The organism is Pseudarthrobacter humi (assembly GCF_024294965.1).
Classification (GTDB): Bacteria; Actinomycetota; Actinomycetes; order Actinomycetales; family Micrococcaceae; genus Arthrobacter; species Arthrobacter humi.
The window spans coordinates 112338-167470 of the sequence record NZ_JANCLV010000004.1; the positions used below are offsets into that span (position 1 = coordinate 112338).

The following is a 55133-nucleotide window of genomic DNA, read 5'->3' on the forward strand; positions in this document are numbered from 1 at the left end:
CGGTGGAGTCCAGGATGTTTCCGGGGCGGGAGACGCCGGCGCAGTTGACTAGGACGTCCACTTTCAGGCCCTCCACCGCTGCGGTCAGCGCCGCGGTGTCGGTCAGGTCGACGGCGTGCGGGACGGCTCCGGTGCGGTCCGCCAGGTCCTGCAGGCGTTCTTCGTTGCGGGCGAAGGCATGTACTTGGAGTCCGCGCTTGGCCAGGCGTTCAGCGATGGCGGCGCCCATGCCGGTGGAAGCGCCGGTCACGAGCGCTGTCGAATAGTCTGAAAATGACATGGAAGTCTCCAATGAGTGGGGTTTGGCAAAGAATGACGGGCTTGGACGCGGGGCCAAAGCCCCCGGCCCGGTGTGTGGGTCAGGCGTCCCGGAGGGGCTGGTGCGCCCGGTCTTTGACCGTGCTCACGGCGACAAGGGTGCCCAGGGCGGTGACTACGGCGTAGAACGCCGGCATGTAGATGTTGCCTGTGGTGGAGATCAGCCAGGTCATCAGCAACGGCGCCGTGCCGCCGAAGAGAGCCGAGGAGACGTTGTACCCGAGGCCGTAGGCCGAGTACCGCACCCGGGTGGGGAACAGTTCGACGATCAGGATGTGGATGACGGCGGTGTGGCCGGCGAAGACCACGGCCATGATGCAGGCACCCAGGATGGCCAGTGCCATCTCGCCGGTGGCGATGAGGGCGTAGGCCGGGATTCCGACGACGGCCATCGCGATGGCGGAGCCGGCGATGACTTTTTTGCGGCCGACGCGGTCGGAGAGGGCGCCCATGAAGGGGATGGCGATGCAGATGACAACCAGGCTGCAGGCGGTGACGAGGAGTGCTTCGCCGATGGTGAAGTTGAGCTGCTTGCCTTTGAGGAACGTGGGCATGTAGGAGAAGAGGACGTAGTAGCCGGAGCCGTTCATCAGCGGGATGAAGAGGGCCAGCAGCATGGCGCGGCGGTGTTCGGCGGACTTGAAGGCTTCCTTGAGGGGGTTCTTGGACAGGCCGCCCTCCTCCTTCAGCTTCACGAAGTTCGGGGTGTCGCTGATCGCCTTGCGGATGTACCAGCCGATGACGCCCATGGGAATGGCGACCAGGAACGGGATGCGCCATGCGAACGAACCGAAGCCGCCGCCGTCGATCGCTGCCTGAGTGAGCCAGGGCGACATGGAGAAGGCGACCATCGTGCCGGTGAGCAGCGCCGCGAAGGAGGCGATCTGGGCGTAGGAGGTGATGATGCCGCGCTTGCCTTCCGGGGCGTGTTCGGCGAGGAACGTCATGGCGCCGGCGGCTTCGCCGCCGACGGAGAAGCCCTGCAGCATGCGGAGCAGCACGAGGAGGATCGGCGCAGCGATGCCGATGGCGGAGTAGGCCGGCAGGAGGCCTATGCCTGCTGTTGCCACACTGATGAGCAGGATGACGAAGACCAGCAGTTTCTGCCTTCCGATGCGGTCACCCAGGTAACCGCAGACCACGGCGCCCAGGGGGCGTACGAAGAAGGACACGGCGTAGCCGGCGAAAACAAAGAGGAGGGCGTTGTCCGGGTTGCCGGGGGCGAGGAAGACCAAGGCAAGGGTTCCGGCCATAAAGGCGAAGATGCCGTTGTCGTAGAGTTCCACGAAGATGCCCACACAGCCGGCGGTAACCACCTTCCGGGTTTGCCTGGCATCCAGGCGGTCGTTCTGCGGACCGGCCGCTCGTGTTGACGTTGACATCTTGATCCTTACTTTTTCTGATGACTGAGGCGGGACATGACGGGATCTCAGGTTCCGGACGCCGGCAGGAGTTCCCGCCAGCTTGCCGGGGCTCCCACACCCAGTAAGCCGAAGACTGTATTTACTGACGTGCGCAGCGCCTCAAGTTCACGCATTGCGGCACGGTGACGCGCAGTGGCCTCGGCCACTGTGGTTTTGCGGAACCGGATGGTGTGCCCGGGCCTGGCCTGGGCCAGGACATCCAGGGAGCGGCTGGTGACGACGCCCAGCACAGGGTATCCGGCCGTCACGCCGCGTCCCCGGTGAAGTACCAGGAGCTCTTCCCGGGACGGGACCTCGATGGCCCCGACCGGAACGCCCCTGGAAAGGACTTCCGCTGTCGACTGCCGTTCCGGAAGCGCCCCGCCGAGGCGGAGGCCGATGTGGTTGCTCCGACCGCTCACCGTGTAGCTGGTGTTGAACAGGAGATCGGCGGTGTCGCCGAATTCGGCGATGTCCGGTCCGTCCGTGACGTCGATGACCGGGCTGGCGCTGGCTCCAGGACGGGACAGCCCCAGCCGGAACAGGGGAAGGTCAAAGTACGGCTGCCTGATCGGGGGCACGGTCTTCCGGGCTTCCAGGACGGTGCCTTCCGTAAGTTTCAGCCCGAAGCCGACGACCGTGTCCGGCGCGCAGCTGCCCAGCAGCATCGGGGCTTCCAGTGCGCCGTGGACTGCGATGTAGGCGCGCAACCCGGTGTTCATACCGCGCAAAGCAATGGTTTCCCCGGCGAGGACCGATACCGGCTCCCACTGCGGACATTCGCGTCCGCCGACGGTCACGGTCAGTGGTGCACCCGTGACGGCGATGAGCAGGTCTGAGTCTGCCCGCATCCGGAAGTCCAGTGCTGTGACTTCGAGGACGGGATCGTTGTCCAGGTTGCCGGCCAGGATATTGGCTGCCCGTGCAGAGAACTGGTCCAACGCTCCGTTTACGGGGAGCCCGTACCGCGGCCCCTTGAACCTGCCGAGGTCTGTGACGACGGAGTGGCCGGCCTGCTGGATGGTCAGGGTCCCGCTCATGCGGACGCCTCCAGTTCAAGGCCTGCAAGGCGATCGAATTCGTCGGCCGGCAGCTCGTGGAACCTGAGCAGGTCGCCGGGCAGGTAGGGCACCAAGGGCTGCCTGTCCGGGTTCAGAACGGTCAGCGGCGTTTGGCCGATCACGCACCACCCGCCGGGAGCTGAGGCCGGAGCGATCACTGCCTGCCGGCCGGCGACGGAGACGGCGCCTGCGGGCACGGAAAGCCGGGGGTCCTTCAGCCGGGGCACGGGCAGGGGGAAGTCCGGGCCGTCCATCATGGGCGATCCTGCCGGGGCCCCCAGGCAGCGGATGACGTAGGACTTGGCCGTGTGGAGGGCGATGATCTCGGCAACGGAGAGTCCCTCGTGGTCCGCGACCTTCTGGAGGTCGGGTCCGTACTCGCCGCCGTAGACCACGGGGACATCGAACTGCCGGGGCATGCGGGCCGGGGCGCCGACGTAATCCAGCTGGCGCATGCCCAGCAGTACAAAGGCGCGGATCTGGCGAGCGGACGTGACGTAGGGGTCGAACTCCACCAGCACCGAATCGTAGGTGGGAACCGCGCCGTGTACACCGTCGACGTCGGCCGTCTCAAGCCAGGCCGCCAGGGCGTGGACCGCAGCCCAGTTCCGCTCCCGGTCAGGGGAAGTAGCGACGACGCGGAGGGCGGCGTCACCTGATTCGTGTACCTCGATAGGGGTTGCAGCGGTCATCTCAGGCGGCTTCCGCTTTGGCTGCGAGCACCTGGGGCAGCGGGGCAATGGTGACGCCGGCCGCGGTCAGCTCCTTGCGGATGAGGCGGGCCAGGTCCACGGCGCCCGGGTTGTCGCCGTGCAGCAGGACGGTGTCCGCGACGACGGGAAGCTTTATTCCGGACGCCGATTCGATGATTCCTTCGCACACCATGCGGATGGTGCGGTCGACGATGGTTGCCGGGTCATGGATGACGGCGCCGGGCTGGCTGCGCGGCACCAGTGTTCCGTCGTCCTCGTAAGCCCGGTCGGCGATGCCCACGATGGCTATGGGCAAACCACGGCTGGCCGCGGCCTCCGCAAGCTCGCCGTCCTGGGCCAGGACAATGAGGTCCGGGCGGTACCGGCTGGCGGCATCGGCGACGGCGGCGGCGTAATCCTGGCGGGTGGCGACGAGGTTGCCCAGCCGGCCGTGGGGGGCGATGTGGGCGACGCTGGTGCCGTGGTAGGCGGCGAAGGCGGACAGGGCTCCGAGCTGGTAGAGGACGTCGTTGCGGACTTCAGCCGCGGTGAGATCCATGGCCCGCCGTCCGAAGCCCCGCAGGTCCGGGAAGCTGGGGTGTGCACCGATGCTGACGTTGCGCCGGACGCATTCGGCAACGGTGCGGTCCATGATGTCCGGGTCGCCGGCATGGAATCCGCAGGCGATGTTCGCGCTGGAGACGATTTCCAGGAGTGCGCTGTCGTCACCCAGGGAGTAGGCACCGAAGCCTTCACCGAGATCTGCCACAAGATCAACCGTGCGACCCATAGTGTGTGCCTTCCTTCGTGGTGTTCTGAGCTGTTGTGCCCCGGGTGGGGGCTGGAAACTTGCGCGGGAAGCGGCCGCCGCGTGGTGAGTCATCGCCATTGCTTATGGCTGCAAACCGCGGTTCCGGCCCTACCCAAAAGTCTGGCACCGTGCGCTGCCCCACACAAAGACGTAATCCATGTCACGGGATAGGCCGCGGTTATGACCCGGGCCTATCCCGTGCGCCTAGCGCAGGGCTTTGCGCAGGCCCATAACACGCTCAACGACCACGACGACGGCGAGGGAGATCAGGATGAGGATGACGGACAGCGCCGCCACGGCTGCGTCGGCAGAGTTCTCCACGTACCGCAGGACCTGCACGGGCAGCGTCGGCAGCCCTGACTCGGCCACAAACAGCGAGATGACTGCTTCGTCGAAGGAGACGATGAACGCGATGACGCCGCCGGCGATGACCCCGGGCTGGATGATCGGCAGGGTGATCCGCCGGAAGACCGTCCACGACCCTGCCCCGAGGATCCTTGCCGCCGCCTCGCAGGACGTGTCGGTAGTGGCCAGGCTCATCAGCGTCGTCCTGATCACGAACGGGATGGTGATGGCCACGTGGCCGATGATGATGCCGGTGTAAGTGTTGTTCAGGTTCAGCGGACCAAACAGCAGGACCATGCCCAGCGCCAGGACGATGCTGGGGATCAGCAGCGGCGAGAGGAAGAATGACTGCACCGCTGCCTTGGCCTTGAACTCAAACCTGTCCAGTGCCAGTGCCACCGGAACTCCGAGCGCCAAAACGATGGCCGTGACGATGACGGCGACAATGAGGCTGACCCGCATGCCGTTCATGAAGGTGCTTTCCTCCGGCAGCATCTCGTACCACTTGAACGTCAGGCCCTCCGGCGGGAAGGACAGGTACTGGTTGGAGGCAAACGAGACAACAAAGACGATCAGCAGCGGCGCCAGGAGGAACACGTAGAGCAGGAACACCAGGATCCCGAACGCGGGCTTGGCCGGGTTGAACCGCGGCTTGAACAGGCGGGCCTCGGACATGGCTAGCCTCCGATCTTTTTGGTGAGGCGCTGGTAAACGGCGATGATCAGGCCGAACAGGACCAGCAGGATGACGGAGAGTGCTGCCGCGAACGGCCAGTTGAGCAGCCCGGTGGTCTGATCGTAGATTTCCGTGGCGAGCACCTGGACGCTGCCGCCGCCGAGGAGGCGCGGGGTGATGAACGTGCTGATCGACAACACAAAGACCAGCAGGAACGCCGTGAGGATGCCGGGCAGGCTCAACGGCAGGGTCACACGGGTGAAAATCTGCAGCTTGCTGGCGCCCAACGATCCGGCGGCTTCTTCCAGCTGCGGGCTGAGGCGCCCGAAGCCCGAGATCATCGCGAGGATTGCATAGGGCATAAAGATCTCAACAAGACCGATGGTTACGCCGGTCATGTTGTTGGTCAGCTTGAGCGGCGTATCAATCAGGCCCATTCCGTCCAGCGTGGAGTTGACCAGGCCGTTCGTGCCCAGGATGACCATCCACCCGTAGGTCCGCACAACCGCCGAGGTCAGCAGGGGTGCGATGGCGACGGCGATGAGTAGCCCCCGGTATTTGCTGGTGCTCCGGGCGAGGAAGAGGGCCACCGGGTAGGACACCAGGACGCAGAGCAGTCCCACGGTGACACCCATCTGGAAGGTGTCCAGCGTGACCCACCAGTAGTACGGATCGGTCAGCGGCTGGATATACGTGTCCAGCGTGAAGGTTTCCTCGATGACGCCGTCCGGTGCACCCTTGTTGAAGGACATCCGGACCATGTAGGCCAGCGGGAAAACAAAGCTGACCACGAGGCCAAGGACGCCCGGTATCAGAAGGGCGAGATAGGTCCGCCTGTTGCGGCGTCCTGTGGACTTTTCCAGTTCGCCTTCAGCTGCGCCGGTCCGGCGGGCGGCGGGGGCCTCGGTCTGGGTGACGGTCACGCTGCCGGCTCTTTCACTGGGGTGGGCAGCAGGTAGGCATCCTGCTCGTTCCACGAAAGATAGGCTGCATCGCCGGTGCGGGGCAGGTCGCCGCTGGACGTGGGCATCTGGGCCTGCAGGACGCGGTCGCCGGCCTTGACGGCTACGGAGAGGGCATCGCCGGTGTAGTTGACCCGTTCGATGACGCCCGCAATGGTTTCAGTCCCGGCCGGCTGCAGGGACACCCTGAGCCGGTGGGGGCGGATGACGAGTTCATGGGCGGATCCGGTCAGGCCGGGCGCGCCCACCGCACCGAACTGGCCGAGCCCGTCGATGGAGACCCGGTAGTGGGTTTCGCCCCTGGCGGCGGAACCCGACTCGGAAAGGACCCGGGCGTTGAGGAAGTTCGCCTGGCCGATGAAGTTTGCCACGAACCGTGTCCGCGGCCGTTCGTAGACGTCGGTGGGCGACCCAAACTGTTCGATCAGGCCGCCGTTCATCACGGCGATGCGGTCGGCCATGTCCAGCGCTTCGTCCTGGTCGTGGGTCACGAACAGCGTGGTGGCCCGCGTCCGCTGCTGGATGGAGCGGATCTCGGTCCGCATCGTTTCGCGGAGCTTGGCGTCAAGGTTGGACAGGGGCTCGTCGAGGAGCAGGAGCGTGGGCTCCACCACGAGGGCGCGCGCCAGGGCGATGCGCTGCTGCTGCCCGCCGGACAATTCCTTGACCTGCCGCTTGGACAGGTGGCCGAGCTGGACCATGTCCAGCGCCCCGGCCACCCGGCGTTTCTGCTCCGACTTTGACGTCTGGCGCATCTGCAGCCCGAAGGCCACGTTCTGTTCCACATTCATATGCGGAAAGAGGGCGTAGGACTGGAACACCATGCCCATGCCGCGCTTGTTCACAGGGGTGTGGGTGATTTCCTTGCCATCCACCACGATGGAACCGGCGGTGGGGTCCATCAGGCCGGCCACCATCCGCAAGGTGGTGGTTTTGCCGCAGCCTGACGGGCCGAGGAGCGCCACCAGGTGCCCCTCCTCCACCTCCATGTTCAGGCGGTCGACGGCCGGGTCAAGACCGGCTGCGTATCTCTTGGTCAGATCCACGATCGACAGTTTTGATTCAGTCACGATTTCAGTTCTCCTGAAGCAGGTGGGGGGAGGGGCGCCGTGGGGACGGCTACTTGGTGATGATCTGGCGCTTCCAGGTGTCAGTCCACTTGTCCCGGGCGGAGGACAGGAACTCAACATCGAGGGGGACGATGTTCAGGGAGCCGTCAGTGGGAACCACGCGGTCCTTGACGTCCGCCGGCAGTTCGGCGTTGGTCACAGAAGGGGCGTAGAAGAGAGCCTTGGCGAAGGCGGTCTGCGCTTCGGCGGAGAGCGCATAGTCAACGAACGTCTGGGCGGCAGCCTTGTTGGGCGCATCCTTGACGACGTTGACGGTGTTGATCTGGTAGACGGTGCCCTCCTTCGGGAAGGTCACACCCATCTTCTTGTTGCTCTGGTCGCTGTAGAACTGGCCGCGGGCGTTCTGTCCCAGTCCCAGGACCGTCTGGCCGGTGATCACGTTCTGGTATTCGTCCGGGTTGGGGGCGAACGTCTGGACGCCCGGCGCCATCACCTTAAGGCGGGCAACCGCCTTGTCGATGCTCTTGGTGTAGTCCTCGCCCTCCATCTTGGATGTGATCGCAGTCAGGGACAGACCCAGCAGCGACGGCGGAGCGTTGACGTTGATCTTGCCGGCGTAGGCCGGATCCCAGAGCACATCCCAGCTCTCAGGCGCCTGGGGGAAAGTTGCCGTGTCATAGAGCAGGCCAACCGCGTCCAGCATGACTACCGGACCGAATCCGCCCTTGTTCTTGAACTGCTCAGGTACGTTCGCCAGGTTGGGTACCGCGGCGGCGTCGATCTTGTCGAAGAGTCCTTGGGTGTTGCCCGTGGTGGACACGGAGTTGTCCATGATGGCCACGTCAGTGGCCGGATTGTTTTTCTGGCCCTGGAGTGCGCTCAGCATTTCGGCGGAGGAGCGCTTGGAGGAGTAGTTGATCTTGATGTCCGGGTATTTGGCCTTGAACGGTTCGATCACGGCAGCCGTGTACTGGTCCTGCCAGACACCGGAGTAGGCAATCAGGTTCAGCTCGCCCGACGTGGCGCTGGAGTTTCCGCCGCTGCTGGACCCTGCGCTGCCCCCGCAGCCGGTCAGCACCAGGGCTGCAGCTGTCGCGGCGGCAGCTAATGCGATTTTGCCTTTAGTGATAACTCTCATTTGAGTCTCTTCCTTAGTCAGGAGGGAATCCGTCGGATTCTGGAGGATGCTTCTAAAAGGTATGGAGCGTATATTTCGGGAATGTAAAAGAAAGCGACGCTTTCTGTAAACGGCGTGATTATGCAAAAGCCATATAGGGGCACCATCGCCGCTTATGGATGGAGGGGTATAATCTGTTTGTCACAGAAATTGTGTTCTGAAGATCAACCTAGTGTCCGAGATGTGGATCACACAAAGACCTATTGCGTATCCCTCCATAAAATCCGGATATGACCCGTCGGGGCTTCAGGGCGCCGCAGAGGAAAGAAATGCCGGCATGGACACTCGAAAACTCGCCTACTTCGTGAAGATTGTTGACTCAGGGAGCATCACGAAGGCTGCCGCAGCCCTGCACGTGGCCCAGCCGGCCCTGAGCCAGCAGGTCTCCGCACTGGAAACCGAGCTGAAGCAGCGGCTGCTCATCCGCAGTAAGCAGGGCGTGCAGCCCACAGCCGCCGGCCACACGCTCTACCGGCACGCCCAGACCATCCTGCGCCTGGTCGAACAGGCCCGCCAGGATGTGGCGAGTTCGGGGGCCGCCCCTGCCGGCCGCGTGTCAATAGCGATCGCACCGTACAGCATGGCTTCGAGCCTCACCCCGCGCATTATCGGTGAAGTAGCGCGGCGCTACCCAGACATCGTGCTCCACCTGACGGAGATCTACGGCGGTGTGCTGAGCGAGGCCATCAAGAACGGCAGACTGGACATGGCCCTGATCTACGAGCCTGGGCCCATCCGCGGCGTGCAGTTCACCACCATGATCGTGGAGGATCTTCACCTGGTGGTGAACGGCAAGAACGCGGCGGCGTCAGCCAAATCGGGCGAGATCACCCTCAAGGAGGCAGCGGAATTCGGCCTGTTCCTTCCCGAGCAGAACCACACCCTGCGTCAGATTGTCGAGACCGGCATGCGGGACAAAGGACTCAGCCTTCGCTTGGTGGGCGAGGTGGAATCCGTGCCTTCCCTGACGCGGCTCCTCCGGGCGGACATGGGCGCCACCATCTTGCCGAAGTCAGCAGCCGATGCGCTTTTCCACGAGGAAGACTTCCGGGTCCTGCGGATTGTTGATCCCGGGCTGCAGTGCAAAATAGCACTCTGCACGCCGGATCACGAACCACTGTCAGAGGCGGCATCGGCCGTCCTGATGGTGTTGAAGGAAATGCTCCAGGAGATGCTGAGCGCTAAATACACACGGTAGCTTTGGATCCAAAGCTTTTCCTTATCAGGGCACGTGGATTTGGTCTTAGTAAACGCGCTTCCGCGAAACTAATCTTGAAATATGAAAACCGGATAAACCGGCAATCATTTCTTCAGTGGAATTAGTTGATTGGGAGCACATCGTGAAAAAGATCAGCAGTGCGAACCGGGTCCTTTCGGGCGGGAGCCGTTTGGCGGCGAGAACCGGATCCCACTGCCCCGCGAACGGGTTCTGGCTTCCCGAAGGACAGCCCGGTCAGGCCGTGTTTGTGTTTGAAGGCAGCATCATGCCCAGGGGCGCGTCAGGGGCGACGCTCTGGCTCCTGGACGAAACCGCCACCGGCCCGGCCGCCTATCCCCTGCCCGGACCACAGCTTGCCGTTTCCAGGGCCCACACGCTCGTCGGCTGAACTCGTTGGACGGCAGAAATAAGCAGGATTAACACCAGGCGTAACCGGACACCTCTGGCGTCGACGACCGTGATGGCACGGGTAAGCCTGGGCCAGCCGCGGAAAATGTCAGACCCCCGCTGGATGATTTTAGACATGGGAAACCCGGCAGTGGCGAAGGCATTCAAGGACATCAATGCCGCTATTGCTGTGCTTACCGCCGTTGTGGCTGAATCAGGCTCCGAGGCGTTTTACAGGGGCGATCCGCGGCATGGGTTGGCCGAAGATTGCCTTGACGTTCTGGCCGGGGCCGCGGCGTCGGATGCGCGGATGGCCGCCCTGAAAGCCCAGGCCGCCGCGAAATTCGCTAAAACGGCGGAATCTGTAGCGCCTCCCGGCGCATCACCCGGGGAAGGTCCGGCGCAGGAGGCTGCGGTGACTGCGGAGGTCGCCTGCATCCTGGCGATCGGTGAACGGGCTGCAGGGGCGTTGCTGAACCAGTCGCAAATGCTCACGATTGCTTTGCCGCTGACGCTGTCCGCCCTGCAAGCGGGCACCATCTCGTGGCAGCACGCGCGGGCCATGGTGGAAGAAGCCGCAACCCTTGACCCGGCCGGGGCCGCGGCTCTGGAGGCCCACTTTCTGGACCCGGATGCCCCGAACCCGGCCCGCGGCTGTCCCGCAGGGGAAATGCCGGCGTCCCGGTTCCGTCACCAGGCACGAACGTGGCGCGAACGCCACCACACGGAGAGCATCGAGAAGCGGCACGCAAAGGGTGTCCTGGACCGCCGGGTCGAGTACTCCCCGGACCAGGACGGGATGGCCTGGCTCTCGGCCTACCTCCCCGCGGACCAGGCGGCAGCAATCTGGAACCGGACCACCGCGGTCGCCCGCGGTCTGCAGGGCCCGGACGAGCCCCTGACCCTCACACAGCTCCGCGCTGACGTACTCGCCACAGCCCTCCTGAGCAGCGGTATCCCGGCAGAACATGATCCCGGGCAGGTTCCGCCGCCTCGGGCCCACGTTTTGGTGACGGTCCCGGTGTTTTCCCTGTTCGGCGCTACCGAGGAACCGGCGATGCTTGACGGTTTCGGTCCGATCCCGGCGTCGATGGCCAGGGACCTCGTGGCGAACGGGGCCGATTCGTTCTACCGGGTTCTGGTTGACCCGCGGGACGGGGCGCCCCTGGAGATCGGTCGAGCCAGCTACCGTCTCACCAAGGCCATGCGGAACTGGCTCCGGATGCGCGACGGTAAGTGCCCCTTCCCGGGCTGTTCCAATCATTCCCTGGACAACGAAGCGGACCACATCCTGGCCTGGCACAAGGGCGGAACCACCGGCATATCGAATTTGGGACAGCCCTGTCCCAAACATCACCGCCTGAGGCACACCAGCACTTGGAGACCCACAGCGGCGAGCAAGAGTGAACCACCGGGCTGGATATCGCCCACTGGCCGGCACTACAAGAGCGAACACCAGGACTGGGAACCACCACACTGGCCAAGAGGACTGAAACCGGAACTGACATCAAACGGGCACGTGCCATGCTCCGCCCCGCGTGATGCCCCCGGCTGTCAGCCGGACATTGTGCACCTCGGGATATCCCTCGGTGAGGGCCGATTGGAACGGTTTCTCCACGCCCGCGCCTGAGCGCCTGACCGGCTGCCCGACACACAGACAAGACGGACAGCACCACGCAGAATCCACCGGGCGGTCCACTCTGCTGCAGCACTGTCAGGTCTGATCTGCGGCAGAACTGTCAGGTCTGATCTGCGGCAGCACTGTCAGGCGTGGAGGAGCCCTGTCAGCTCTGCGGCGGCACTGTCAGGCGTGGAGGAGCCTTGCTAGGCCTCTTCGACCAGCAGGCCCTTGGCCTTGAGCACCTCGGTGAGGTTGCACAGCTCGATGGTGGTGCCGCCAGCCTTGTACAGGCCGATAAGGTCGCGCTCGGCGTCGTCCCGTTCCTGGGACAGCCGGATGACTTCCTCGATCTCGTCCTTGCGAACCACAACCACGCCGTCGGCGTCGCCGCGCAGGATGTCACCGGGGTAGATGATCTCGTCGCCAAAAACCACAGGGTGGTTGATGGGGCCGATGGTTTCCTTGACCGTTCCCTTGATGCTGACGCTGCCGGAGAACACCGGCAGACCCAGCTCGATCAGGTCCTGGGTGTCCCGGACCCCTGAATCGGTCACCATGGCGGCAAGGCCCTTGGCCTTCATGGCGTTGCCCAGGACGTCGCCGAACGTCCCGGCCTCTTCGAACTCGCCGGCGGCAACCAGGACAACGTCGCCCGGCTCCGCATAATGGATGGCAACCTGCAGCATCAGGTTGTCGCGGGGTGCGCAGCGGACCGTTGTGGCGGGTCCACAGAAGGACATGCTGCGGTCAATCGGCTTGATCTTCGAGCTGAGCGCACCCTTCCTGCCCTGGGCTTCGTGGATGGTCGCAGAGGAGAACTTGGACAGCCTGAGGACGGCGTCCGCCGTCGGCCTGTCAACGTTTGTCTTGACGTGGATCATGTTGTGTCCTTCGGTTTGGGGATTGATCAGCTGAGGGCTTGGACGGCTTTGTCGATGGCGGCGACAGCCTCTTCGATGACGGCCAGGCTGGTTGCATACGAGATCCGGAAGTACGGCCCGAGCCCATAGGCGGAGCCCGGAATCGCAGCGACGGAGGCGAGGTCGAGGAGGTAGAGCACAAAATCCTGGTCATCTCGGATGACGCTGCCGTCCGGCGTTGTTTTCCCGAGTACCCCGCCGCAGTTCACGTAGGCGTAGAAGGCCCCCTCCGGCGTCGAGCAGGACAGCCCGGAGATCGCGTTCAGGCCCGCGACGGCGGCGTCCCGGCGGCTGCGGTACACCTCGCCGCTGGTGCGGATGAAGGACTGGTCCCCGCTGAGGGCGGCCGCGGCCGCTGCCTGGCTGACCGAGGACGGGCACGAGGAGATCTGTGACTGCAGTTTGTTCATGGCCCCGATCAGGCCGGCCGGGCCCGCACCGTAGCCGAGCCGCCAGCCCGTCATGGCGTACGCCTTCGAGACGCCGTTGACCACCAGGACACGGTCCTTCAGCTCGGGAGCCGCTTCCACAAGACCTGTCAGTTTGCCTGCACCGAAGTAGATCTGGTCGTAGATTTCGTCGGTCAGGACAAAGACGTGGGGGAAGCCGGCCAGGACGTCGGCGAGCGCACGTAGTTCGGCGCGGGAGTACACGGCCCCGGTGGGGTTGGAGGGGGTGTTCAGGATCAGCCACTTGGTCCGGTCCGTGATGGCGGTGCGCAGGGCGTCGGGGGTGAGTTTGAACCCCGAGTCCTCGCCGCACGGGACGATCATCGGCCGGCCGTCATTGGCCAGGACCATGTCCGGGTAGGAGACCCAGTAGGGGGCGGGAATGATGACCTCGTCGCCGTCGTCCAGGGAGGCCATGAACGCGGTGAAGATGACCTGCTTGGCCCCGCCGCCGATGGTTATTTCGTTGGCGGAGTAGTGCAGGCCGGTGTTCAGCTCCAGGGTCTGCAGGATGGCCTTCTGCAGGGCAGGAGTCCCGGTCACGGAAGTGTACTTGGTTTCGCCGGCGGTTATTGCCTCTACGGCTGCGGCCTTGATGTGTTCCGGCGTATCGAAGTCCGGCTCCCCCACCGTGAGGTCAAGAATGCTGCGGCCCTCTGCTTTGAGCTCCCGGACGCGGGCGGCAGCGGCCACGCTTGGGGACGATTTGATGCGTGAAACACGCGATGCAGGCACGAATTCAGACATGGTCTCTTCCAATGGTTCATCAGTGAGGGGACTTGTGTCTTTCGAGCCTATGGACTGCTGGCGGCTGTGGATAAGACGTATTCTGCGTGGACGGATAAGGAAGCCTTATGGCCCTGACACCACACGATTCACTTATTGCCGCACCGGATTTAGGTATTTCCCGGGAGCGGCGGACGCGCCTAGCGTTGTGCGTACCGTTCAAGGGAGAGGAACCGATGGCCCGCCACCAACCAGCAACGGCACGGGACGGCGGGGCACTCCGGCACCCGGTGCGCTCCCCAGCCCGGGGAGGCTACCGCTATCGGGGCGAGCAACGCCGGCAAGCGGCGGACCAGCAACGGGCAGAGTTCAGCCGGCTGCTCACGGACAAGCAGGGCGCCATCCGCTTCCGGTCGAGCCGGATCCGGGCTCTCGGGGCAACCCTCAACCAACTGGTGGCACAGGCCCTCCGGGACGGTACTCCCGTCGCGGACCTGGCTTGGATCACCCACCGGTCCGCCCTGGCGGTGCGGCGGACCGGCCGCGCCTTCGACGACCTGCAGCCGACAGGGCTGGCGGCGGCCGATCACCTCAGGGCGATCTCACAATTGCTGCAGGAACTGACCGCCGTGGAGGACTCGAAGGCGGCGGTCGAAATGGCGCGCCTGCATCTGCTTGCCGAGGCCAGCCGGCAGCAGATCCTTGACGAATTTCAGCTGGCAGCCCTGACCGGACTCAGGCCTGAACAGATCAAGAAAATGACCCGCGGTGCAGCGGCGCAGCCCCGAAGGAATTTCGCGGACCACCGTGCCACCGGTAATGGGCTCGCTGGCTGACCGGCTAGCTGGCCGTGATCACCAAGGCAACGCTGTGTCCGCCGAAGCCAAAAGCGTTCACCAGACCGGCAGGGGCCGAGCCGGGCGCCAGCGTGTGGGCCTTGTCCGTTACCACGTTAAGCTGCACCTCGGGGTCCAGCGCCTCGATGTTCACCGTTCCGGGGAGCTGACCGGTCTGCAGGGCCTGTATCACCACAACCGCCGCGAGCGCACCGGCGCCGCCCAGCAGGTGGCCGGTGTGGCCCTTGGTGGAGGTCACGGGCACGTCGGCACCGAAAATGGCGTTGATGGCCTGCGCCTCCAGCCGGTCCCCTACCGGGGTGGAGGTGGCGTGCGCATGGACGAAGCCGATTTCCGAAGCCTGCATCCCGGCCGACTCCAGGGCCTTCTGCATGACCCGCCGCTGCATGGCCGGGTCCGCGGCCACGATGTCGTTGGCGTCGGAGGTTACCGCCCCGCCGGCCACTGCGCCGAGGATGGCGGCACCGCGCGCCAGGGCGTGGGCTTCACTCTCAAGCACCACAATTCCGGCGCCTTCCGCGAGGACAAAGCCGTCGCGGCCGCCGTCGAAAGGGCGGGAGGCGAACTGGGGTTCGCCGTTGCGCGTGGAGAGTGCCCGGATCTGGGAAAAGCCGGTGATCACCAGGTCGTTGACGGAGGCGTCCACGCCACCGGCAATCACGACGTCGGCCGCGCCGGAGCGGATCATTTCGGCGCCCTGGACAATTGCTTCCGCGCCCGACGCGCAGGCGCTGACCGGGGTCCGGGCTCCGCCGCGGGCGCCGAGGTCAATGGAGACCCAGGCCGCGGGGCCGTTGACCATAAGCCGGGTGAGGGTGTGCGGCGAGACCCGGCGCGGGCCGCCGCTGGCGAGCGCACGGTCCTGTTCGAGGGTGGAGCCCAGGCCGCCGTAGGCGGAGCCGATCACCACGGCGAACCGTTCGGGGTCGACGTCGGGCGCCCCGGCCTGCTGCCAGGCTTCCCGTGCAGCCACCAGCGCCAGTTGCCCGCACCGGTCCATCCGCTTCAGCTCGCGCGTGGTGAGATGCTCCGAGAGATCCGCGGTGACCTGTCCGGCGATCCGCACGGGCAGTTGCTCCGCCCAGTCCTCGTCCAGGGCGGCGATGCCGGACTGTCCCGCCAGCAGGCCGGTCCAGGTTTCCGCCACGGAGGAGCCGAGCGGGTTGATGGTGCCGGCGCCGGTGATCAGTGCGCGGGGTTGGTCTGCAGGCATTGGTCGCTACTTTGCGGGGTTGTGGGTGCCGATGGGCACGAGGGTCAGATCGGGGTGGTTCTTCTCGATCCGGCGCAGGGCCCAGACGTCGTTGAACAAGGCGAGGTATTCGCCGTCGGACCTCAACAGCACCTCGGCGCCGGGCACGTTGGCCAGCGCGGGCATGGCGTCCGCCGTCGAAATCCTGGCGATGGAGTACGGCAGGCGTTCCAGCCGCATGGGCGCGCTGAAGTCGTGCGCCATCCGGTCCTCCACGACTTCGAACTGCATGGGTCCGACGGCGGCAAGCACCGGCGCCTGGTCGCCGCGGACGTCGGAGCGGAGCACCTGGATGACGCCCTCGTGCTCGAGCTGCTCGATGCCGCGGCGGAACTGCTTGAACTTGCTGGGGTCCTTGGACCGGGCCACCTGGAAGTGTTCCGGGGCGAACAGCGGGATGGCAGGGTACTCCACCGCGCCTTCGAGGAAGAGGCTGTCGCCCACGCGAAGTGTGGAGGCGTTCACCAGGCCCACGACGTCGCCGGGGTAGGCCTCGTCGATGACCTCGCGTTCGCGGCCGAACACCTGCTGGGCGTACTTGGTGGCGAAGGACTTTCCCGTGCGGGTCTGGGTGACCACCATGCCGCGTTCAAAGACTCCGGAACAGACGCGGATGAAGGCGACGTGGTCGCGGTGGGCCTTGTTCATGCCCGCCTGGACCTTGAAGACAAAGCCGGAGAAGGACGATTCAACGGGGCGCGGGCTGCCCTCAACGTCGGGCCGGGGTGCGGCGTGCGGCGCGAAGTCCACCAGGGCGTCGAGCAGTTCCTTCACGCCGAAGTTCAGGGCGGCGGAGCTGAACAGGATGGGGGTGGCGGTGCCTGCGTGGAAGGCGTCGACGTCGAATTCGAGGTTGGACTCGATGACCAGGCCCGCCTCGTCCACGGCGTCGGTCCAGTTGCTGCCCTGCGTCTCCGCGGCCTCTTCGGGGGTGAAGTACTCGGTCAGGGCAATGTTGGCGCCGGAATTGTTGCGCTGGAAGCGGGCGAAGCGGTCCTGGCGGAGGTCCCAGACACCGCGGAAGTCACCCGAGATGCCCACGGCCCAGGTCAGCGGCATGGGCTGCAGGCCGGTGCGCTCGGTGAGCTCGTCCATCAGCGCCAGCGCGTCCAGGCCGGGCCGGTCCCACTTGTTGATCACGGTGATGATGGGCAGGTTGCGCGCCTTGCAGACCTCGAACAGCTTCATGGTCTGCGTTTCCAGGCCCTTGGCGGCGTCCACGAGCATCACGGCGCAGTCGACGGCGGCCAGGACCCGGTAGGTGTCCTCGGAGAAGTCCGCGTGGCCGGGGGTGTCCAGCAGGTTGATGACAGTGTCCCGGTAGGAGAACTGCAGGGCGGCGGAGCTGATGGAGATGCCGCGGTCCTTCTCCATCTGCATCCAGTCCGAGACCGTTTCCTTGCGGTTGGCCTTGCCGCTGGAGGCCCCGGCGGTGCCGATCACCTTCGCGTGCAGGGCCAGCGCCTCGGTGAGGGTGGACTTGCCGGCGTCGGGGTGCGAAATGACAGCAAACGTCCGACGCCGGGCCGCCTGTTTGTGAATCTCGTTGACCCGGGCGGGGCTAAGGACATCTTGGGACACGGTGCTACTTTCGCTGCGGCGGGGTTACCCCAAGGCGCTCGGCAGGCCTCAAGGGGAAGCATGGCTCTGTGACAGCCAAGTTCCAAGTTTATCGCAGCGGCGGGCCCGCACCGAAGGCGGCAGCTTATCGCCCCCGAAACCAGCACTTCAAGACTGCGGACATCGCCCTTTTCGCTTCTCTGGGCGCCTTCGCGGGGACAGGATGTAGCGGCGTTCCAGCCGGCCTGCCGAGTTGCGGACCTTGGTCTCGGACGTCGGAACCCAACCGGCACTTCCGTAGGAGGAGATCGCTCTCTTGTTGTCGGCGATAACCCAGAGCTCCATAGGAGTCTGTGCCTCCACCGAGTGGTGTCGGAGGTGGTCAAGGAGTTGCCGCGCAAGACCCTTGCCCCAGGCTTCCGGGTCAACTGCGAGGTAGAGCACTTCCAAGACCTCCGCATGAGGGCCGATCGCCTCTGCGCATCATCAGTAGTAACGCCCCGGCCACGGCAAGCGCCGATTCAATACCTGGCAGCCGCACCATACTGGATCTATGCAGGCGACGACGGTGTTGGTCGAGGGCGAGAGTGACCGGATGGCGGTCGAGACACTGGCCCTTCGCCTTGGCCATGACCTGACAGCCGAGCGAGTGACGGTCGTGCCGATGGGAGGCGCGACCAGTATCGTCCACTTCCTCGACCATTACGGCCCGGACGGCGCAGGCCACCGGTTGCTCGGCTTGTGTGATGCAGCGGAGTCTCGTGGCATCGCTCGAGCGCTCGCCCGGGCAGGCGTCGGGTCCGGTTCGCTGTCCGAGCTTGGGTTCCACGTCTGTCACGCCGATCTGGAGGACGAACTCATCCGCTGCCTTGGCGTCGAGGGTGTGCTCGACGTCATCGCGGCCCAGGGCGAGCTCGCATCGTTCCGGATCCTCCAGCGCCAGCCCTCACAGCGAGAACGGCCGATAACGGCGCAGTTGCGCCGGTTCCTCGGGGGACGCAGCGGCAACAAGGTTCGATACGCGCGTCTGCTCATCGACGCGTTGCCGGCCGGACATGCGCCTCCGCCACTCGACCGCCTCGTTTCATCATTCTGAGGTGACCACCCCGCCCGGCGGGCTGTTTCGTGAATGGCCACAAAATGCTTATCGGACAGCCGTCGTCGAACGCGTTCCCGAGGCACTTCGCGGCACCCCCTAACGAGGCACTTTGGGGCTTGTCCGTGCGGTTGTTGGCATTTCTTACCTCTATCATTGAGCTTGCGGGAAACTGCATACTTTTGATCCCGCCGGCTGAGTGTAAAACCGGCGTACCTGCGGGCGGCAGCCTGCACCTTTGAAGGGAACACTATGGCTCGGAGCCCCGAAGAATCGCTCAAGGCGACTCTGGGCAGAGTGGCTCCAGGCACTCCGTTACGTGATGGGCTGGAACGGATCCTCCGCGGGCGCACCGGCGCGCTGATCGTGCTGGGCTCGGACAGGACCATCGATTCGATCTGCTCCGGCGGCTTCGACATCGGCATCGACTTCTCCCCCACAAGGCTCCGTGAACTGGCCAAGATGGACGGCGCCATCATCTGCGACAAGGACGCCGGCAACATTCTGCGCGCCGCGGTCCAGCTGGTCCCGGACGCAAGCATCGAAACCCAGGAATCCGGCACCCGGCACCGCACGGCGGAACGTGTGGCCATCCAGACCGGCGTTCCCGTGATTTCCGTCAGCCAGTCCATGCAGATCATCGCGCTGTACGTGAACGGGCTCCGGCACGTGCTGGAGGGATCCGAGAAGGTCCTGGCCCGCGCCAACCAGGCCCTCGCCACGCTGGAGCGGTACCGTTCGCGGCTGGACCAGGTGACCAGTTCCCTGTCCGCCCTGGAGATCGAGGCCATGGTGACCGTCCGCGACGTCGCCGTCACCCTGCAGCGCCAGGAAATGGTCCGCCGGATCTCCGAGGAGATCTCGCAGTATGTCCTGGAACTTGGCGAGGACGGGCGCCTCCTTTCCCTCCAGCTCGATGAGCTCACGGTGGGCCGCGGCCCGGGCAGCGACGTCATCATCCGCGACTACTCCGGCCCGGACGCGTCCGCGGAGGACATCGAACGGGCCGTCAGCGCGCTGGTGAACCTCGGCCCCACAGAGCTGATCGACCTCGGCAAGATCTCCGGGATCGTGGGTTTTGCCGGCGGCGAGGCCAACCTCGACGCCGTGGTTCAGCCGCGCGGCTACCGGCTGCTGTCCGGCCTCAAGGCAGTCCCCAAGGCTGTTGCCGACCGCCTGGTGGATCACTTCGGCGGCCTGCAGTTCCTGATGGCGGCCACCATCGACGACCTCATGACCGTTGACGGCATCGGCGACCAGCGCGCCCGCACCGTCCGCGAAGGCCTGAGCCGCATGGCCGAAGCCAGCCTGCTGGACCGCTTCCTCTAGATTTCCTCATCCATTGCTCCGCATGGGCCCTTTCGATCCCTCAACAGGGCGAGGGCCCACGCCGGCAGGGTTCCCTGGCCGAGCTTGCGAGGCGAGGGGGCCGGTGGGGATCAACCGATGAGAGTAATGCGTCAGCTGAGCTGGAACACTGCCTTGGGACTGGCCCTTGAGCCGAGCTTGGCCGTGAAGATGTAGTACGCCCCGCCTGCTCCGGGCTTGGCCTCGATGAGGCTGCAGCCTTCCAGCGTGCGGTTCCGGCTCCAGGGGAAGTTCGCCGTTTCGCTGGCGCCCGGGGCAATCGTCTTCACGAGGTCTTCGCTTGTGGCCTGGCAGTCCCTGGACGAGAAGATCCTGTCCGCGCCGCTGGTCACCAGGAACTCCATCTGGGACGTTCCGATGTTCACCTCGCACGGCATGGTTCCGCCGTTGGTCACCTTCAGGGTGAGCAACGGGTTCTCCTCGGGGCCGTAGGCGGCTTTGTCGGTCGACGCGGACACCGTCACCAGGTTTTGGTTGCAGGAAGGCGCCGGAGTGGGAGTGGGTTCGCTGCCTGCAGTTTCCGACGGCGAGGGGGCGGGTGCGGGGGCCGTTTCAGTTGCGCCGTCGGTGGAGGATGCCTGCTCGGTGCCGCTGAAGGCACCGGCCACGGCAAAGCCGCCGAACGTGAGCGCCACCGCCATCAGCAAGGCTGTTCCCACAAACAGCCGACGGCGGCGGTAGACGGCTGCGCTCGGCTGCCGGGTAGCGCCGGACTGGCCCCGGGGACCGGATGCGGATGCCGTTTTGCGCGCTGATGAATTGTCTTGCCTGCCCATCCTTCTAGGCTAGAGAACCCACCGGATTCTGCCGTCCCACCACGCCGGTCCCCCGGCCAACGCTAGGTCACAGTTTGTCCGCGGCAGCTTCGCGCGGGCTCCCGGGAATCCACTACAGTGTTGGGATCGACGCTACAACCCTTTCCCCAGCCCGGCCCGCGGACGGCGCCCCCGCTATGGCCCAGTTCGGTGCGGATGACCTCCGCCCTGACCAGCTCGCGGCGCTGCACCGCAGGATCACCGGCTGGTTCGCCGAGACGGCGAGGGACTTGCCCTGGCGCGAACGCCACTGCTCACCGTGGGGAGTCCTGGTCAGTGAGATCATGCTGCAGCAGACCCCAGTGGTGCGGGTGCTGCCGGTCTGGCGGGAATGGCTCGAGCGCTGGCCCACCCCCGCCGCCCTCGCCGGCGAGCCTGCAGGGGAAGCCGTCCGCTCCTGGGGCAGGCTCGGCTACCCCCGCCGGGCACTCCGCCTGCACTCAGCCGCCGCTGCCATCGTCCGCGACCACGGCGGCAGTGTCCCCGGCAACTACACGGAACTGCTGGCCCTGCCCGGGGTGGGCAGCTACACGGCCGCGGCCGTTGCCGCCTTTGCCTTCGGACGCCGGGAGACAGTGGTGGACACGAACATCCGGCGTGTGCACGCGCGCCTGGTTTCCGGCGTCGCGCTCCCGTCACCATCGCTGAACGCTGCGGAGATGCGGCTCGCGGCGGAACTGCTGCCGGACGACGTCGGGACCTCCGTGCACTGGAATGCTGCGGTGATGGAACTGGGGGCGCTGGTCTGCACGGCGCGGGCGCCCAAGTGCGCGGACTGCCCGGTGCGGGACTCCTGTGCCTGGCTGGCAGCCGGCGAGCCGCCGCCGTCGTACGTTCCCAAAGGTCAGGCGTGGCACGGAACTGACCGGCAGGTCCGGGGTGCCGTGATGGCTGTGCTCCGGCTTGCGGACGCACCGGTGCCGGCGGAAATGTTCCAGCGGGAGCCTGCTGACCTGGGCTTTGCGGCGGACGGAATCGGCGTGCCCCTGTCTGCACTGCACCGCCTGAACTCCGCGCCGGAACAGCTCGAACGTGCCATGGCCGGCCTACTTGGCGACGGGCTGGCCGAGCTGCACCAGGGAGGCTACCGGCTGCCAGCCTGAGGCGCCTTTAGGGTGGCCTGCGGCTGGATGGCATACTTTCTGGTGACTCGAACCGGGGGAATTCATGAGAATCGTGTTGTACGTCATCTGGGCGCTGTTTGTTGCGGGCGTCATTTTTGCGCTGGTCCGTTCGCTGCGGAAAACCAAGCGGCAGGAAAAACTGATCGCTGGCTGGCCGAAGGTCCAGGCGACCGTCACCGGCAACGTGGCGGGCTGGACACATGGCGGAGGCGGCTCAACACGGAGCCGGCGCTTCTACCCCACGTACCAGTTCGCCGACCCCAACGGGACCCTGTACGCCGGCGAATCCGAGGTGTCGTACGCCAACCGGCGGGCACCGGGATCGCCCCTGGCAGTGGCCTACAACCCCGTAAATCCCAACCAGTCGTTCCAGGTGGCGTCCGAATCCAAGATGGTGATCGGGTGCCTGATGCCGGTCTTCGCATTCTTCGCCCTGCTGCTGTTCTGGGTCGCCGGCGCCTTCCCGCTGGGCTGAACCGTGGACTCCCTGAAACTGCTGTTCATCGTGCTGCCCGGGCTTTTCCTTGCCGCAGGCCTGATCCTGATGGGGCTGTCCCTGGCCGCGTCCTTCCGCCGGAAACGTTCCATGGCTGGGTGGCAGAAGGCGTCGGCCACCGTCACGGGAAACCTCCACGGCACGGACGGACCCGCGAGCAACGGCCGTAACCGGTTTGCGCCGTCGTATGAATTCGCGGACGCCGGCGGCAAGCGCTGGCTGGGGCAGTCCGATATCTACAGCCAGGACCAGGCGATCATCGGCACCCACATCCCGGTGGTCTACAACCCGGCCAATCCCGCCGAATCCTCGCTGCCGGTCTTTGTTGTTGCCAAGGGCCGGATGGCGACGGGTCTCATTATGGTGATCTTCGGCGCAACAGCCATAACAATGTTTACATCAATTTCCTGGTAGCAGTGCCGGCTTCCGGCTCCGGATTTACGCTGAAGTATGGGCAAGCCCGGTGTACTTCTGGCAGTGATGACGACGGCGGTTCTCACCTCCGGTTGCTACTACTACCCGGTCCCGCCGCCGTGCCCGATGATTGCCCAGGCGTCAGTGGTCTCGGTGACCGTGGCCCGGGAGTACGTGCCGCAGGTGGGATCACTGCGCCTGAAGGCCTGCCAGGACGGCGTCTGCAAGGAAGCCGCAGTCGAACTTTCTCCCGGCACCACCTCGATTGACCAGGGCTGCACGCCGGACGGCGCCTGCTCCGCCACCGCTTCCCCGGACGGGACCATGATCGGGATGCTGATGCTTGATTCCCTCACGGAAGCCCCGATGGCGCTGACCGCCACGGGTACTTCTCCCGGCGGAAGGGCCCTCCCTGTGCGCACCCTGGATTTCCGGCCCCGCGGCGCCTATCCCTTCGGTGAGCATTGCGGAAGGTTCGTCACGGCTTCGGTGATTCTCGACGCCGAGGGACTGCGACAAGCCGTTTGACGGCCCTCGCTGGCGGCAAATAAGCCCAGCCAAACCCGCCCTTGACTTCCACTCAGGACACTTCTACGGTCTGTATTACCAGCATCGGCAACGTTGGATTCAGCACAGGTTCCCCGCCGGGAAGGGGTAAGGATGCCACTTTCAGATAGGGAGCGGAAACAGCTCGAGGAGCTCGAATCTGGCCTGGCCGCAGAGGATCCGAGGCTCGCCGAGGAACTCTCGACGGGCTCCGTGGGCCTCAGGTTTGGGCACCGTATCTACCTCGGTGCCATCGCATGCCTGCTCGGGCTGGTGTTGCTGATTGTCGGGGTCAGCACGCAGATCATCGTGGTCGGCGTCGGCGGCTTCCTGCTGATGGGAGCCGGGACGTACCTGCTCGTGGACAAACGGTCCTTTAGTCTGGGCCGCAGCAGCAAGGTGAAATAGGCAGCTCAGGCCACGGCCTACGGCTCGCCGAAGCCTGCCTGCACCAGGCCGCCGACGTAGTTCAGTGCACGCTCGGCGTCGGGCCCCCAGGCCTCGATATGGAGCAAGGATCCCTTGCCCGCCGCCAGGGTCATCAGGGACGTCATTGACGCGCCATCCACGCCGTTCACCGTGACTTCGGCGTTGAGGGACGCCAGACCGCCCGCGATCTTGGCGGCCGGCCGGGCGTGCATGCCGGCCTCATTCACCAGTTCGAAGTCGCCGGTGAAGTCCGGTCCTTTACCGGTGACGGACCCTTCAGCCACGGTGCTTTCGGCGAGCCCCCGCGAAGCAGCCGCCACCTCCGGTCCCAATCCGTAGACCGCTTCGGCGGCACGTTTGACTGCCTTCACGTCGGCGCCGCCCTGTGCGGCCACGGCGGCAGCCACGAGGCCTTCCACGAGGGGCGCGTCCGCCAGGAGCACGCCGGCCGGCTCCTCCACGAGCTCCAGGGCCGATTCCGCCGTCATCACTGCAGATCCCAGGTCCGTCAGGACCACCACGCCATCGCCGCCGGCCGCCTTGTCCAGGGCAGACATGACTTTCTCCAGGCTCGTTCCGATCCTGCCGTCGGCGGTGCCCCCGGCGGCGAGGATGACGACGTCGGGCGCCATCTGGGCGGCGAGCTCCACGGCGCCGTCGGCAATTTTTTCGCTATGGGACACCACCACCAGGCGAACCGTCATGCTGCGGCCCCAACGGCTGCCCGCAGAATGAGGGCGCTGGAGGCGGCCCCGGGATCGCGGTGGCCCGCGCTCCGCTCCCCCAGGTAGCTGGCGCGGCCTTTGCGGGCCACCAGCGGATCGGTGGCCACGGCTCCGGCTTCAGCCGCCTCGGCTGCGGCGACCAGCACGCCAAGGACGTTGTCTGTGCCGTCCGCAGCGGCAGCCTGCGCTGCCTCCGCGGCGGGGGTCCAGGCGTCCACCATGGTCTTGTCGCCGGACTCGGCCTTGCCCCGCGCCACGATCCCGTCACGGGCGGCCACAAGCGCATCGGCAAGGTGTCCCGGATCAATCTCGGCGGCGTCGCCCAAAGCCGTGGAGGCGCGCAGGAACGCGGTTCCGTACAAGGGACCTGCGGCTCCGCCCACCTTGGACATCAGGGTCATGGCAGTCAGCTTCAGGGCCGCACCGGGCGTCTCAGGCTGCGCTTCAGCCAGTTTCTCCAGCACGGCCTGGAAGCCGCGGTCCATGTTCTCGCCGTGGTCCGAGTCCCCGATCGCACGGTCGAGTTCGATGAGCCACACCCGGTTTTCCGCCATGGCCTGGGCGCAGAGAGTCAGCCATCTGACGGCCCAGTTCACGTCCAGCACCACGGTTACACGCCCCAACGCAGGGCTGCGGTGTGGACCGGAGCGTCCCACAGCTGCGTCAGTTCATCGTCGAGCCGGAGCACCGAGATGGAGCAGCCCTGCATTTCCAGGGACGTGATGTAGTTCCCTACCAGCGAGCGTTCGACGGCGGCCCCCCGTTCTGTGATCACCTGGGCAGCGCGGCGGTAGACAATGTACAGCTCGCTCAGGGGGGTGCCGCCCATGCCGTTGACGAACAGCAGTACTTTCTCGCCGCCGCTGATGCCCAGGTCGCTGAGGACCGGGTCCAGCAGGCGGTCCGTGATGCCGTCCGCGTTCTCCATCGGGATTTTATGCCGACCGGGCTCGCCATGGATGCCGATGCCGATCTCGATCTCATCATCCGCCAGGTCGAAACTGGGCGATCCCGCATGGGGCACTGTGCACGCGGTCAGCGCGACCCCCATGGTGCGGACGTTGCTGTTGACGCGGTCACCGATCGCGGCCACGGCATCGAGGCTATCGCCCCGCTCAGCCGCGGCGCCGGCGATTTTCTCGACCAGAACAGTGCCGCCCACTCCGCGGCGTCCTGCCGTATACAGGGAGTCCTCCACCGCGACATCGTCATTCACCAGGACCGTGCGGATGTCCACGCCTTCGGCCTGCGCCAGTTCCGCTGCGGTCTCAAAGTTCAGGACGTCGCCGGTGTAGTTCTTCACGATATGGACGACGCCGGCGCCCGAGTTAACGGCGAGCGTCGCCGGAAGGATCTGGTCCGGCGTCGGCGAGGTGAACACCGCCCCCGGCACGGCGGCGTCGAGCATTCCCAGCCCGACAAACCCGGCGTGGAGCGGCTCGTGGCCGCTGCCCCCGCCGGAAACGAGTCCGACCTTCCCGGCCACCGGCGCGTCTTTGCGCGTGACGTACTTCGGATCGGCAGTGACGGTGACCAGTCCCGCGTGGGCCAGACCGAATCCCTCGACGGATTCGTCAACCACGGAACGGGGATCATTGATGAGCTTTTTCATGGCAGAACTCCTGGGGTGTGGGTGCGTCCTGGAGGATGCACTTTGACCCTACTACCGGCGCCTGAAGTCCGGTAGCCTGCGACGATGCGGCGGAAGCTGTAAGGGACAGCCCCCAATGACCGTCCCTTACGGCAGGCCCCACACTGCAACCTTGTCAGTTTATCCATCAATTCGACATAAAGCTATTTTTGTCACAGGGTGACTTCTTGCCGCTATCGTCGGCGGCAGGGTGATTGGGGGTGCCTAGAGGGACTTGATCATGCGGGTGTTGCCCAGGGTGTTGGGCTTGACCCGCGCCAGGTCCAGGAACTCGGCAACGCCTTCGTCATGGGAGCGCAGCAGCTCGGAGTAGACCACCGGGTCCACGGCCGTCTGGTCGGCCATGACCTCAAAGCCGTGGCGTTTGAAAAAATCCACCTCGAAGGTAAGGCAGAAGACTCGGGCCACGCCCAGTTCACGGGCCTCGGCCAGCAGGCTTTCCACCAGCACATGCCCTACCCCCTTCCCGCGCCACGCGTCCGATGCGGCCAGCGTGCGGACTTCGGCGAGATCCTCCCACATAACGTGCAGGGCGCCGCAGCCGATGACTTCACCGTCGTCGGCTTCTGCGATCCGGAACTCCTGGAGGCTCTCGTAGTAAGCCACCGTCTCCTTGGCCATCAGAATCCGCTGCTCGGCCAGCGGCGCCACCAGGTTTTTGATGGCGGCGACATCACTGGTGCGGGCAGGGCGGATATGGAAGGCGTCAGTCACAGGATCCATCCTACGGTGGCCGCACGAGTGGCCGGGGCGCTCTGGCAGCGGCACAGCGAAGGCGCCGGGGTCATGTGTATAGCTTGCGTCAGAGCGACGAAGGAGCAGCAAGCGGCAAATGGCTCCGATGCCGAAGCGTCCCCGGACGCAGCCCTGTGCCGTTAAGGCGAAAGCCCCGCCGTCTCCTGGTGGAGAGGCGGGGCTTTCAGTGATGCTGGTTAGACGCTGGGGGCGATCTCCGGGATGCGCGGCTTGGCGTTGCCGGCGAACGTGAACTTGGCGTCGTCGCCTTCGCCATCCACGTCCACTACAACGATGTCGCCGGAGTGGAGCTCGCCGAACAGGATCTTCTCGGAGAGCTGGTCCTCGATCTCGCGCTGGATGGTGCGGCGCAGCGGCCGGGCACCCATGGCGGGATCGTAGCCGCGGGTCGCCAGAAGCACCTTGGCCGCGGTGGTGAGCTCGATGCCCATGTCCTTGTCCTTGAGGCGCTTTTCCAGGCGGCCAACGAACATGTCCACGATCTCGATGATCTCGTCCTGGGTGAGCTGCGGGAACACCACAACGTCATCCACGCGGTTCAGGAACTCCGGACGGAAGTGCTGCTTGAGCTCTTCCGTCACACGGGCCCGCATCCGGTTGTAGCCGGTCTGCGTGTCTGTGCCGGACTGGAAGCCGGTGGCAACGCTCTTGGAGATGTCCCGGGTGCCCAGGTTTGTGGTCATGATGATCACGGTGTTCTTGAAGTCCACCACGCGGCCCTGGGAGTCGGTCAGACGGCCGTCTTCCAGGATCTGCAGGAGTGAGTTGAAGAGGTCAGCGTGCGCCTTCTCCACTTCGTCGAACAGGACCACGGAGAACGGACGACGGCGGACCTTCTCGGTGAGCTGGCCACCCTCTTCGTAGCCGACATAGCCCGGAGGGGCACCGAAGAGCCGTGAAACAGTGTGCTTCTCCGAGTACTCGGACATGTCCAGCGTGATGAGGGCGTCCTCGTCACCGAACAGGAATTCGGCCAGGGCCTTGGCGAGCTCGGTCTTGCCGACGCCGGTGGGGCCGGCGAAGATGAACGAGCCGCCCGGACGCTTGGGGTCCTTCAGGCCTGCACGGGTACGGCGGATTGCCTGGGACAGGGACCTGATGGCCTCATTCTGGCCCACCACACGCTTGTGCAGTTCGTCTTCCATCTTCAGCAGGCGCGTGGACTCTTCCTCGGTCAGCTTGAAGACCGGGATGCCGGTGGAGTTGGCCAATACCTCGGCGATGAGATCCTCATCCACCTCGGAAATGTCATCCATGCCGCCGGACTTCCAGTGGCGTTCCTTCTCGGAGCGCTCGGTAATGAGCTTCTGCTCCTTGTCCCGGAGCGAAGCGGCGCCTTCGAAGTCCTGCGCGTCGATGGCGGATTCCTTCTCCATCTTCAGCTTGGCGATCCGCTCATCCATGGCCTTCAGCTCCGGCGGAGCGGTCATCCGGCGGATGCGCAACCGGGCACCGGCCTCATCGATCAGGTCGATCGCCTTGTCCGGCAGGAAGCGGTCCGAGATGTAGCGCTCGGCGAGGTTCGCGGCCGACGCGAGGGCGCCGTCGGTGATGGTGACGCGGTGGTGCGCCTCGTAGCGGTCACGCAGGCCCTTGAGGATCTCGATCGCGTGCGCGACGGAGGGCTCCTTGACCTGGATCGGCTGGAAGCGGCGCTCGAGTGCGGCATCCTTCTCGATGTGCTTGCGGTACTCATCCAGGGTGGTGGCACCGATGGTCTGCAGTTCACCGCGGGCCAGCATGGGCTTCAGGATGGACGCAGCATCGATGGCACCTTCAGCAGCACCGGCACCCACAAGCGTGTGGATTTCGTCGATGAAGAGGATGATGTCGCCGCGGGTGCGGATTTCCTTGAGGACCTTCTTCAGGCGCTCTTCGAAGTCACCGCGGTACCGGGAGCCGGCCACCAGTGAACCGAGGTCCAGGGTGTACAGCTGCTTGTCCTTGATGGTTTCCGGGACGTCGCCGCGGACAATCGCCTGGGCGAGGCCTTCGACGACGGCGGTCTTGCCGACGCCGGGCTCACCGATCAGGACAGGGTTGTTCTTGGTGCGGCGCGAAAGGACCTGCATCACGCGTTCCATCTCGGACTCGCGTCCGATCACCGGGTCCAGCTTGTTCTCGCGCGCAGCCTGGGTGAGGTTGCGGCCGAACTGGTCCAGGACCACGGAACCGGCAGGAGTGCCTTCGGGCTGGCCCGGACCGACGCCGGCACCGGTGGTTTCCTTGCCCTGGTAGCCGGAGAGGAGCTGGATGACCTGCTGGCGGACCCGGTTGAGGTCTGCGCCGAGCTTGACCAGCACTTGGGCGGCAACACCTTCACCTTCACGGATGAGGCCCAGCAGGATGTGCTCCGTGCCGATGTAGTTATGGCCCAACTGCAGGGCTTCCCGCAGGGAAAGTTCCAGCACTTTCTTGGCGCGCGGGGTGAAGGGGATGTGCCCGGACGGGGCCTGTTGGCCCTGGCCGATGATCTCCTGCACCTGCTCGCGCACGCCGTCGAGCGAAATGCTCAAGGACTCAAGAGCTTTGGCGGCAACGCCTTCACCTTCATGGATCAGACCCAAGAGGATGTGTTCGGTACCAATGTAATTGTGGTTCAGCATGCGTGCCTCTTCTTGGGCAAGCACAACTACGCGACGGGCACGGTCCGTAAATCGCTCAAACATTTCGCCACACTCCTAGCTACGACGTACTTTGATGCTACGTGGCGGACCCCCACTTGGGGAGCGTGTTCGCCACAGGGGAAACATGACGTGTTCAACCTCCCGTCACCCTGCACCGCTTGGATCAATGCAAGAACCTCAAGCAAGGAGAAACGTCATGGAAGTCATCGCCCTGCTCATGACCGCCGCGACCGTAGCCCTCGCCGGGATCGGGGGGCTCTACTACTCCTACGCCTGCTCGGTGATGCCGGGGCTGCGCGCCACCGATGATGGGACATTTGTCGGTGCCATGTCCGGGATCAACGCCGCCATCCAGAATCCTGTGTTCGCGCTGAGCTTCGTCGGCGCCTTCCTCGCATTGGCGGGCTCGGCAGCCTTTTCGTGGGCCGACGGGCTTGCCAGCACACTCCCCCTCTCTGTTTCCCTGGCCTGCTACACGGCCACGCTGGTCATCACCTTCGCCGCGAACATCCCCTTGAATAACGCTCTGGACCTGGCGGCCGCGTCTGGAGATGCCGCGGCGGCCAGGAAATCGTTCGAACGCCGGTGGACCCGGTGGAACATCCACCGCACCTGGCTGTCGCTGGCCGCACTGCTCGCGCTCAGCGTTGCCTGGGCAGCGTTGGGTCAGCTGTGAGACTGCAACAGCGCGCTACTTCCGGAAGTCGAACAGCGCCGTGTGTGTTGTCCCGTCGTTCAGTCCCAGTGTGAATTGCCGGCACGTCCCTGCCCAGGCTTTCTGGGTTTTCCACACGTAGGTGTACGTATCGGAGCTGGCTGCGTAGCTCAGCGAACTGTTTCCCGCGGCGAGAGTCTGTTCGATGTCGTCCAGGGCGGTGCCGCCGGGGCACGCAATGACGGACGACGACGGCGCTCCCGCCGCCAGGATATCCAGCCCCCGGTTCCCGCCGACGCCGAACTTGATGGGCACGGCAGCGCCGGCCTTCATGGCGTTCAGCGTGCCGCCGTTGTCGACCGGCTCCACGAACCCGCGGAACGGCCAACGCGGCTGGCCCACGGCGAATGGTGAGAAGGAAGTGGTCCGGCCGCACACTTCGCCGGGGATGCCGGTCGGCGGTCCGGTAATGTCCACCCAGGCCCCGTCCACGTAGTGGTACAGGTGCTGGCCCACCGCCTGGTCATCTGACATGCCCAAGGTGTCGAACGTGATGCAGACAAGGACCCCGAGCGTTGAGCTGAAGACCGCGGTGGTTTCGATGTCGTAGTACAGCGGAGGGCTAGTGAGCGAGGAGAACCCGCCGTCGGGGTAGGCATCTCCGGACTCGAGCCGCGTGACAGTGGTGGTGCCGGGCGTTCCCACGTCAGCGAATTTCAGGGCCACATCGGTCCTTCCGGCGTTGTCCACGGGCGCCACCACAACGTTCGCTCCACTGATGGTTAGGCCTGGATCCACCGGCCCCACGGCGTTGCTCTCCATCGTCGTGTACGTACAGCCGACGCCGGCGATGTCCAGGCGCGCGGTCACGGATTTCCCGCCGGCGGCGAGGGGCACTGCAAACGTTGGGCCAAAGGCGCCTGAAACCTCTTCGGTGCCAACAAACCAGCTGTACCGTTGGAGGCAATCCTCATCGGCCCAACCAACGCCAACGCCGTCAGGCGACGCTGTCAGCGTGGCGCCGACGGCAGGCTCACCGCCGAGGTGCAGCATCTGTGCCGGATCAACTACAGCTGGAGTGGCGAGGAAAATTGCGTAGGCGAGGTTGAAGTGGTTGGCGCCGGTCAGGGTGATGGGTTCGGCCTCGGCCCGGTTAGGCGTTTCGGGCCACCAGCGCTGCTCGCCCCCGTGTTGGAAGCGCACCTTGTAGGCTCCAGGAGCCACGTCCAGGAAGGTGTAGTAGCCGTTCAGGTCGGTGTGCGTGGTGGCGGCCGGCTCGGTGTCAGGATCAGTCGCGGCCTCGTCGTAGAGCTCAACACTCACGTTGGCCAGCATGGATCCTTCCGCCACCGAAAAGTCCTTTGCCACGGCCCCGGAGATGGACGACGGTGTGCGATGCAGCACCGTCCAGCCCTCGGAATTCCAGCTTGAGGTGCCGGTGGCGGAGCCCACCACAATCTCATCCGCCGTTGCGAACGTGTCCCTGTCCTGGTAGCCAAGCAATTCCGCGAACGCGTTCCCATCGCGACCTGACGGTATCGTGTACCAGCTCTCCAGGAACCCGGCGGCCGTTGCCCTGATCTTGTAAGTTCCATCCGTCAGATCGAACGACGTGCTTGCCACGCCCGAACTGGCCGTTTGCGGGATCGCAAGCACAAGACCGCCATCAATGGCGTTGAAGACCTCAAAGGTGATGTCGGTGGCAATCGCAGGACCCGGACTGGCGTTGATGCTGGCCAGGAGTTCCGTCGAATCCAGGACGACGTATAAGCGCACGTCATCATTTGCAAACGCCGGAGCGCCGAGGGGCGCAGCCAGCAGCAGAATCAGCGTCGCCAATACCGCCGTAAATCGCCGAGGCCCGCTAATTCCAGACATTCCAGGCTCCCGCCGCGTATACATTCGAGTGGGCGAATTCGAGCGGGCATCCCAGACCGAAGGCTCAAACCGAATCGTCCGCTCATCCCAAGGAAATTGCGCGACGATTAGCCCAACCGTACGCCCGGATGCCGTTAGTCAGCAAGGATTTTGCGCATACCCAAGCCCGTCTTTGCGCATTCAAATTGGCATCAAAAAACCCTGCCCCCACCCGAAGGTGAAGACAGGGCCTAATACGCCGTCAGAGAGACGTGGGTCAGGAATTTGCCTTTTGGTAGGCTTCCTGGATTTCAGCCTGAATTCGGCCGCGGCTGTTAACCGTGTAGCCGTTATCCCGTGCCCACTGACGGATCAGCGCGGAGTCGTTGGTACGGGGGCCAACCACCGCTTTGGTGCGGGTGGCTCTGCCGGCCGACGTCTTGCGCCCGGCGGCAACAAAGCGCTCCAGGGCAGAACGGAGCTCGGCCGCGTTAGCCGAGGACAGATCGATTTCGTAGCTGACCCCATCGAGGCCAAAACGGACGTTCTCGTCCGCAGATCCCCCATCCAGATCATCGACGAGGATGATGTTTACTTTCTGTGCCATTAAATATGTCTTCCTCTTGGAAAGGTTCGGTTGTCAGAAAATGAGGATGTTCCTATTAAAAGTATGAACCTCTTTATGGCAACGCGTCAAAGCGCCGGATGGTTCCTGTGGAAATCCACAGGAACCCGCAGAAAGCTCTTCGAGCTATTTGTCCGTTTCCGGGTTCTGCTCGTTCAATGGCGCTGCGGAACGAGATTCCGCCTCGGCCTTGGCCCGCGCTTCGGCCTTACGCTCGGACTTATCGGCATTGAAGATGGATTTCATGGCGAACCAGAAAAGCAGGCCAACCACAAGCGAGGGCAGGAGTACGGCGACATATTCCATGATTAGTGGCCTTCGGGCTTCAGAAGCGGGAAAAGGATGGTTTCGCGGATACCGGCGCCGGTGAACAACATCACCAGCCGGTCAATACCCAAGCCGATGCCGCCCATGGGCGGCGCGCCGTATTCGAGGGCCCGCAGGAAGTCCTCGTCCAGCTGCATGGCCTCGACATCGCCCGCGGCAGCGTGCCGCGACTGTTCGGTCAGCCGCTCGCGCTGGATGACGGGGTCGATCAGCTCGGAGAAGGCCGTGCCGCGTTCCATGCCGCCGATGATGAGGTCCCAGGCTTCGATCAGCCGGCCGTCCTCCCGGTGCGGGCGGGCCAGCGGCTGGGCAGACGGCGGGTAGTCGTACACAAACGTGGGGTTCAGCAGCGTGGGCTCCACAATTTCACCGAACAGCTCCACGGCCAGTTTCTCGGCGTCCCACTTCGGGTCCACCTTGACCTCGTGCGTTTGGGCGATCTCGCGCAGCACCTCAAGCGACGTATCAGGCGTGACTTCCTGGCCAACGGCGTCGGACAGTCCGGGGTAAACCGAAACCCAGGCCCAGTCGCCGTCGAGGTTGATCTCCCCGGCTTCGGTCTGGAGGGTGCGGCCCACACCCACGGCGTCAGCGGCGTCGAGGATGATCTCCTTGATGCGCTCGGCCATGACGAACTGGTCCGCCCAGGCTTCGTAGCACTCCAGGGTGGTGAATTCGGGGCTGTGGGTGGAATCCACGCCCTCGTTGCGGAAGACGCGGCCCATGTCGTAGACGCGGTCGATCCCGCCCACAACAGCACGCTTGAGGTAAAGCTCGGTGGCAATGCGGAGGGTCATTTTCTGGTCGAACGCGTTCATGTGCGTCTCGAACGGGCGGGCCAGGGCGCCGCCGTGGACCAGCTGCAGGATGGGGGTTTCCACTTCGACGTAGCTGTGGCGGTGCAGGCTCTCGCGGATGGAACGGGTAATCGCGGCGCGTGTGTAGACCATTTCCCGGGCTTCGTCGCGCACCATCAGGTCCACGTAGCGCTGCCGGACGCGGGTCTCCTCGTTCAGTTCCGCGTGCAGCACCGGCAACGGACGGAGCGCTTTGGAGGCCATGGACCAGGACTCGGCCATCACGGACAGCTCGCCGCGGCGGGAGGAAATCACTTCCCCCTTGATGAACACGTGGTCTCCGAGGTCCACCAGCGCCTTCCAGTCCGCGAGCGCTTCCTCACCCACGTTGGCCAGGCTGAGCATCGCCTGGAGCCGAGTACCCTTGCCGTCAACGCCGCCTTCCTGGAGCGTGGCGAAGCAGAGCTTGCCGGTATTGCGCACAAAAACCACGCGGCCGGTGACCCCAACTACGTCGCCCGTGGTGTCATCAGCCTCAAGGTGCGCGTACTTTTCGCGGATCTCCGTGAGGGAATGCGTGCGTTCCACACCCACCGGATACGCCTCGGTGCCCCGCTCGATCAGCTTGGCACGCTTGTCCATGCGGATGCGCATCTGCTCGCTGGCGTCGAGCGGCTCTGGGGCATTTTTTGGGGTGGGGGTGTTTTGGGAAGTCACAATTCCCAAGTTTACCGGGAGTTCGCACCACCGGCTCCCGGCGGACGCCCAGGCATAGACTCGGGCTGTGGAGACGTGGCAAGTTGAAGCGGACGACGGCGGGCGCCTCGACGTGCACTCGTTCCGCACCCCCGCAGGGCTGGACCCGACGACGGCGGGACCCCCCGGCGTCGTACTCATCCACGGAACTTTGGTCACCGACGCCCTCTACCGGCCTTTTGCCCGGAAGCTCAGCGTCCTGCTGGGCCGGCCGGTGCACTGCTACAACCGCCGCGGCAGGGCGGGGTCAGCCCCGCAGCCGGAGGACTATTCGGTAAAGACGGAGGTCAGCGACCTTACGGCGGTCATGCGCCAGACCGGCGCGACGGACGTGGTGGCCCACAGTTACGGCGGCTTCGTGGCGCTGCAGGCGGCCCGGACCCTGCCCGTGGGCCGGCTGGTGACCTATGACGCGGCGGTGTCGCTGGCCGGAAACCTGAGCCACCGCTGGCGGCCGGAGCTTGAGGATGCCGTCGCTGCGGGCCAGCTCAACCACGCCTGGGCGCACCTGGTCCAGGGCCTGGCCACGGCGGGTCCGCTGTCCTACCTCCCGCTCGGCGCGCTGCGGATGCTGAGCATCCTCTCTGCCAGGACCAACCTGGGCGCGGAGATGCGCCAGCTGCTGCCCACGGCCGTCGCCGAAATGCGTGCCGTACTCGACGCCGAAGCCGAACTGGACCATTTCACCACCCTCACCACACCCGTCCTCATGCTCAGCGGCGGCTGGAGTCCGGCGTACTTTGCCGAGACGGGCCGGCAACTGGCCGCCGCCGTGCCGTCCATCAACTTCCAGGTGGTCCCCGGCCAGCTGCACGAAGGACCCATCAGGCCCGGCAAGAGGCTGGCCGTGCGGATCGCCCGGTTCCTCAACGGAAGCGACGGCTAGGGCGCGAGGCGTTGGCCGACGGGCTGGGCGACGGATGGGCAGCGGACGTCTATGACCGGCGCGGCAGGGGCAACTCCACTGAGCAGCCGGCCGACTATTCCATGGCCACGGAGATTGCCGATGTCCGCACGGTCATGGATGCAACGGCGCCCGCAACGTACTGGGCCATAGCCTGGGCGGATCGTTGGCGCTGAACGCCGTCCAGGAATTCGTGGGCACCTCCTACGAGCCGGACAAGCTGGCGGTCTACGACGGTGCGGTCACCATCGACGGCGGCATGTCCTGGCTGGACGAGTTCGAGGCCGCTGTCAGCGCCGGCAACGTGGGGCATGCCATGGCCCGGATGAAAAAGGGCATGCAGCACGCCAGGAACTTCGCCGTCCTGCCCGCCAGCACGCACTTTATGGCGGGCAGGACGAGGGGCTTCCACGGCTCCATTCCCGCCGCGGTGAAGGAACTTGTCATCGCGGAATACTTCAGGGGCTAAGGTTTCCCCAGGTTGCTCGGCTAGGCTCGGATCATGACGAGCGAGAACATCAAGACCCCCGACGGCGGCACGCTGGAGCTATACTCCACGGGTGCTGAACTGGCGTCCGCCGGCTCCGGCGTGGTTGTGGTCCCCGCCTCCATGGTGACCGCCGCGGACTACACAAAGTTCGCCCAGAAGCTCAGCGCAGCCTTGGGCCGCCCGGTCCACACCTTCAACCGCCGGGGCCGTGGTTCCTCGTCGCCGCAGGCAGAGGACTACACGCTGGACGCGGACATCCGGGACCTGGATGCCGTGATGAAACACACGTCCAGCACCGACGTCTTTGGCCACAGCTTCGGCGGCGCGGTGGCCCTGCACGCGGCCCGGACCCTTCCGGTGGAGCGGCTGGCCGTGTATGACCCCGCTGTGTCCGTGAACCACAGCGTGAAGGCCGACTGGACCACTGAATACGAACGCGCCACGGCTGCCGGGGACGACGACCGCGCACTGGCCGTGCTGCAGCGCGGCCTTGAGGCGGGCACCCGCTCACGGATGCCGCTGTCCATGCTCACCATCGCCAACAAGCTGACCGCCGGCACGTCCGAGGGCAAGCAGCAGCGTGAACTGATGCGCACCGGCGTCCGGGAAATCAAGGCGATCATCGCCGCAGACATGCCGGCCGAGCCATTCCTGGAACTGCCCCTGGAAACGCTGATTATTGTGGGCGAGAAGAGCCCAGCGTACTTCGGTGTTGCCTGCGGCCAGATCCACGACATCCTGACCGGCTCCAGCTACACCATCCTGCACGGGGCCGGCCATGACGGTGTCCTCCGCGCGCCGGACAAGCTCATCACCGAGCTGAGCGACTTCTTCGCCGGCTAGCCTCCATCACTGCAACGCGGGGTCACTTATCGCCCTATACGGCGGCCCGGAAGGGCGTAATGTGACCCCGCGTTGGATTGCGGGTGTCCTTTAGTGGCCGGCGGCTTGGCCCGGGGCCGCGCCTTCTGTCTTACGCATCATCGCAGAGAGTACGACGGCGGCGAGGGCTATGACGGTTGCCGTCAGGAACGCTGCACTCATGCCGGCAACGAGCCCCGATGCGGCCGAGACCACGGCGAAGATCGACACCAGCAGCGCCGTGCCGGCGGCACCGGCTACCTGCTGGGCTGTGCTCATGATCGCCGAGCCGTGCGAGTAGAGATGCGGCGGCAGCGGGTTCAGACCGGTGGTAAACGCCGGCGTGAACAGCAGCGCCAGCCCGAAACTGAGCCCCACGTGGAGGGTGACGATCCACCAGACCGGAGTGCCGGCGTCGAGCATTGAGAACTGCCACAGGGCCAGCACCATCAGCACGGAACCGGTCACGGTGAGCGGCAGCGGACCCACTTTGTCGAACAGCCGGCCGATGAACGGGCCCAACAGGCCCATTGCCAGGCCACCCGGAAGCAGCGCGAGCCCTGTCTCCAGCGAACCCAGGCCGCGGATTTCCTGCAGGTAGAGAGGCAGCAGGATCACGCCGCCGAACAGCGCCATCATGGCCACGACCATCAGCAGTACCGAGACCGTGAACATCCTGAAGTTGAAGGCGCGGAGGTCCAGCAGCGGGGCTTCGGCTTTCTGCAGCCGGAGCTGGCGGAGCACAAAGACGGTCAGGCTGGCGACGCCGATGACCAGCGCGGCGATGGCCACGGTGCCCGGACCGCTTTGGCCTCCGTGCCCGCTGCCGATCTGACTGAGGCCGTACACCAGGCCGCCGAAGGCAGGAACCGTGAGGAGTACGGAGAGGAAGTCGAGCTTGGTCTTCTCCGTTTCGCCCACATTCGTCAGGTACTTGGCGCCGATGGCCAGCGCGGCCAGGGCGACCGGCAGGACAAAGACAAACATAAAGCGCCAGGTGAAATGCTCCAGGATCAGCCCTGAGACGGTTGGCCCCATGGCCGGCGCCACGGAGATGGCGATGCTGACGTTGCCCATGACGGCGCCGCGCTTGGCCAGCGGGACGAGCGTGAGGATGGTGGTCATCAGCAACGGAAGCATGATGGCGGTGCCGCCGGCCTGGACGATACGGGCCAGGAGCAGGATCTCGAAACCGGGAGCCACCGCCGCCAAAGCGGTGCCGCCGGCGAACAGTCCCATGGCCAGCATAAAGACGGCCCTGGTGGACAGGCTTTGGAGGATGAAACCGGTGGTGGGGATGACCACGGCCATGGTGAGCATAAAGCCCGTGGAGAGCCACTGCACGGTGGGCGCGTCCACATTCAGGTCAACCATCAGCCGCTGCAGGGCCACATTCATGATGGTCTCGTTCAGGATCACCACAAAGGTCGCCACAAGCAACGTGGCGATGATGGTCACCGATTCGCGGGACATCTTCTCCGGCGCCGCGGACTTCGGCGCCGCTGCCGGCCCGGGCTGCCCGGAGGCGTTCGAAGAGACTTCTGTAGACATGGGTGTTCCCCCAGGGAGTAAGAATGAAGTGGCTCGCGAGCATCGTCGCTGCAGATTCCAACACTCTACCGTCCGGACTAATTCCGGGACACAGGAAATTTTCTTCGGCACGGGCTTTATCTGAGCGGTCGCTTTGGCTCGCCGGTGTGGTTTAATCAGCGCACTGAGTATGAGTCGGGGCTGGGGCCTCTAGTGATGTTCGACCGCGCAAGCGGTCAGGCAGGAGCCCCAGTTGGACGCGTACTCCCCCGCATATCCGGCGGGCCGCCACTACCACGGCGCTGGCCGAAGCCCGTTATCCCTGGTTCTTTCGGTGGCTGCCGCTTTGATGGTTTTGCTGGCTGCCGTCACATCGGCCGTGGTCCGCTCTGAGCGCGTCACCGGAACCGTGAGTGCGGCTTTCGCCGGGACCGGGCCGGTTGGCGCCATGGCCGCGGTTGGTGCAGGCACCCAGGTAGGCGCCATGGCCGCGGTTGGTGCAGGCACCGAGGACGGGAGCATCGCGAGGACTATCAGCAGGGTCTCCGGCTTCCGCGTTGGCGTGGCCGTCGCGGACACAGCGGGAGGACCGGTCCGCACTTTCGGCGACACGGCGGCCTATACTGCGGCCAGCACTGCCAAGCTCATCACCGCAGCGGCCTATCTCAGGCTTGTGGAGGCCGGTGAAGCGCGACTCGATGAGACGCTGGGAAAATACACTGCCGCTTTCCAGCTCAAGTCCATGATCAACAGCAGCAACAATGATTCCTGGCTCCTGTTGATGGGCAGGATCGGCTACCAGCGGCTGATCCAGTACGCAGCCTCGATTGGCATCGCCTACGATCCTTCAGACAACCGGCTGAGCCCCGGGGAAGTGGCCCAGGTCCTGACGAAGCTTTACGCGGGACAGCTGCTTAACCCCAGTGACACTGCTCAGTTGCTGATGTACATGCAGGAAACCAACAACGAGGAACTTATCCCCGCCGCCTCGGGGCCCGGCATTACCGTCTATCACAAATACGGCCAGCTGGGCGGAAACCTCCACGACGCAGCCCTTTTGGAACATGGCGGGACAACGTATGCGCTGGTGATCTTCACCGAAGGCGCCGATAGCACCGACGAGGCCGAACGCACACAAATGATCCACGAGCTGACGCAGGCGTTCGTAATGAAGCTCTTTCCGTCGCGCCAGGCAACGTGCTGTTGACTCCGTGCCGTCCGGGGTTCGGGGGCCTAAGTGTCCCCTCGCGCCGGGTGGTCAGCTGCGGTGGTGCTCAATCAGCCAGCCGGCCATCTGCTGGGCCCGCTTCGCCGCCTGGGTGTCCCCTTCGGTGGCTGAGACGATGGACCCCTTCATCAGGATGTGCCAGGAGCGGGCAAAATCCTCCGGGCGGTCCAACCCTGCCTGCTCAGCGAGGTCCTGCACATGGCCCCTGATCCTGGCCAGGTAGTCAATGCTGGCCTGGCCCAGCGGATGGTCCGGGCCCATTTCCAGCAGGATGTTGATGAACGAGCAGGCCTCGAAGTCGTCGCGCAGGAACCAGTCGCCGAAGACGTCGAAGATGGCGAGGAGCTGTTCAGTGGGGGTAGTGCCGCGCAGTTTGGCCTGGCCAACGATGGCATCAACTGTCCATACCTGGTCCCGCTGCTCCAGGAACGCCAGAACCAGTGCGTCCTTGGACGGGAAGTGCCGGTAAAAAGTTGCCTTGGCCACGCCGGAACGTTCGATCAGTTCATTAACACCCACATCCCGCACACCGCGGCGGGAAAAGAGTTCATAAGCCACAGCCAGGATCCGGCTCCGGGAATCGGCAGGCAGAACTGCCGCCTCGGCGGGTAAATCCGCCGGAGACAGCGCGGGTTCTGCAGTGTGGTCTGCATCGGAAATCATCGTAGGAATAGTTTACTCCAAGGTGCAGACAGACCGGTCTTACTCGTTGTAATGTTTTCCCAGACGCAGTGCTATGACGTCGATGGGACCCCGTAAAGGCCCCGTCGGCTTGGTGCAAGGAGGCCCCGATGTCAGCAGAGCGAACCTACGATTTTATCCCGTGCGATGACACTGACCCGTGGATAGAGAGTGCCGCTGCGTCCGCCGAGGTCCGGCACTTCGCCCGGGAATCCTTGCGGTGGCAGGCGCAGGAAATCATTGATGAGGTGCTCCGCGGAACGGTTCCCGGCGAGGAGTTGTCCCGGGCCCGGTTGCGCCGCTGCGTCGCCCAGAACCCCGGCAAGCCCGAACGCGCCCTCCTTCAGCAGCTGATGCTCAACCGCGACCCGCAGGCTGAATCACCGCAGTAACGGCAGGCCTTACAACGTGAGGCTGCGGTCCACGATGCGACCGGCGGTCATGTGCAGGCTCTGGCTGTTGGCGCGGGCATGGTTCCGGAGCAGGTTGAATGCTGCGTCCATATCCACCCCGGCGGTATGGGCGATGACGCCCTTGGCCTGCTCAATCAGCACCCGGGTGTTCAAGGCCAGCTGCAGCTGCTCGTTGACCAGTACCGCTTCCCGGATGGTGCGTTCCTGCATAAGGCTGATGGTGGCGACGTCGGCAAGCGCCTGACCGATCGCGGCATCCTCTGCAGTCAGGAAACCCTCCCGGGCGCCGAACAGACCCATGGCCCCGATAATCCTGCCATGAACGCGCATGGGCACAGCATGCACGGAGCGGAAGCCCTGCGACAGCGCGGCATCGCGGAAACCCAGCCACTTGGTAAGCCCGGCAATGTCGTCCACTGAGACTGCCGACCCTGTCACGTAGCACTCAACGCAGGGACCGGCTCCGGCTTGAAGCTGGAGCACCTCGACGAGTTGGCTCTGCTCGCTGGTGGATGCGACAACCTGCAGTTCTCCGCTGGGATCGGCAAGCAGCAGACCCGCGGCTGCGACATCAAGCAGGCCCACAGACTCTTCAACCAGGACGTGGAGGAGGTCCAAGACGTCATAGTCGGCCACAAGCGTGTCCGTGAGCTTCACAAAGGCCACGCTGACGCGCTCCGCGCGGGTACTGGTTACCATGGCCCCATTTTACTGCAGCACCGGTCCGCCGGGCCCACCGTTTCCGGTGTCGAAGCTGAGCCTTCCCTCGAGCACGGCGGCGGCGGTCTCCTTCAGGGTGAGGTCATTGGCGAAAGCGTACGCACGCAGCATCAGCAAGGATTCTGAAGCCGTGGCACCGGACTGCGCCAGGACCATCCCGGTGGCCTGGTGGATCTCGCGTCGTGACATCAGCGCGGGCTCCAGGGCGGGATCCGTATCCGGCGACCTGAGGGTGAGGATTTTGCGCAGGAGGTACCAGGAGGTCTGACCGGCAAGCACAGCCGCCATCGACCGGTCGGACCGGCTCAGGTTCCCGCGGACGGAGTGATACAGCTCCACAACACCGAGGTCCACGGCACCCACTGTCAACGGAAAGACAAACAAGGCCGCAGCATCCGTCCCCGCGATGGCCTGGTGGAACATTGGCCATTCGTCTCCCGCGGTGGACTGGGCATCAGGGACCAGAACGGGCAGGCGGGTCTTGTGAGCCCGCCACCGGGGACCTTCGCCCAGGTTGAACTGCAGTTCGTCCAGACGGGCGGCGAGTTCGTCGCTGGCGGAGACCAGGGTCTCGGCGGTGGCGCCGCCGAAGAGGGTCACCGCAGCGCCCGTTATGGGCAGCTTCGCCAAGTACGGGGCACACACGTCTTCTTCACCCGCGGCCATGTCGGGCGCAATGTCCATGGTGAGCCTCTGATCCCTGAATCATCCCGCGGTGAAAAAACCGGCTGCAGGCTGAACCGGAACGGCGGAGTTGTCCCTTCAAGGATACCTTTTGCCGCGAAGCCGCCGATCGTTCATGACCGGGTATCAGGCAGGCCTTTCCTGGCCGTAGGCATTAACCACTTCCGAGGTGGCCATCAAATGCGCCCGTAGCGCCCGTTCGGGTGCGCCCGGGTGGGCGGCCACACACCTGCGAAGGCGCCATTTGACCTCGGTCAGATCCGGTGACGGATCCTCCAGGATGGACGTGATGATTTCGTATGCCTGCCACCCGATCGGCGAGATTCCTTCAGCCGCAGGATGGTAGGACATCACGGCCTCCACCTTAGGGATCGTGGCGCTCACGGGTCTCTCCGAAAGGTACAGCCTCGCTGACCGCAACGGTATAGGTGTCGTGCGCGTGGCGGGTTACCAGAATCCCGCACAGGCCGGTGCTGGAGGCAAACTGGCGGGCCATGTCAACGGCCGAATTCAGATAGTCGTCCAGGACGGACGCGTGATTCACTTTGACGAGATAGGACAGCCCGTCATCGATTGTGCGGATCATTGGATTCGCTCCTGACGTGAGCGTGGCCGGTAGGCCACGGGGATGGGGAATGCACGCGAGCATCCCGCTTGCCGTGTATGCGGCTGCGCCGGGCAGAAAAGAGCCGGGCAGCACAAAAGGCCGAGGATAACTGCGGAAGAAGCATGGGGTGCCCTGCGTGAAATTTGTCCTCCTGGAGTACGCCGAAATAAGGCGATGCCAGGGTCCGGGGCAACAATTTCAGCATAGCCGATGCCGAGACAGACGGACAGGGATCGGAGGCCTTGTGTGCCCCGGAAGCGGACCCTGCTTATCAGCTGCTGAGCGGCACGTTGTCGATCAGCCGGACCGGCCCCACCTTGGCGGCGATGAGAGCCAGGCCTTCGCCGCGGAACGGGACTTTCCGGCAGTTCTCGGCCAGCGGCTCAAGGGTGACCGGATCCACGACGTCGAAGTAGTCCAGTCCCACCAACGACTGCGATTCAACCATGGCCCGGGCCGATTCGAGATCAAGCGGCTGGTGGGCAGTTGCCCGCTCCGCCAGGAGCCGCAGCGCCCGTGACAACACCAGGGCGGCCTCGCGCTCCTCTGCGGAGAGGAACCGGTTGCGGCTGGACAGGGCCAGCCCATCCGCGGACCGAACGGTGGGCACGGCAACAATTTCGACGGGGAAATTCAGGTCCGCCACCATACGGCGCACCAGCGCCAGCTGCTGGGCGTCCTTTTGCCCGAAATAGGCCCGATAGGCTGGCAGTCCCCCGCCGCCTGAGGCAAAAGCACCGGCCGGCGGAAGCCCTGAGCCGGGGATGCCGTAGTGCAGCAGCTTGGCAACCACGGTGAGGGCGCCGTCGAAATGGCCCGGCCGTGAGGCGCCTTCCCACTTTTCCCCCAGGGAGCCGGCGGTCACGCGGACCAGCGGCTCGCCGCCGGGGTAGACCTCTTCCACCGGAGGCGCAAACACGAGGTCCACGCCCTGTTCCTCAAGCAGGGCAAGATCGGCGTCGAGTGTGCGGGGGTACCGGTCCAGATCCACCGCATCGCCGAACTGGAGCGGGTTCACAAAGATGGACGCCACCACTACGTCGTTCTGTTCGACGGCGGTGCGGGCCAGCCGGGCGTGGCCTTCGTGCAGCGCGCCCATGGTGGGCACCAGGCCCTGGGACCTGCCCGCCTTCTGCGCGAGCAGCCGGGCACTCGCCTCCCTGAGCTCCGCGGCAGTTGTCACCAGTTGCGTGGCCATGTCAGTTTCCCTCTTCCAGGGCCGCGCGGAGGGCCCCCACTTGATCCTCTTTGAGAAGCCCCCGGCTGCTGGCCCGCCGTGCCGTGGCACGGGCCATGGCGAGGTAAGCCTCCAGCACATCGCCGTGAGCACCGGCGTCGTACTCCCTTAACGCCTCGGCGTGGGCCGCCACTGTCCCCACATCGCCGCGGGCCACCGGACCGGTCAGCGCCGATTCGCCGGAGGCGAGCGCGTTCTCCAGCGTGGCCCGCAGCAAAGGCCCCAGCATCCGCTCCGGCGCGTCGACGCCAACGTCGCGGAGCAGCTGCGAAGCCTGCGCCACCAGGGTAACCATATGGTTCGAGCCATGGGCGAGGGCCGTGTGATAGAGCGTCCGGTCCCCCTCGGCGATGGCCACGGGTTCGGCACCCATCTCCACCACCAGCGCCTGGGCAATGGGCAGCATCGCGGCATCAGCGGTCACGCCAAAGGTGCAGTCCAGCAGTCGTGTCAGGTCCAGGCTCATGCCCGTGAACGTCATGGCGGGGTGCAGTGCAAGGGGGATGGCTCCGGCGGCGCGCACCGGGCGTAGCACCCCCACGCCGAACCGGCCTGAGGTGTGCGCCACGATCTGTCCGGGCTGCCACGCCCCGAGTTTGGCGAGCCCGTCCACCATTCCGGCCAGGGCGTCGTCGGGCACGGCCAGGAGCACCAGTTCAGACCGTTCCACAATCTCCTGGATCTCCAGGATGGGCACGCCGGGCAGCAGCGTCTCCGCCCGTTCACGGCTGGCCTCGGACACCGCGGAAACCCCGACGACGGCGTGCTCGGCCGAGCGCAACGCCGCGCCAAGGACGGCGCCCACTTTCCCGGCACCGATGATTCCAACGCCAAGGCGCCCGGGCTTAGCCACGTTGCGGGCCTTCCTGTTGGGGACTTTGTTGCGGCACGGGGGTTTCGGCAGGCTCAACCACCGAGGTTTCGATAGGCTCAACCACCGGTGCAGGCTCAACCACCGGAGCGGGCGCCACCGTTGCCAGCCATTGTTCGCTGGTCTGCCGCTCGCGGGCCAGCCGGGCGCGCGCGGACTGGGCATCAAAGAGGGCCCGGGCCTCGTCCAGCCCGGCCTGGGTGAGCCGTGGCGAGACCGGCCCCGCCGTGGTGTGCAGGACGAGGTCCGCCACACGGAACCGCCGTGCGAGCGGACCCTGGTGCAGTGCCATTGACTGGGTGCGCTGGTGTGGAACCACCACCAGTTCCCGCCACCACCGGCCCGAGCGGATCAGCAGGGCGGTGTCAGTGGTGGCGAAGCCGTTGCGGCGCCAGCCCAGCGGCGCGAGGAACCTGCCGCGGTGCGGCGTGGTGACAAATCCGCCGTCGGAATCCAATCCCGTGAGCCCGGCAGCGAAGATGCGTCCGGGTTCAGGCGTTCCGGGATCCGGCAGCACGAGCGCGAGCATGGACATCACGTCCGGCAGCTTGCCGACGGGCAGCAAGGTGGTCCGGGACGACGTCTCGCCGTTGCTCCCCAGCGCGCCGTACCCGGCCACGTTGACCTGGATCCGGTACCAGCCGAAGATCCGCCACAGCGGGGACTGCGCCACTTTCAGCGCCTGGATCCTGCCCGGGGGCAGCGTCTGTGCCTGCGTGTCCAACAGTCCGTAGCGGAGCCGGATCCCGTCCGGCGAAATGGCGGCGGTGAAGTTGTAGCCCTTGTTGAAGAAGCCCCAGTAGCTGGCTGCGAGGCCCAGCACCGCCGGGATCAGGTAGAAAAAGAAGCTCCGGTTGTCCGTCACGGCGGACAGGATCACGGCGGCGATGCCGCCCACCACCACAAAGAAGCTCTGCTCGCTGAGGAGCAGGGAACCGATAAGGCGCGACGGCGGCACGGACAGCACCGGATATTCGGGCGCCTCCGGCGCGGCCTCCTGCGGCCGGGCCGGGTCCGGGACCACGCCTGCGGCCCGTGCCAGGATGGTGGCCCGGAGCTGGCGGGCGTCGTCCATCCGCAGGTACGCCAGTTTGACGGCCGATTCACCGGCGTCGGCCACCTCGAACTTGAGTTCGGCCAGGCCGAAGATCCTGGCCAGGAGGGGCTGCACGATGTCGATGGCCTGGACGCGGTCCAGCCGGGCCTGGCGCTGCTGGCGGAAGAGGAAGCCGGAGTTGACCCGGACGTACCCTTCGGCGACCTGGTACTTGGTGAAGTACCAGGTCAGGATGAAGCCCAGCACGGTCACCACCAACACGATGCCGCCGCCGGCCACCAGCCAGGGTGCCCGGCCGGCGAAGTCCTCCTCGAACAAAGGACGGCCCTGTAGCAACCGTTCGAAAAAGTCCCGGCCGAAGAAGAAACCGATGGCCGCCAGTGCCAACCAGCCGCGCACAAACGGGGACGCCGGGTGCACACGCAGCCACTCGCCGTCGGGCGCCACCGGAACCGCGGTCGGTGCGCCGGCCTCCGGAACGTTTGCCGTCACAGCCCTGCCAGCCTCGCTTCACCGCGGGCAGCGAGCTGTTCGCGCAGGCGTGCCCCCTCCGCAGCGGGCAGGCCGGGGATGGTGGCGTTGGTTCCGGGCGAGGCGGTGTGGAGTTTGAGCGTGCAGAGTCCCAGTCCGCGTTCCACCGGACCCACGCCGATGTCCACGTATTGCATGCGGCCGTAGGGAACTGTCATGGTCCGTTGGAAGAAGATGCCGCCCCGGATCAGAAGGTCATCGTCACGCTCGGCGTAGCCGATGGCGCGCACCTGGCGCGGGATCAACACCAGCCGCCAGATGGCAAGGACCAGGGTCACCGCCGGGACGCTGATGGCCAGCCACAGCGGGGGCCAGCGCCACCAGCCGAGCAGGACAAGAATGAGGGGCAGGCTCAGGACGACCACCGTGACCAGGTTCCCGATGGCCCACTGCACCAGCCGCACCGTGACGTATTTCGGGGATACCCGCTGCCAGGTAATGCCCGGCGGATCAATCGCCTCTGTACGCATATTCGCCTTCCCCTGCGGCTTCGCCGCGTACCCCGCGGCCGCGTTTCCCCTCACCGGGCGTTGCATCGGTGTCTTCGGGCGGGATCTTGCAGAACCGCTCCACCAGCAGGCCGACCACGATCATCACCAGGCCGCCGGCAGCGATCGCGACTGCCACCCAGGTGATGCCCTGGTCGCTGCGCAGGTTCCAGATCCGCAGCTGGTCCAGGAAGATTCCAACATGCCAGCCCAGCAGGACGGTGCCCGCGTAGGCGCACGCCTGGGCCAGCACCAGGGTCCTGGCGGCCAGGAGCGGGTCCAACGCCTTTTTGCGTTTGGTGCTGTTGCGCCACCGGAGCACACGGATGCCAAGCACCAGGGTGATGGCAACAATCACGCCCATGGTGGCCAGCGCGGTGGCCGGAAGAACCGGCGTGGCCATGCTGTAGCGTGTGGTCACCACGGTGGCGGACCAGCCGGCCACGGTCAGGACCAGTCCGATCAGCAGCAGGCGCACAGGGTTGATGGGCTTCACCGGCTACTCGACCGCCCCGGCTGTGGGGACGCCGTCGTAATCGCCGAAACCGTCGAACGGGGCGAGGTCGTCAAAGTCCGGGGCACGGGCAGCCAGCTCGCTGATGCGTTCCCCGCCCAGGGTGGCCGCCGGCTCGATCAGGGACCACGGATACAGCACAAAGGCGCGTCCGGCCGCGCGCGGGTGCGGCAGGGTCAGCACCGGGTCATCACTGGTGAGGTCGCCGTAGGTGATGATGTCGACGTCGAGCGTCCGCGCCCCCCAACGCACTTCACGCACGCGGAGGTGCTTGTTTTCCACGGCCTGGCAGTGCTTCAGCAGTTCCGCCGGGGACAGCGTGGTTTCCACGGTGATGACCATGTTCAGGAAGTCGGGCTGGCCGGCCGGGCCGCCCACGGCTTTGGTCTGCACCACCGGGGAAACGGCCTGAAGTCGGACCTCCGGCGGGTCCACCAGGTCGGCAACGGCCTCGGACAGGGTGTCGTTCCGCTCGCCCAGGTTGCTGCCGAGGGCCAGGACGGCTTTGGTGTACGCGCCGCTCATGGCCGCTCCCGGTGCACGCTGACAGCCACATCCCCGAAGGGCACCTCGATGGGCGCCTTGGGCTTGTGGACGGTGATGTCCACGGCTTCGATGGTGAATTCGGCGAGCAGGCCATCGGCGATGCGGACCGCCAGTGCCTCGATCAGGTTCAGCGGCTCCCCCGTGATCCAGTCCTTGATCCGCTCAGCCACTTCGCCGTAGTGGGCAGTGTCCCGGACGTCGTCAGATACTGCGGCCTTGGCGAAGTCCAGGTGCAGCACGGCGTCCACCACAAACGGCTGGCCCGCACGGCGCTCGAAATCGAAGACTCCGTGATGGCCGACGGCGGTGACACCGCTCAGCATGATCCTGTCCATGGGTGCCCGGCCTAGGTGGTGGTAGGGGCGGCGGCCATCCGCGCGGCCACCTTGACGGCGTCAAGGCTTGGAGCGACGTCGTGCACACGGACGGCCCAGGCCCCCCGGAATGCGCTGATCGCGGTGATGGCGGCCGTGGCGGCGCCGCGTTCCTCCGGGGCGGCGGACTTGCCGGCGACCGTGAGGAGTGTGCCCAGGAAACGCTTGCGGGAGGCGGCCACCAGGACCTTGTGCCCCAGGCTGCCCAGCTGGTCCAGGTGCTGCAGGAGCTCCCAGTTCTGGGCGTCGTTCTTGGCGAACCCCAGGCCCGGGTCAATGATGATCTGCTCTTTGCTCACGCCGGCGGCGTAGAGCTTGTCGCGGACGCCAGCCAGTTCAGCCACCACTTCGCCGGCCACGTCCTGATATTGGGCCAGTGAGTCCATGGTGCGGGCGTCGCCGCGGCGGTGCGTGAGGACATAGGGGACCTTGGACGCGGCCACGAGCTCGGCCATCTCAGGTTCGATGGTCAGCCCGGAAACATCGTTGATGATGGCGGCGCCGGCTTTCAGGGCAGCAGCGGCCGTGGCGGCGTGGGTGGTGTCGATGCTGACCAGGGCGCCCGCTTTGACCAGGGCCTCGATGACGGGGATCACCCGGCGCTGTTCTTCCTCCGGGCTGACGTCCTCCGCGCCGGGACGCGTCGATTCGCCGCCGACGTCGATGATGTCCGCTCCGGCGTAGAACATCCGCAGGCCCGCCGCGATGGCAGTGTCCGCCGTCGGGTGTTTTCCGCCGTCGCTGAAGGAGTCCGGGGTGACATTCAGGATGCCCATGACCAGGGTGCGGCCGGTGGGCAGGTCCGCGAATTTCGCGGCCGGGCGCGGTTTGCGCAGGATGGGCAGCGGAGATGTTGCGGGCCCGGTTCCCGGGGCTGCAGCGAGTGAATCCATGGTCTGATACTTACCTTCCGAGGATGAGGCTCATGGCTTCGGCACGGGTGGCCGGGTCATGAAGCTGCCCGCGGACCGCGCTGGTGACGGTCTTTGCTCCGGGCTTGCGGACACCGCGCATGGACATGCACATGTGTTCGCATTCGACAACGACAATCGCGCCACGCGGCTTGAGGTGGCTGACCATTGCTTCGACGATCTGGGTGGTGAGCCGCTCCTGCACCTGGGGGCGCCGGGCGTAGATGTCCACGAGGCGTGCCAGCTTGCTGAGCCCGGTCACTTTGCCGTCGTGGGAGGGAATGTAGCCGACGTGGGCAACCCCGTGGAAAGGCACCAGGTGGTGCTCGCACGTTGAGTAGAACGGGATGTCCTTGACCAGGACCAGTTCTTCGTGGTCCAGATCGAACTTGGTGGAGAGGACGTCCGCGGGATCGTGGTGCAGTCCCGAGAACACCTCGGCGTAGGCCTTGGCCACCCGTCGGGGGGTGTCTACGAGGCCGCTGCGGTCCGGGTCCTCGCCGATGGCCAGGAGGATTTCACGGACTGCCGCCTCGATCCGGGGCCGGTCCACTTTCTCGTGTTTTTTGTGGTGGGAGCCGTCCTCCGCCGGGTGTCCGGCGGAGGCGGGAGCGTCGTCGTCGTCGAAGTGAGTCACAGGAGAAAGCTTAGCCGTGCGTGGCGTCAGGCCCCGAGTCGGGGATGCCGCCCTGGTACGCGGCGTCTTCCGGGACACCCTGCGCGTGCGGCGGCTGCGCGTCCAGGGGTTCCTCGAGGCGGGCCTGTTTTGCTTCTTCCTGGGCTTCGCGCTCAGATTTCTCCAGGCGGGATTCGACAGGGCCGGCCTGCTGGACCGGACGGGTCTCCTTGGACAGCCACACTTCGCGGAAGTCACGCTTGCGGATGTCCGTGAAGATGTGCGCGATCTCGGCCTGGTTGAGGGTCTCCCGTTCCAGGAGTTCCAGGGCCAACTGGTCCAGGACATCCCGGTTTTCGGTGAGGATGGCGTAGGCCTCGTCGTGCGCCTGGTCGATCAGGCGGCGCACTTCCTCATCCACCACGTAGGCGATCTGGTCCGAGTAGTTGCGCTCGTGCCCGGCGTCGCGGCCCAGGAAGGGTTCGCCGCCGCCCTGGCCCAGGCGTACCGCGCCGACACGCTCGCTCATGCCGAACTCGGTGACCATCTTGCGGGCCGTGGAGGTGGCCTTTTCGATGTCATTGGAGGCTCCGGTGGAGGGATCGTGGAAGACGATCTCCTCCGCCACGCGGCCGCCCATCGCGTACGCCATCTGGTCCAGCAGTTCGTTGCGGGTGATGGAGTACTTGTCGTTCTCCGGGACCACCATGGTGTAGCCCAGGGCACGGCCGCGGGGAAGGATGGTGATCTTGGTGACCGGCGCCGAGTTCCGCAGCGCGGCCGCCACCAGGGCGTGTCCGCCCTCGTGGTACGCGGTGATTTTGCGCTCGTGTTCCTTCATCACGCGGCTGCGCTTCTGCGGGCCGGCCATGACGCGGTCGATCGCCTCGTCGAGGGCGCGGTCATCGATGAGGTTGGCGTTGGAGCGTGCGGTCAGCAGGGCCGCCTCGTTCAGGACGTTGGCAAGGTCGGCGCCGGTGTAGCCCGGGGTCTTCTTCGCCACGGCCTTGAGGTCAACGCCGGGGGCCATCGGCTTGCCCTTGGCGTGCACCTGCAGGATCTGGTCGCGGCCGATCAGGTCCGGGGCGTCCACCGAGATCTGGCGGTCAAAGCGGCCCGGACGCAGCAGTGCCGGGTCCAGGACGTCGGGGCGGTTGGTGGCAGCGATAAGGATGACGTTGGTCTTAACGTCGAAGCCGTCCATTTCAACCAGCAACTGGTTGAGGGTCTGTTCGCGTTCGTCGTTGCCGCCGCCGATGCCTGCACCGCGGTGTCGGCCGACAGCGTCGATCTCGTCGACAAAGATAATGGCCGGAGAGTTGGCCTTGGCCTGCTCAAAAAGGTCGCGGACACGGGACGCGCCCACGCCGACAAACATTTCCACGAAGTCCGAGCCGGAGATGGAGAAGAACGGCACGCCGGCCTCACCGGCGACGGCACGGGCCAGGAGGGTCTTGCCGGTTCCCGGAGCACCATAAAGCAGCACGCCCTTGGGGATCTTGGCGCCCACGGCCTGGAACTTGGCCGGTTCCTGCAGGAACTCCTTTATTTCCTGGAGCTCCTCCACGGCCTCGTCCGCGCCGGCTACGTCAACGAAGGTCACCTGCGGCATGTCCTTGTTGACCATCTTGGCCTTGGACTTGCCGAACTGCATGATCTTCGAGCCGCCGCCCTGCATCCGGGTCATCAGGAACCAGAACAGCGCACCGAGCAGGATGACAGGGATGAGCAGCGAGAGCAGGCCGGAGAACCAGTTGCTTTCGATCGGCTGGTCCGTGTAGCCGTTGGCGGGCTTGGCTGCTGTGACGGCCTTGACGACGTCGATGGCGCGGGCGTCGACGAAGAAGAACTGGACGCTCTTGCCCTTGTCCTGGCCGTTGACATCCAGGTTGTCCTTGAGGGTCAGGTCAACGCGGTTTTCGCCGTCGAAGATCTTTGCCTGCTCAACCTTGCCGCTGTCGGCGAGGAGCTCAAGGCCCTTGTCTGTATCGATCCGTGCCGCACCGCCGGGGGCCAGTGTTGCAAAAGCCACGAGGAGCATGGCGATCACAACAACGATCCAGATGCCCGGGCCCTTGAAGAAACTCTTAGCTTTCATCTGTTCGGGGGCTGGCCCCGTCCCTCCTGGTAGTGCTGCACGGCGAGTGAGTCTACGCGCGTGTGGTGCTGCATCAGCTACTAGCTATACACCGTTCGGAGTAAATCACGCACGGTGCCGCGCAAAAGTTCCCTCAGGGCGTAGCGGGATGTGGGAGGCAAACGGGACTCCCCAGGTCAGCCGGCTGCGGCGACAGCCAGTTTCCGGAGGATGGCCGCGCCGCCCTCGGCGAACACGGACGAACCCTTGTTTCCAACGCACGGGAAGATCAGGTCGGTCAGGACCACTTTCCCGCCCTGGGCGAAGACCTCAACTGAGCAATGATCGACGACGATGCGCAGCGTGAGCACTCCGTCCTCCAGCAGGACGGGGGCGGACTCCACGGACGCGAAGGCCGGGTGGAATGCCGTTTCCCCCGCATCTTGGCGGTCCAGGGTCAGCACCCCGGCGGCGGGGTCGTAGGCGAGGACGGCTGCACCGCCGTCGGAATCCTCCCAGAACCGGAAACCGCAGTGGTCCGCGGCGCCCGGAAGAATCTCGGCGTCGATGACCTGCGCTTCGCCTGGCAGGATTTCCGGCAGCGGCAGCACACCGTGAAGCTCGCGGCCGTCCAGGAGCTGGACACTCTCAAGGGGCGGAAGAATGGGGGCCTGCACCAGGGCCGGACGCCCGTCCACCGTTTCCAGCGAGACCTCACGGACCAGCGACATCCCGGACCGCCACGGGAACGTGGGCAAGCTGTTGGCGTAGTCCCAGTTGCTGAGCCAGCCGATCATGAGGCGCCGTCCGTCGGGAACATTGCTGAAGGAGACGGCGGCGTAGTAGTCGCGGCCCCAGTCCAGCCAGCGGCATTCGCGGAGCCGTCCAGCCTCGGCGCCCGCACCGCTGGTTGCGTAGACCGGAGAGTCAAGCAGGGATGACGGATCAGGCGTGAACGTGAAGCCGTCAAAGTCGCCCACGAAATATTGCCCGCCAGAGCCTCCGGCCACTGCGCCGGGGTTGATGTTGACCACCAGCACCCACTTGGTCCGGTCCGGATCGCCGTCCACGGGCAGCGGGAAGAGGTCAGGGCATTCCCACTCTCCCCCGGCGGCGTTGGCGGGTCCGAACTCGCTGGCCAGCTCCCACACGCGCAGGTCTGTGGAACGGTAGAAAACCACCTTTTGCTCCCGCGCTTCGACAGCGGCCATCACCCAGCACAGGCCGTCAGGGCCGGGGTAACTGAAGACCTTGGGGTCGCGGAAGTTTGCCGAGCCGCGCGTCAGGACGGGGTTGCCCGCGAACTTGGTCCAGGTCATGCCGGCGTCGTTGCTGTAGGCCAGTGACTGGGCCTGGGTGCCTTCATGGGCGGTGCCGGGCTTGAACGCGCTGGTGTAGATGGCCACCAGGGGCGGGTTTTCGGCGCTGCCGAAGCCCGAGCTGTTGGCATGGTCCACCACAATGCTGCCGGAGTAGATGTCCTCGGCATCATCGCAGGCAATGGCCACGGGCTGCTCGGTCCACTGCACCAGGTCGGTGGACGTTGCGTGGCCCCAGGACATGTTGCCCCACACGGTCCCGTACGGGTTGTTCTGGTAGTAGAGGTGGTACGTACCGCCGTAAAACACCAGGCCGTTGGGGTCATTGAGCCAGGTGTCCCGCGCCGTGTAGTGGAGGGCGGGACGCAGGTGCGGCGTTCCGGCCGGGTCCGTCTCGGGGCGTGCGTCATCAAGGTAACTGGGCATGGGTGGTGGGTCCTTGGTCTGGTGTGCGTAGGTTCTGGCCTTGGCCTTGTAACTGGCGGTAACGCAGCAGCGGTCAGCGCGCGGGCGCCGCCACCGAATCGCGCCGCACCAGCGGGCAGTCCAGGATGGTCGGGTGGAGCGCCATGAGGGCCAGGTCCGTCTTACCCTCGATGGCGTCGATCAGGTTCTCGGCGGCCCAGGCACCCATTTCGTAGTGCGGGAGTGAGACGGTGGTAAGCGCTGGGTAAAGGTTTTCAGCGATCAGCTCTTGGTTGTCGAAGCCAACCACGGAGAGGTCTTCCGGAATGTTGAGGCCCAGCTCGCTGGCGGCTCGGTAGGTGCCCATGGCCATGCGGTCGTTGTAGCAGAAGATCGCGGTGGGCCGGTCCTTCCGCGTCAAAAGCCGCAGAGCAGCCTCATAGCCCCCGGGAACTTCTGAATGTTCGGCTTCGACCAGATCCGTATGGAACGTCAGCCCGGCATCTGAGATCGTGTCCTTGAAGGCTTGCAGGCGGGAGTGGGTGGCGGGGACGTCATCGGTGTTGTTGATCATGCCGATCCTTTGGTGTCCTGCGTCGATCAGTGTCATGACCGCGGCCGTCGCTCCACCGGCTTCGTCAGGGATGACTGATGAGATTGATTGGTTGGTGTCTTCAGAGTCCACGAGGATCGCGGGGACTCCGTTGAGGTTGTCGGGGAGGGCCAGACGGCGGTGATACATGGTGGCGTACAGGACGCCGTCCACTTGGCCCTTGAGCAGAGCTGCTATGTCAGCTTTACGGGACTCGTCAGTGGCTTTGCTCGAAGTGTTGATGATCATCAGGTGGTACCCGCGTCTGCGGGCAGTTTCCTCCGCACCCAGGATTATCCTGCCGGCGTGCGGGGTGGTGGCGATTTCCTCACTGATGAATCCGAGCATGCCGGAGCGTTGTGTGCGCAGGGCCTGCGCCAGGCGGTTTGGGTCGTAGCCGAGCGCCTCAGCGGCGTGTTTGACCTTGTCCCGGGTTTTGGAGCTGATGCGTGCGTACGACACGTCATTCAGGACGTGGGAGACCGTGGTAACGGAAACGCCGGCGGCGCCTGCGACGTCCTTGATGCCAATGGGTTTGTTACTCAACTGTCTCCCACATCCATTTCTAGTTGGTTAGATGTTGCGGCTTCGCCTACTCGTCGCAGAGCCCGTACTCGGGCCAGCGGCGGGGCAACCGGTCTTCCACTGGGGGCAGCTCGGCGACGTCCGCACGTTTACCCGTCTGTTACCAACACGCTACAGAGGAATAGTCGTTGCCCCGATCGCGACTCGTCTTTGCTACATCTTCATACGCTCTTCTCCTGTATGCTGCCGCCGCCCTCGATGATGGCGATCCCCGGGGTCTCGCCGGGCCTGAGCGGGCTATTGGGCCACAAATGCATGTGCCGCCTGGAAACCGACCGTGGGCGTGGCCCTGAAGGCGTTAAGCGCCCTATCTGCGATAACTT

General features: G+C 65.3%; 61 protein-coding genes (2 of these 61 cut by a window edge). 18 read left to right on the forward strand and 43 right to left on the reverse strand.

Features of this window, described 5'->3' with window-relative positions:
* The 9 genes from NFC73_RS07690 to NFC73_RS07730 all read right to left on the reverse strand — a co-directional run.
* A protein-coding gene (locus NFC73_RS07690) for an SDR family oxidoreductase (RefSeq protein WP_254749022.1) crosses the window boundary here: on the reverse strand, positions 1 to 280 show its start. It extends 470 nt beyond the left edge of the window; the window shows 280 of its 750 coding nt (coding positions 1-280); the start codon lies at positions 278 to 280; the stop codon falls past the left edge of the window.
* A 79-nt stretch (positions 281 to 359) separates the two neighbouring features.
* On the reverse strand, positions 360 to 1700 hold the full coding sequence (locus NFC73_RS07695) for an MFS transporter (RefSeq protein ID WP_254749024.1): 1341 nt from the start codon (positions 1698 to 1700) through the stop codon (positions 360 to 362).
* A 47-nt stretch (positions 1701 to 1747) separates the two neighbouring features.
* The gene (locus tag NFC73_RS07700; protein WP_254749026.1) at positions 1748 to 2761 is read right to left on the reverse strand and encodes a 5-oxoprolinase subunit C family protein; all 1014 of its coding nucleotides are present in this window, start codon (positions 2759 to 2761) and stop codon (positions 1748 to 1750) included.
* Positions 2758 to 3474 (reverse strand): 5-oxoprolinase subunit B family protein, encoded by a 717-nt coding sequence (locus tag NFC73_RS07705; RefSeq protein WP_254749028.1) that lies wholly within the window; start codon positions 3472 to 3474, stop codon positions 2758 to 2760. The genes NFC73_RS07700 and NFC73_RS07705 overlap by 4 nt, the downstream gene beginning before the upstream one ends.
* Position 3475: 1 nt before the next feature.
* Positions 3476 to 4264, reverse strand: a complete 789-nt coding sequence (locus NFC73_RS07710) for a LamB/YcsF family protein (protein WP_254749030.1) — start codon at positions 4262 to 4264, stop codon at positions 3476 to 3478.
* Between the two features lie 225 nt (positions 4265 to 4489).
* Positions 4490 to 5305, reverse strand: a complete 816-nt coding sequence (locus NFC73_RS07715) for an ABC transporter permease (protein WP_254749032.1) — start codon at positions 5303 to 5305, stop codon at positions 4490 to 4492.
* Between the two features lie 2 nt (positions 5306 to 5307).
* On the reverse strand, positions 5308 to 6228 hold the full coding sequence (locus tag NFC73_RS07720) for an ABC transporter permease (protein ID WP_254749034.1): 921 nt from the start codon (positions 6226 to 6228) through the stop codon (positions 5308 to 5310).
* Complete coding sequence (locus NFC73_RS07725) at positions 6225 to 7337, reverse strand: ABC transporter ATP-binding protein (protein ID WP_254749036.1); 1113 nt, start codon at positions 7335 to 7337, stop codon at positions 6225 to 6227. Before NFC73_RS07725 ends, NFC73_RS07720 begins: the two co-directional genes overlap by 4 nt.
* Before the next feature lie 49 nt (positions 7338 to 7386).
* Positions 7387 to 8475 carry an ABC transporter substrate-binding protein gene (locus tag NFC73_RS07730; protein WP_254749038.1) on the reverse strand — a complete coding sequence of 363 codons (1089 nt, stop codon included), beginning with the start codon at positions 8473 to 8475 and terminating at the stop codon, positions 7387 to 7389.
* Between the two features lie 316 nt (positions 8476 to 8791).
* Between NFC73_RS07730 and nac the strand changes: the two genes are divergently transcribed.
* The 3 genes from nac to NFC73_RS07745 all read left to right on the forward strand — a co-directional run bounded on the left by nac (position 8792) and on the right by NFC73_RS07745 (position 11750).
* Positions 8792 to 9712: a nitrogen assimilation transcriptional regulator NAC gene (nac, locus tag NFC73_RS07735; protein ID WP_254749040.1), complete on the forward strand. Its 921-nt coding sequence runs from the start codon at positions 8792 to 8794 to the stop codon at positions 9710 to 9712.
* A gap of 115 nt (positions 9713 to 9827) precedes the next feature.
* Positions 9828 to 10121 carry a hypothetical protein gene (locus NFC73_RS07740; RefSeq protein WP_254749042.1) on the forward strand — a complete coding sequence of 98 codons (294 nt, stop codon included), beginning with the start codon at positions 9828 to 9830 and terminating at the stop codon, positions 10119 to 10121.
* A 135-nt stretch (positions 10122 to 10256) separates the two neighbouring features.
* Positions 10257 to 11750, forward strand: a complete 1494-nt coding sequence (locus tag NFC73_RS07745) for an HNH endonuclease signature motif containing protein (protein ID WP_254749044.1) — start codon at positions 10257 to 10259, stop codon at positions 11748 to 11750.
* 194 nt (positions 11751 to 11944) lie between these two features.
* Here NFC73_RS07745 and NFC73_RS07750 read toward each other — a convergent pair whose 3' ends face one another.
* Both NFC73_RS07750 and NFC73_RS07755 read right to left on the reverse strand, forming a co-directional pair.
* Complete coding sequence (locus tag NFC73_RS07750; protein ID WP_254749046.1) at positions 11945 to 12622, reverse strand: 4-carboxy-4-hydroxy-2-oxoadipate aldolase/oxaloacetate decarboxylase; 678 nt, start codon at positions 12620 to 12622, stop codon at positions 11945 to 11947.
* Between the two features lie 26 nt (positions 12623 to 12648).
* A complete protein-coding gene (locus NFC73_RS07755) occupies positions 12649 to 13857 on the reverse strand; it encodes an aspartate transaminase (RefSeq protein WP_254749048.1) in 1209 nt (402 codons plus the stop codon).
* 215 nt (positions 13858 to 14072) lie between these two features.
* Between NFC73_RS07755 and NFC73_RS07760 the strand changes: the two genes are divergently transcribed.
* On the forward strand, positions 14073 to 14672 hold the full coding sequence (locus NFC73_RS07760; protein WP_254749050.1) for a hypothetical protein: 600 nt from the start codon (positions 14073 to 14075) through the stop codon (positions 14670 to 14672).
* A 4-nt stretch (positions 14673 to 14676) separates the two neighbouring features.
* Here NFC73_RS07760 and NFC73_RS07765 read toward each other — a convergent pair whose 3' ends face one another.
* The 3 genes from NFC73_RS07765 to NFC73_RS21000 form a co-directional block, all read right to left on the reverse strand.
* A complete protein-coding gene (locus NFC73_RS07765) occupies positions 14677 to 15906 on the reverse strand; it encodes a beta-ketoacyl-[acyl-carrier-protein] synthase family protein (RefSeq protein WP_254749052.1) in 1230 nt (409 codons plus the stop codon).
* Positions 15907 to 15912: 6 nt separating this feature from the next.
* Positions 15913 to 17526, reverse strand: coding sequence for a peptide chain release factor 3 (locus NFC73_RS07770; RefSeq protein WP_056347809.1), 1614 nt, complete (start codon positions 17524 to 17526; stop codon positions 15913 to 15915).
* Positions 17527 to 17673: 147 nt separating this feature from the next.
* Positions 17674 to 17955: a GNAT family N-acetyltransferase gene (locus NFC73_RS21000; RefSeq protein ID WP_372494599.1), complete on the reverse strand. Its 282-nt coding sequence runs from the start codon at positions 17953 to 17955 to the stop codon at positions 17674 to 17676.
* Positions 17956 to 18058: 103 nt separating this feature from the next.
* Between NFC73_RS21000 and NFC73_RS07775 the strand changes: the two genes are divergently transcribed.
* Both NFC73_RS07775 and disA read left to right on the forward strand, forming a co-directional pair.
* Positions 18059 to 18601: a TOPRIM nucleotidyl transferase/hydrolase domain-containing protein gene (locus NFC73_RS07775; protein ID WP_254749054.1), complete on the forward strand. Its 543-nt coding sequence runs from the start codon at positions 18059 to 18061 to the stop codon at positions 18599 to 18601.
* A 252-nt stretch (positions 18602 to 18853) separates the two neighbouring features.
* The gene (gene disA / locus NFC73_RS07780; protein WP_254749056.1) at positions 18854 to 19930 is read left to right on the forward strand and encodes a DNA integrity scanning diadenylate cyclase DisA; all 1077 of its coding nucleotides are present in this window, start codon (positions 18854 to 18856) and stop codon (positions 19928 to 19930) included.
* Between the two features lie 131 nt (positions 19931 to 20061).
* Here the strand turns inward: disA and NFC73_RS07785 are convergent, their stop codons facing one another.
* Positions 20062 to 20745, reverse strand: coding sequence for a hypothetical protein (locus NFC73_RS07785; RefSeq protein ID WP_254749058.1), 684 nt, complete (start codon positions 20743 to 20745; stop codon positions 20062 to 20064).
* Between the two features lie 176 nt (positions 20746 to 20921).
* Here NFC73_RS07785 and NFC73_RS07790 point away from each other — a divergent pair, with 176 nt between their 5' ends.
* From NFC73_RS07790 to NFC73_RS07810, 5 genes are all read left to right on the forward strand, one after another.
* Positions 20922 to 21887: an iron-sulfur binding domain-containing protein gene (locus NFC73_RS07790; RefSeq protein WP_254749060.1), complete on the forward strand. Its 966-nt coding sequence runs from the start codon at positions 20922 to 20924 to the stop codon at positions 21885 to 21887.
* Between the two features lie 64 nt (positions 21888 to 21951).
* Entirely contained in the window at positions 21952 to 22383 is a 432-nt protein-coding gene (locus NFC73_RS07795) for a DUF3592 domain-containing protein (RefSeq protein ID WP_254749062.1), read from the forward strand.
* 3 nt (positions 22384 to 22386) lie between these two features.
* Positions 22387 to 22818, forward strand: coding sequence for a DUF3592 domain-containing protein (locus NFC73_RS07800; RefSeq protein WP_254749064.1), 432 nt, complete (start codon positions 22387 to 22389; stop codon positions 22816 to 22818).
* 36 nt (positions 22819 to 22854) lie between these two features.
* Entirely contained in the window at positions 22855 to 23346 is a 492-nt protein-coding gene (locus tag NFC73_RS07805) for a hypothetical protein (protein WP_254749066.1), read from the forward strand.
* Between the two features lie 132 nt (positions 23347 to 23478).
* Entirely contained in the window at positions 23479 to 23772 is a 294-nt protein-coding gene (locus NFC73_RS07810; protein WP_254749068.1) for a DUF3040 domain-containing protein, read from the forward strand.
* 17 nt (positions 23773 to 23789) lie between these two features.
* Here the strand turns inward: NFC73_RS07810 and dhaM are convergent, their stop codons facing one another.
* From dhaM to NFC73_RS07835, 5 genes are all read right to left on the reverse strand, one after another.
* The gene (dhaM, locus tag NFC73_RS07815) at positions 23790 to 24497 is read right to left on the reverse strand and encodes a dihydroxyacetone kinase phosphoryl donor subunit DhaM (RefSeq protein WP_254749070.1); all 708 of its coding nucleotides are present in this window, start codon (positions 24495 to 24497) and stop codon (positions 23790 to 23792) included.
* Entirely contained in the window at positions 24494 to 25126 is a 633-nt protein-coding gene (gene dhaL, locus NFC73_RS07820; RefSeq protein ID WP_254749072.1) for a dihydroxyacetone kinase subunit DhaL, read from the reverse strand. The genes dhaM and dhaL overlap by 4 nt, the downstream gene beginning before the upstream one ends.
* A 2-nt stretch (positions 25127 to 25128) precedes the next feature.
* Positions 25129 to 26130, reverse strand: a complete 1002-nt coding sequence (gene dhaK / locus NFC73_RS07825; RefSeq protein ID WP_254749074.1) for a dihydroxyacetone kinase subunit DhaK — start codon at positions 26128 to 26130, stop codon at positions 25129 to 25131.
* 243 nt (positions 26131 to 26373) lie between these two features.
* On the reverse strand, positions 26374 to 26883 hold the full coding sequence (locus tag NFC73_RS07830) for an amino-acid N-acetyltransferase (RefSeq protein ID WP_254749076.1): 510 nt from the start codon (positions 26881 to 26883) through the stop codon (positions 26374 to 26376).
* Between the two features lie 218 nt (positions 26884 to 27101).
* Positions 27102 to 29594, reverse strand: a complete 2493-nt coding sequence (locus NFC73_RS07835) for an ATP-dependent Clp protease ATP-binding subunit (protein WP_254749078.1) — start codon at positions 29592 to 29594, stop codon at positions 27102 to 27104.
* 154 nt (positions 29595 to 29748) lie between these two features.
* On the opposite strand from NFC73_RS07835, the gene NFC73_RS07840 reads away from it, so the two are divergent.
* Positions 29749 to 30228, forward strand: coding sequence for an anthrone oxygenase family protein (locus tag NFC73_RS07840; RefSeq protein WP_254749080.1), 480 nt, complete (start codon positions 29749 to 29751; stop codon positions 30226 to 30228).
* A gap of 15 nt (positions 30229 to 30243) precedes the next feature.
* Here NFC73_RS07840 and NFC73_RS07845 read toward each other — a convergent pair whose 3' ends face one another.
* From NFC73_RS07845 to lysS, 4 genes are all read right to left on the reverse strand, one after another.
* Positions 30244 to 32046, reverse strand: coding sequence for a PxKF domain-containing protein (locus NFC73_RS07845; RefSeq protein ID WP_254749082.1), 1803 nt, complete (start codon positions 32044 to 32046; stop codon positions 30244 to 30246).
* Between the two features lie 295 nt (positions 32047 to 32341).
* Positions 32342 to 32671, reverse strand: coding sequence for a histone-like nucleoid-structuring protein Lsr2 (locus NFC73_RS07850; protein WP_254749084.1), 330 nt, complete (start codon positions 32669 to 32671; stop codon positions 32342 to 32344).
* Positions 32672 to 32815: 144 nt separating this feature from the next.
* A complete protein-coding gene (locus NFC73_RS07855) occupies positions 32816 to 32995 on the reverse strand; it encodes a hypothetical protein (protein WP_141139155.1) in 180 nt (59 codons plus the stop codon).
* A gap of 2 nt (positions 32996 to 32997) precedes the next feature.
* Positions 32998 to 34530, reverse strand: a complete 1533-nt coding sequence (lysS, locus tag NFC73_RS07860; protein ID WP_254749086.1) for a lysine--tRNA ligase — start codon at positions 34528 to 34530, stop codon at positions 32998 to 33000.
* A gap of 67 nt (positions 34531 to 34597) precedes the next feature.
* Between lysS and NFC73_RS07865 the strand changes: the two genes are divergently transcribed.
* The 4 genes from NFC73_RS07865 to NFC73_RS07880 are packed head-to-tail and all read left to right on the forward strand — an operon-like array spanning position 34598 to position 36806.
* Positions 34598 to 35455 (forward strand): alpha/beta fold hydrolase, encoded by an 858-nt coding sequence (locus tag NFC73_RS07865; protein ID WP_254749088.1) that lies wholly within the window; start codon positions 34598 to 34600, stop codon positions 35453 to 35455.
* An 11-nt stretch (positions 35456 to 35466) separates the two neighbouring features.
* Entirely contained in the window at positions 35467 to 35649 is a 183-nt protein-coding gene (locus NFC73_RS07870; RefSeq protein ID WP_254749090.1) for a hypothetical protein, read from the forward strand.
* Complete coding sequence (locus NFC73_RS07875; RefSeq protein ID WP_254749092.1) at positions 35640 to 35942, forward strand: hypothetical protein; 303 nt, start codon at positions 35640 to 35642, stop codon at positions 35940 to 35942. The genes NFC73_RS07870 and NFC73_RS07875 overlap by 10 nt, the downstream gene beginning before the upstream one ends.
* A 33-nt stretch (positions 35943 to 35975) precedes the next feature.
* The gene (locus NFC73_RS07880) at positions 35976 to 36806 is read left to right on the forward strand and encodes an alpha/beta fold hydrolase (RefSeq protein WP_254749094.1); all 831 of its coding nucleotides are present in this window, start codon (positions 35976 to 35978) and stop codon (positions 36804 to 36806) included.
* Positions 36807 to 36896: 90 nt separating this feature from the next.
* Here NFC73_RS07880 and NFC73_RS07885 read toward each other — a convergent pair whose 3' ends face one another.
* Positions 36897 to 38375, reverse strand: a complete 1479-nt coding sequence (locus NFC73_RS07885) for a DHA2 family efflux MFS transporter permease subunit (protein WP_254749096.1) — start codon at positions 38373 to 38375, stop codon at positions 36897 to 36899.
* 232 nt (positions 38376 to 38607) lie between these two features.
* Here NFC73_RS07885 and NFC73_RS07890 point away from each other — a divergent pair, with 232 nt between their 5' ends.
* Positions 38608 to 39561 (forward strand): serine hydrolase, encoded by a 954-nt coding sequence (locus tag NFC73_RS07890; RefSeq protein WP_254749098.1) that lies wholly within the window; start codon positions 38608 to 38610, stop codon positions 39559 to 39561.
* A gap of 51 nt (positions 39562 to 39612) precedes the next feature.
* Here NFC73_RS07890 and NFC73_RS07895 read toward each other — a convergent pair whose 3' ends face one another.
* Entirely contained in the window at positions 39613 to 40245 is a 633-nt protein-coding gene (locus tag NFC73_RS07895; protein ID WP_254749100.1) for a TetR/AcrR family transcriptional regulator, read from the reverse strand.
* A gap of 128 nt (positions 40246 to 40373) precedes the next feature.
* Here NFC73_RS07895 and NFC73_RS07900 point away from each other — a divergent pair, with 128 nt between their 5' ends.
* Complete coding sequence (locus tag NFC73_RS07900; protein WP_254749102.1) at positions 40374 to 40655, forward strand: hypothetical protein; 282 nt, start codon at positions 40374 to 40376, stop codon at positions 40653 to 40655.
* 9 nt (positions 40656 to 40664) lie between these two features.
* Here NFC73_RS07900 and NFC73_RS07905 read toward each other — a convergent pair whose 3' ends face one another.
* The 17 genes from NFC73_RS07905 to NFC73_RS07985 form a co-directional block, all read right to left on the reverse strand.
* Positions 40665 to 41375: a GAF and ANTAR domain-containing protein gene (locus tag NFC73_RS07905; protein ID WP_254749104.1), complete on the reverse strand. Its 711-nt coding sequence runs from the start codon at positions 41373 to 41375 to the stop codon at positions 40665 to 40667.
* Positions 41376 to 41384: 9 nt separating this feature from the next.
* Positions 41385 to 42080, reverse strand: a complete 696-nt coding sequence (locus NFC73_RS07910; RefSeq protein WP_254749106.1) for a GAF and ANTAR domain-containing protein — start codon at positions 42078 to 42080, stop codon at positions 41385 to 41387.
* Between the two features lie 126 nt (positions 42081 to 42206).
* The gene (locus NFC73_RS07915; RefSeq protein ID WP_254749108.1) at positions 42207 to 42464 is read right to left on the reverse strand and encodes a hypothetical protein; all 258 of its coding nucleotides are present in this window, start codon (positions 42462 to 42464) and stop codon (positions 42207 to 42209) included.
* Positions 42445 to 42666, reverse strand: a complete 222-nt coding sequence (locus tag NFC73_RS07920; protein ID WP_254749110.1) for a hypothetical protein — start codon at positions 42664 to 42666, stop codon at positions 42445 to 42447. Before NFC73_RS07920 ends, NFC73_RS07915 begins: the two co-directional genes overlap by 20 nt.
* A 292-nt stretch (positions 42667 to 42958) precedes the next feature.
* A complete protein-coding gene (locus NFC73_RS07925) occupies positions 42959 to 43885 on the reverse strand; it encodes a 4-phosphopantoate--beta-alanine ligase (protein ID WP_254749112.1) in 927 nt (308 codons plus the stop codon).
* Position 43886: 1 nt separating this feature from the next.
* A complete protein-coding gene (locus NFC73_RS07930; protein ID WP_254749114.1) occupies positions 43887 to 44777 on the reverse strand; it encodes a Rossmann-like and DUF2520 domain-containing protein in 891 nt (296 codons plus the stop codon).
* A complete protein-coding gene (locus NFC73_RS07935) occupies positions 44770 to 46344 on the reverse strand; it encodes a PH domain-containing protein (RefSeq protein WP_254749116.1) in 1575 nt (524 codons plus the stop codon). Before NFC73_RS07935 ends, NFC73_RS07930 begins: the two co-directional genes overlap by 8 nt.
* Complete coding sequence (locus NFC73_RS07940; RefSeq protein ID WP_254749118.1) at positions 46341 to 46853, reverse strand: PH domain-containing protein; 513 nt, start codon at positions 46851 to 46853, stop codon at positions 46341 to 46343. The genes NFC73_RS07935 and NFC73_RS07940 overlap by 4 nt, the downstream gene beginning before the upstream one ends.
* On the reverse strand, positions 46834 to 47367 hold the full coding sequence (locus NFC73_RS07945) for a DUF3180 domain-containing protein (RefSeq protein WP_254749120.1): 534 nt from the start codon (positions 47365 to 47367) through the stop codon (positions 46834 to 46836). The genes NFC73_RS07940 and NFC73_RS07945 overlap by 20 nt, the downstream gene beginning before the upstream one ends.
* 3 nt (positions 47368 to 47370) lie before the next feature.
* A complete protein-coding gene (gene folK / locus NFC73_RS07950; RefSeq protein WP_254749122.1) occupies positions 47371 to 47910 on the reverse strand; it encodes a 2-amino-4-hydroxy-6-hydroxymethyldihydropteridine diphosphokinase in 540 nt (179 codons plus the stop codon).
* Positions 47907 to 48266 carry a dihydroneopterin aldolase gene (gene folB, locus NFC73_RS07955; RefSeq protein WP_254749123.1) on the reverse strand — a complete coding sequence of 120 codons (360 nt, stop codon included), beginning with the start codon at positions 48264 to 48266 and terminating at the stop codon, positions 47907 to 47909. The genes folK and folB overlap by 4 nt, the downstream gene beginning before the upstream one ends.
* 11 nt (positions 48267 to 48277) lie before the next feature.
* Positions 48278 to 49198 carry a dihydropteroate synthase gene (folP, locus tag NFC73_RS07960; RefSeq protein ID WP_248763182.1) on the reverse strand — a complete coding sequence of 307 codons (921 nt, stop codon included), beginning with the start codon at positions 49196 to 49198 and terminating at the stop codon, positions 48278 to 48280.
* Between the two features lie 10 nt (positions 49199 to 49208).
* Positions 49209 to 49853, reverse strand: a complete 645-nt coding sequence (gene folE, locus NFC73_RS07965; protein WP_254749124.1) for a GTP cyclohydrolase I FolE — start codon at positions 49851 to 49853, stop codon at positions 49209 to 49211.
* 10 nt (positions 49854 to 49863) lie between these two features.
* Positions 49864 to 51930 (reverse strand): ATP-dependent zinc metalloprotease FtsH, encoded by a 2067-nt coding sequence (gene ftsH / locus NFC73_RS07970; protein ID WP_254749125.1) that lies wholly within the window; start codon positions 51928 to 51930, stop codon positions 49864 to 49866.
* Between the two features lie 176 nt (positions 51931 to 52106).
* A complete protein-coding gene (locus tag NFC73_RS07975; protein WP_254749126.1) occupies positions 52107 to 53654 on the reverse strand; it encodes a glycoside hydrolase family 32 protein in 1548 nt (515 codons plus the stop codon).
* A 73-nt stretch (positions 53655 to 53727) separates the two neighbouring features.
* The gene (locus NFC73_RS07980; protein WP_254749127.1) at positions 53728 to 54771 is read right to left on the reverse strand and encodes a LacI family DNA-binding transcriptional regulator; all 1044 of its coding nucleotides are present in this window, start codon (positions 54769 to 54771) and stop codon (positions 53728 to 53730) included.
* A gap of 276 nt (positions 54772 to 55047) precedes the next feature.
* A protein-coding gene (locus NFC73_RS07985) for a right-handed parallel beta-helix repeat-containing protein (protein ID WP_254749128.1) crosses the window boundary here: on the reverse strand, positions 55048 to 55133 show its 3' end. 1279 nt of this gene lie beyond the right edge of the window; 86 of the gene's 1365 nt are visible here — the last part of the coding sequence; its start codon lies off the right edge, out of view; its stop codon occupies positions 55048 to 55050.

Excerpts from the sequence above, each read along its gene's own strand:
- NFC73_RS07695 (WP_254749024.1), bottom strand. The coding sequence starts at position 1,700 with ATGTCAACGTCAACACGAGCGGCCGGTCCGCAGAACGACCGCCTGGAT.
- NFC73_RS07700 (WP_254749026.1), bottom strand. The coding sequence starts at position 2,761 with ATGAGCGGGACCCTGACCATCCAGCAGGCCGGCCACTCCGTCGTCACA.
- NFC73_RS07705 (WP_254749028.1), bottom strand. The coding sequence starts at position 3,474 with ATGACCGCTGCAACCCCTATCGAGGTACACGAATCAGGTGACGCCGCC.
- NFC73_RS07710 (WP_254749030.1), bottom strand. The coding sequence starts at position 4,264 with ATGGGTCGCACGGTTGATCTTGTGGCAGATCTCGGTGAAGGCTTCGGT.
- NFC73_RS07715 (WP_254749032.1), bottom strand. The coding sequence starts at position 5,305 with ATGTCCGAGGCCCGCCTGTTCAAGCCGCGGTTCAACCCGGCCAAGCCC.
- NFC73_RS07730 (WP_254749038.1), bottom strand. The coding sequence starts at position 8,475 with ATGAGAGTTATCACTAAAGGCAAAATCGCATTAGCTGCCGCCGCGACA.
- nac (WP_254749040.1), top strand. The coding sequence starts at position 8,792 with ATGGACACTCGAAAACTCGCCTACTTCGTGAAGATTGTTGACTCAGGG.
- NFC73_RS07745 (WP_254749044.1), top strand. The coding sequence starts at position 10,257 with ATGGGAAACCCGGCAGTGGCGAAGGCATTCAAGGACATCAATGCCGCT.
- NFC73_RS07750 (WP_254749046.1), bottom strand. The coding sequence starts at position 12,622 with ATGATCCACGTCAAGACAAACGTTGACAGGCCGACGGCGGACGCCGTC.
- NFC73_RS07755 (WP_254749048.1), bottom strand. The coding sequence starts at position 13,857 with ATGTCTGAATTCGTGCCTGCATCGCGTGTTTCACGCATCAAATCGTCC.
- NFC73_RS07760 (WP_254749050.1), top strand. The coding sequence starts at position 14,073 with ATGGCCCGCCACCAACCAGCAACGGCACGGGACGGCGGGGCACTCCGG.
- NFC73_RS07765 (WP_254749052.1), bottom strand. The coding sequence starts at position 15,906 with ATGCCTGCAGACCAACCCCGCGCACTGATCACCGGCGCCGGCACCATC.
- NFC73_RS07775 (WP_254749054.1), top strand. The coding sequence starts at position 18,059 with ATGCAGGCGACGACGGTGTTGGTCGAGGGCGAGAGTGACCGGATGGCG.
- disA (WP_254749056.1), top strand. The coding sequence starts at position 18,854 with ATGGCTCGGAGCCCCGAAGAATCGCTCAAGGCGACTCTGGGCAGAGTG.
- NFC73_RS07785 (WP_254749058.1), bottom strand. The coding sequence starts at position 20,745 with ATGGGCAGGCAAGACAATTCATCAGCGCGCAAAACGGCATCCGCATCC.
- NFC73_RS07790 (WP_254749060.1), top strand. The coding sequence starts at position 20,922 with ATGGCCCAGTTCGGTGCGGATGACCTCCGCCCTGACCAGCTCGCGGCG.
- NFC73_RS07795 (WP_254749062.1), top strand. The coding sequence starts at position 21,952 with ATGAGAATCGTGTTGTACGTCATCTGGGCGCTGTTTGTTGCGGGCGTC.
- NFC73_RS07805 (WP_254749066.1), top strand. The coding sequence starts at position 22,855 with ATGGGCAAGCCCGGTGTACTTCTGGCAGTGATGACGACGGCGGTTCTC.
- NFC73_RS07810 (WP_254749068.1), top strand. The coding sequence starts at position 23,479 with ATGCCACTTTCAGATAGGGAGCGGAAACAGCTCGAGGAGCTCGAATCT.
- dhaM (WP_254749070.1), bottom strand. The coding sequence starts at position 24,497 with ATGACGGTTCGCCTGGTGGTGGTGTCCCATAGCGAAAAAATTGCCGAC.
- dhaK (WP_254749074.1), bottom strand. The coding sequence starts at position 26,130 with ATGAAAAAGCTCATCAATGATCCCCGTTCCGTGGTTGACGAATCCGTC.
- NFC73_RS07835 (WP_254749078.1), bottom strand. The coding sequence starts at position 29,594 with ATGTTTGAGCGATTTACGGACCGTGCCCGTCGCGTAGTTGTGCTTGCC.
- NFC73_RS07840 (WP_254749080.1), top strand. The coding sequence starts at position 29,749 with ATGGAAGTCATCGCCCTGCTCATGACCGCCGCGACCGTAGCCCTCGCC.
- NFC73_RS07850 (WP_254749084.1), bottom strand. The coding sequence starts at position 32,671 with ATGGCACAGAAAGTAAACATCATCCTCGTCGATGATCTGGATGGGGGA.
- NFC73_RS07855 (WP_141139155.1), bottom strand. The coding sequence starts at position 32,995 with ATGGAATATGTCGCCGTACTCCTGCCCTCGCTTGTGGTTGGCCTGCTT.
- NFC73_RS07880 (WP_254749094.1), top strand. The coding sequence starts at position 35,976 with ATGACGAGCGAGAACATCAAGACCCCCGACGGCGGCACGCTGGAGCTA.
- NFC73_RS07885 (WP_254749096.1), bottom strand. The coding sequence starts at position 38,375 with ATGTCTACAGAAGTCTCTTCGAACGCCTCCGGGCAGCCCGGGCCGGCA.
- NFC73_RS07895 (WP_254749100.1), bottom strand. The coding sequence starts at position 40,245 with ATGATTTCCGATGCAGACCACACTGCAGAACCCGCGCTGTCTCCGGCG.
- NFC73_RS07900 (WP_254749102.1), top strand. The coding sequence starts at position 40,374 with ATGTCAGCAGAGCGAACCTACGATTTTATCCCGTGCGATGACACTGAC.
- NFC73_RS07905 (WP_254749104.1), bottom strand. The coding sequence starts at position 41,375 with ATGGTAACCAGTACCCGCGCGGAGCGCGTCAGCGTGGCCTTTGTGAAG.
- NFC73_RS07910 (WP_254749106.1), bottom strand. The coding sequence starts at position 42,080 with ATGGACATTGCGCCCGACATGGCCGCGGGTGAAGAAGACGTGTGTGCC.
- NFC73_RS07920 (WP_254749110.1), bottom strand. The coding sequence starts at position 42,666 with ATGATCCGCACAATCGATGACGGGCTGTCCTATCTCGTCAAAGTGAAT.
- NFC73_RS07925 (WP_254749112.1), bottom strand. The coding sequence starts at position 43,885 with ATGGCCACGCAACTGGTGACAACTGCCGCGGAGCTCAGGGAGGCGAGT.
- NFC73_RS07940 (WP_254749118.1), bottom strand. The coding sequence starts at position 46,853 with ATGCGTACAGAGGCGATTGATCCGCCGGGCATTACCTGGCAGCGGGTA.
- folK (WP_254749122.1), bottom strand. The coding sequence starts at position 47,910 with ATGAGCGGCGCGTACACCAAAGCCGTCCTGGCCCTCGGCAGCAACCTG.
- folB (WP_254749123.1), bottom strand. The coding sequence starts at position 48,266 with ATGGACAGGATCATGCTGAGCGGTGTCACCGCCGTCGGCCATCACGGA.
- folP (WP_248763182.1), bottom strand. The coding sequence starts at position 49,198 with ATGGATTCACTCGCTGCAGCCCCGGGAACCGGGCCCGCAACATCTCCG.
- ftsH (WP_254749125.1), bottom strand. The coding sequence starts at position 51,930 with ATGAAAGCTAAGAGTTTCTTCAAGGGCCCGGGCATCTGGATCGTTGTT.
- NFC73_RS07975 (WP_254749126.1), bottom strand. The coding sequence starts at position 53,654 with ATGCCCAGTTACCTTGATGACGCACGCCCCGAGACGGACCCGGCCGGA.